Raw genomic sequence first — 57,671 nt, forward strand, 5'->3', positions numbered from 1 at the left:
AACCACATAAACCTTCCCTCGTCTTTCTCAGGTTATATTATTTTTTCGCCTTACATCACTTCAAAGAACTTGATGCCACTCATCTGTGGCCTCTGTCGATCTCTCAAAACTCACGTTTCAAGAACCATTTTTTTTTCCTTCCTTGCTGAAGGGAGTGCAAAGGTAAGAAGCTTTTTTTAATCCGCAACACTCTTTGCTTTTTTTTATTTTTTAAAAGTCTCAAAAACCTCGATCTCTTCCACTTTTAACCCCTTCTCTGTCCAAGGGTGCGCAAAGGTAAGTGTTCTTTTTTGACTTCCTATCCCTTTTGCAAAATTTTATTTCCTTTCAATTCCTAAGCCTCTCAGCCTCCCCGTTTCCCTCCGCCGTTCGCGTCGTTTGGGAGTGCAAATATCCTACTTTTATCCGTAACAACAATATCATTCCTCAAAAAATATCTCCCCCTAACATAAACCCCTGAAAAAGAAGAATAAAAATTTTAGGAAATAAAAATGCCCTGATAAGCTTTTTATCAGGGCATAAATTTCTAGTTAAATCGAGAATTATAGCTTTTTCAAAACAATGTTTCGCCAATACACCTTAATTCCTCCTCCATCATGGATCTGAAGACAGATTCCGCCTTTTCCTTCTCCGATTTTAGCATCTGAGAAGTTTACCATCTCATGACCGTTCAAATAGGAAGTGACATTATCGCCTTTTACCACGATTCTCATCTTGTTCCATTCTCCGAACTTCAAATATTTATCTTTTTCAGGATCCGGCTTAACCAACCAACCCCTTCCATAGGACTCGTAAATACCTCCGGTATCATGCCCTGGAGGAGCTACCTCCACTTGCCAACCAGAAACTTTGGTGCCATCAACTGTAGATCTGATAAAAACACCACTATTTCCGTTTGCCTCTTGCTTGAACTCCAAGGTGACTTCAAAATCATCGTAATGCTCATCTGTCCCTAAATATCCATAACCTTTGTCCGGGCCACTTTCAGAAATTAATAGCCCATCCTCTACATACCACTTCTCAGTCCCATAGATTGTCCAGCCAGAAAGATCTTTTCCATTGAACAACTTTACTTTCTTCTGGGCAAAAGCCAAGTTTACAGATCCCAACAATAAAGCGGCAATCAATAATTTTTTCATAGTTTTCTAATTTTTAAATTTTTGAACCAAGTAACGGCTCCGTGATCTTGAAGTGATATTAAACCTGTTTTTGAAATTGCATAATCTGGGAAGTCATTCCATTTTCCAGAATTACGAGCAGCAGTCCACTCTTCAGAATAAGGAATAAACTCTACCGTCTTCTTTCCATTTAACCAATAACTCGCGCCTTCTTCGGAAAAAATAATTCTAGAAGTATTCCATTCACCCGCTGGCTTAACAGCACCCTCATAATCCGGTTCTGTCATCGCATAATCAGCACCAATAGATTGCCATTTTTCTAAAGGATCAGGAAACCCTAATTGATCAATTACTTGGTACTCTGGTCCAGTTTCATAAGGAGCATGGTATTTTGGATCTTCCACTACATGATACAAAACGCCGCTATTCCCACCTGGAGAAATCTTCCATTCCCATACCATTTCAAACTCCTCAAATTCCATTGGACCAAACACAATATCTCCTCCAATGTCTCCTCCTTTTCCTAATGCTTTTAAGGCACCATCTTCTACGGTCCAGCCATCTGGAAATGTATCGCCATTAAAGGCTCTCCAACCAGAAGGGTCTACCCCATCAAATAATAGCATCCATCCCTCTGATCTTTCTTCCTCCGTCAACGTGTTGTCCGGAATAACTACTTCTTCCACTACTTCTGTCTCTGTAGCTTCTTCAGCTGGCTTTGGCCCACAGGACCAAGCTAAGGCTATCAATGCCACCCAAGCTAATTTTGTGTTTTTCATATGATTTATTCTCTGTTTATTTTTCTCCTTAAAATTAAACCCAAAAGTTAATTGAAATTTTTAATAAAGTTATTTAAGAAACTCGATTTTTTCAAGTCTAGGAATAATCCCAATACATACCGGTCAACTGAATGAATTTGACAAATATTGTTTGGTTCCCAACATCCTGCTCCCATACCAAGAGAAGTACTCGCCATCAACCAGACAAATCTTGGTTTCGGACAAATGACTCTCGAAATACTCAATATGTTTCTCTTTAAAAGGAAAGGGTTCAGAACTTAGTAGCAGGTAATCCGGATGAATTTCCACCAATTCGTCTAAAGAGACTTTCGGATACCTATTTTCAGAAATCCTGTTTTCAAACCCACCGAAGGTAAGTATTTGATCAATAAATGTATTTTTACCAACGACCATTAAGGGATCCTTCCATATTAAATAGACACAAGTCCCTTTCCTTTCTAAAGGTGTTTGAAAGTCAGTTTCTAATTGTACTGCAATTTTTTCTGCTTGCTCTCCTACCTCCAGCATTTCTCCAATACTACGGATCATTGCGATCCCGTCTGTTACTGTGTTCACATCGCTCATCCATACAGGGTATTCCTTCATTAAATTCTCAATAGCCTTTTGGTCATTCTCCTCCTTGTTACCAATAATCAAGTCTGGTTGAAGAGAATGAATCATATCCATCCTATAATTCTTAGTTCCCCCAACAATGGCTTTTCTTTTTATTAAGCCTTCTGGATGGACGCAGAATTTTGTAATTCCAATTACCCTATCCTCCAATCCCAAATCAATCAACAATTCCGTTTGAGATGGGACAAGGGAAATAATTCTTTTTGGAGGATTCGAGAGACGAACCTTTCTCTTAAGTTGATCAGTATAAAGCATCTGGCCAAAAGTGTCATTGGGGTAACTCTTTTCCACTCGCTACCCCAAATGACCTATGTGAATTATTTAATATACTTGAAGTCAAAACTTGGATCAAAGTCCATAATGAATTCAAACATCAGATCAATTACTTGTCCAATATCGGACTTGCTCGCGGTTTCTACGGTAGTATGCATGTACTTTAAAGGAAGGGAAATTAATGCAGAAGGCACCCCTTCGTTGGAATAAGCAAAAGCATCTGTATCTGTACCTGTCACTCTGGAAGCCGCTGACCTTTGAAACGGTATATCTTTCTTTTTAGCTGTTTCAATAATCAAATCCAAGAGTTTCTTATGAACAGAAGCGCCATATGTTAATACGGGACCCTTCCCAGCAGTTTGATCTCCACTAGTTACCTTATTATATAAAGGAGCAGTCGTATCATGACATACATCAGTGATTATAGCCACATTGGGTTTAATATTGGCAGCTATCATTTGAGCTCCTCTTAAACCAATCTCTTCTTGAACGGCATTTACCACATAAAGTCCAAAAGGAAGCTTCTTTCCAGATTCTTTAATCTTTTTTGCTACCTGGGCAATCATATAGCCCCCAATTCTGTTATCCAAGGCTCTTCCAGAATAGAATTTACCATTCAACTCAGTTAATTCATCTTTGAAGGTAATGACACAGCCTACATGAATACCCAATTCCTCAACCTCTTCTTTTGATCTAGCACCTACATCAATAAAGATATTGTCCAATGTAGGAGCATCTTCTTTGCCTTCTTTCCTAACATGAATTGCAGGCCAACCAAAAACTCCTGGAATTACTCCTTTATCTGTATGAATATTTACCCGCATAGATGGAGCTATCATATGATCAGATCCTCCATTTCTCCTTACATAAATGTAACCATCGTCTTTAATGTAGTTGACAAACCAACTTATCTCATCCGCATGGGCTTCTATAACTAATTTATATGTTGCTTCTGGATTGATCACCCCAACAGCTGTACCATAATTATCTGTGAAATAATCATCAACAAATGGTTTGACGTAATCAATCCATATCTGCTGACCGGATGCTTCAAATCCTGTTGGTGAAGCATTATTTAAATACCTATATAAAAAGGTGTTGGACTCCATAATCTTTATTCTATTGTATAATTGGGATTAAACTTAATTATAGCGGAATATTTCCGTGTTTCTTTCTAGGTAATTTATCTACCTTATTTTCGAGCATTTTATATGCCTTGATCAATTTTGAACGTGTTTCGGAAGGAATGATCACCTCATCTATAAATCCTCTGTGAGCAGCGCGATAAGGGTTCGCAAACTTTTCTGTATAGTCCTCCACTTTCTCCTGTAACTTCTTTTCAGGGTCATTTGCCTCTGCTATCTCCTTCTTGAAAATAATTTCTGAAGCTCCCTTTGCCCCCATTACCGCAATTTCTGCGGTAGGCCAAGCAAAATTAAGATCCGCTCCTATGTGTTTTGAATTCATGACATCGTAAGCACCTCCATAAGCTTTACGGGTAATCACCGTTATCCTAGGCACGGTAGCTTCCGAAAACGCATAGAGTAATTTTGCTCCATTGCTGATGATGCCATTCCACTCCTGATCTGTTCCTGGCAAAAATCCTGGCACATCTACCAATACCAGCAATGGTACATTAAAACTATCACAAGTCCGAACAAATCTAGCCGCTTTAGTAGATGCATGGTTATCTAATACTCCTGCCATGGATTGAGGCTGGTTTCCTACAACCCCAATACTTCTACCTGCAATACGTGCAAAGCCTACGACAATGTTGTCTGCATAATTCTCATGAACCTCTAAAAAAGAATCTTCATCGACAATTCCTTTTACTGCATCTCGTATATCATATGGATGGTTTGGGTTCTCGGGAACCAGAGAATTAAGCTCTTCCCTACTTTCGTCTTCCAAAAATTCGTATGGATAAACCGGGGCTACCTCTTCACAGTTTTGAGGCAGGTAACTCAAAATGCTTTTGATATGCTTAATACATTCCAATTCATTAGGACAAGCAAAATGAGTCACCCCACTCTTGGTGCTATGGGCAGAGGCTCCTCCTAACTCCTCTGCCGTTACAGTTTCTTGGGTCACAGTTTTGACGACATTCGGACCTGTTACAAACATGTAAGAGGTATTCTCCACCATAAAAATAAAATCTGTGATGGCTGGAGAGTAAACAGCTCCTCCGGCACATGGTCCCATGATGGCAGAAATTTGAGGAATTACTCCTGAAGCTAATGTATTTCTGTAAAAAATATCAGCATACCCTCCCAAGGAATTGACCCCTTCCTGAATACGGGCACCTCCAGAGTCATTCAATCCAATTACAGGGGCGCCATTTTTCATGGCCATATCCATGATTTTACAAATTTTCTCGGCATGAGTTTCTGACAGGGAACCCCCAAACACCGTAAAATCTTGGGAAAACACATACACTAATCTCCCATTGATTTCTCCATAGCCAGTGACTACTCCGTCGCCTAAATAATGCTCTTTATCCAAACCAAAATCCTTGGCCCGGTGCATAACAAATCGATCTAATTCCTGAAAAGTCCCTTCATCCAACAATAATTCTAATCGTTCTCTAGCAGTTAACTTCCCTTTTTTATGTTGGGCTTCAATCCTCTTTTCCCCTCCTCCTTTTAAAGCATCTGCATTTTTCTGTTTTAACAACTCTATCTTCCCATCTATGCCGGGAAGAATATATTTGGGCGTATTGTTTTCGTTCATACGATTTACATTAGACTAGTTCAAATATAGCAGGCTTTCGCAGGGATGGAAAAAACTCTTTAGAATGAGTCCATCAATTACAAATTATAATTACCTACTCAAGAGGAAATTTTAAGTTCTTTACTTGAAAGCTGACCTTCAATTTAACCTATTTCATATAAAATTGGCCTTTTTAAAAAAATCTTGGAATAAAATTAAAGTGGAAAGCACTCATTTCAAATAACTTTCTATATTCGCCCATCCAAAAATTGGCAACCTATGAATACCCAAAAGGCGGCGGTAATAGATATGGGGACCAATACATTTCATTTGTTATTGGTTGAGTTGAATGAATCCGGATTCAAAACTATTTACAAGGAAAAAATCCCTGTAAAGCTGGGAAAGGGTGGAATCAACCAAAATAATTTAGCAGACGACGCTCAAAAAAGAGCTTTTCATACCTTAAAACATTTTAAAAACCTGATAGATGGTGAAAACATCAATCAGGTTTTTGCTTTTGCAACCAGTGCAGTCCGCAATGCAGAAAATGGCCTTGCCTTTGTTCAGCAGGTGAAAGAAGAAATCGGAATAAGCATACAAGTGCTTTCGGGAGAGGAAGAAGCACAAATGATCTATGAAGGCATTTGCCTTTCTGGCTCACTTAATGGACAAGTAGAGCTTATGATGGATATTGGTGGTGGATCCGTTGAATTTATTATCGGCACTTCCCAAGAAGTCTTTTGGAAAAAGAGTTTTGAAATAGGAGGCCAGCGACTTCTAGAGCTTTTTCATTACCATGACCCCATTCTTCCTGAAGAAGTGGCCAAGCTAGAGTCTTATCTGGAAACTAAACTTGGATCTTTGATTGAAGCAATTAAGACTTATAAACCAACTGGATTGGTAGGGGCTTCTGGAACTTTTGACACCCTCACGGATATTTATTACGAATCCATGCTTCAGTGTAAACTGACTGGACAACATGTATTTGAACTTCCTATCAATGAATTTGAAAAAATTCACGATATGCTATTGACTAAAAACAAAGAAGAAAGACTTCAAATCCCTGGAATGATCCCCATGCGGGTGGATATGATCGTAGTTGCTTCCAGTTTAATTGAATTTATACTGAGGTATATACCTGTTCGGTCCATCACCTGCTCTCATTACGCCCTCAAAGAGGGAGCTATTTCTAGGGTTTTAAAGCAAATCTCAGCAATCAAAGCCTAGTATTAAACCTAGGTTTATTTGATTCCTATTAGAAATCTGCCCGTTTGAAGCCGATTCACCAAATTCAAAAACTCATGACCTATTCTTACGAACAACTACGAGATTTCACTTTTGGAATATTAACTAAAATTGGCTGCCCAGAAGATCAGGCAAAAACGGCCACAGAAGTTCTTCTCTCTGCTGACCTGAGAGGCGTAGATAGTCATGGAGTAGCTAGACTTTCGGGGTATGTTAGACTTTGGGAAAAAGGCAGGATCAATGCGACTCCTAACCTAAAAATAGTCCATGAAACACCTTCTACTGCAGTAGTGGACGGGGATGGAGGTTTAGGTCTGGTCGTGGCTCCATTTGCCATGCAAGTGGCAATCGAGAAAGCTAAAATCGCAGGGACCGGATGGGTATCGGTAAAAAATTCCAACCATTATGGAATTGCAGGCTATCATGCAATGATGGCTTTGCAACATGATATGATTGGTATTTCCTTGACTAATGCTAGTCCTTTGGTTTCTCCGACTTTTTCGAAGGAAAGATTATTAGGCACCAATCCTATCTCTGTAGCTATTCCAGCCAAAGACCAACCAGCATTCGTTGCAGACATGGCAACTACTACAGCAGCTAATGGAAAATTGGAGATTTTACAACGTAAAGGCTTAGATACTCCTACAGGTTGGGTACAAGACAAAGAAGGAAATCCTACCACTTCCGCAAATGGAGTTAAAGATGGTGGAGCCTTATTACCATTGGGAGGAGATCGCGAGCATGGGTCGCATAAAGGATATGCCCTAGGATCGATTGTAGATATTTTTTCAGCAGTTCTTTCAGGTGCCAATTACGGCCCTTGGGTTCCACCTTTCGTAGCATTTTTGGAGCCTGACCCAAATCCAGTGGGAAAAGGAATCGGTCATTTCTTTGGAGCCATGCGTGTGGATGCGTTCCGCCCTGCAGATGAATTTAAATCCCATATGGATAATTGGATCACTCGATTTAGAGCAGCGAAACCAACACCCGGAAATGAGAAGGTCTTAATCCCGGGAGATCCAGAGCGGGAATTGGAGGGGATCCGAATGAAAGATGGCATTCCATTACTTGATCCAGTGGTGAAAGATTTGACGGAATTGGGAGACCGCTTTGGGGTAAAATTTTAATTATGTAGTTTCAGAACATTATTTAATTTATCAAATAAAATTTTTTCTCATGGAATTAATCAAGTTAGATAGTGCTATTCTAAAGCTGCATCCAAAAGCTGGAAAATCCTTTAATTCACATAGCGCTCTACTGGATTCCATTTCAGAAAAAGAAGTTCCGGATCTGATAATTTCTGAAATCAACAGGTATACTAATGACCTAAATGAATTGAAAGGGTCGGATTCAAACATGGACAGACGGATAAAAAAAGTTATCCGTTTGGTATTAAAACTTTTAGAAAAGGAGTGTCAGCTAGTTGCTAAAAATCACTATAGAAATTTATGGTTGGCACTGGGCATTTCTGCCTTTGGGATTCCCATGGGGGTAGCATTTGGAGCAAGTTTAGGGAATATGGCATATCTAGGAATTGGATTGCCTATCGGAATGGCAATTGGGATTGCGGTTGGAATGTCAAAAGACAAAGAAGCTTTATCTCAAGGAAAACAATTGTACTGGGGAGGAGAGTAATTTCGAAATCAGTACTTTTTATCATTCCTATTTTTGGGGGAACCTCCCTTCCTTTTCCCCTTGCTAGAATCAGGGCTTTTTGTAATTTAAAGCAACAAATTACTCAAACCCAGAATTCATGAACCAGCTCAACAGACGAGAATTTTTAAAAGGCAGCTCTACCCTCCTCACATTAGCAAGTTTTGGATTACTTGGCATGGACTTCAAAGATCAAGAAGGTCCTTTACGAGTCGCATTGATTGGTACTGGCTGGTATGGCAAATCCGATCTTTTCCGATTGATTCAAGTGGCAGATGTGGAAGTTGTCGCCCTATGCGATGTAGATAACAAACAATTGGAGGAAGCAGGAAAACTGGTTGCAACGCGCCAAAAGTCCAAAAAAGTCCCTGCCCTGTATGAGGACTACAAGGAACTTTTAGCGAAAGAAAAACCTGAATTTGTACTCGTAGGAACTCCAGATCATTGGCATGCGCTGATTGCCATTGATGCAGTTAAGAGCGGAGCACATGTGTATCTACAAAAGCCCATTTCTGTTGATGTCATCGAAGGAGAAGCCATCCTGGCCGCAGCAAGAAAATATGACCGCAAAGTTCAAATTGGAACTCAACGCAGAAGCACACCGCATTTGGTACAGGCAAAGAAGGAAATTATTGATTCCGGGAAATTAGGGAAAATATCACATGCAGAGGTTTGTTGCTATTACCATATGCGCAATAGAAGTCATCCAGATATAATTCCTGTTCCTGCAAATTTGAATTATGATATGTGGGCTGGTCCAGCTCCGAAGCTCCCATATCGAGGAATCCTTCATAGAGGATGGAGAGCATTTATGGAATATGGAAACGGCATCGTAGGAGACATGTGCGTTCACATGTTGGATGCCGTTCGATGGATGCTGGATTTAGGTTGGCCGGTTCAAGTAACTTCTACAGGAGGAATCTATGTCGACAAGGCCTCTATATCTAATATTTCCGATACCCAAACAGCTATTTTTGAATTTCCGGAGCTCAATGTGGTCTGGCAACATCGAACTTGGGGAAATCCAGTTGATAGAGATTATCCTTGGGCATTTAAGATATATGGCGAAAATGGAATGCTTGCGGGTAGTCCCATGCGAGCTGATTTTTACCCTGAAGGAAGAAATAATGGAGAGCCAATCCATTACCCCGTAGTTTTGGAAAAAGAAAAATTCCCAGAAGATGTTACCGAAAAAGACATCGAAATTCATGCAGCTCCAGCTACACGTGAGCAAATGAAAGACTGGCTTCAAGCAATAGAACAAGACACTTTGCCTGTGGCAGATGTGTTAGAAGGCCACATTTCTACGGCTTCTTGTATTCTTGCGAATATGTCTATGAATTTAGGAGGAAGACCTTTAAAATATGACCCTAAAACCATGACGGTTCTGAACGATTCTGAAGCCACTGCCCTATTGAGAAGACCGTATCGAGAGGGCTATATACATCCAGAGCCTGACAACATTTAATTTTCTAGGTAAAACAGGTGCCGCATACCCGCTATTCCATTTGGTAAAGGTTTGGCTTTTTGTATCTTAAGAGGTACAATAAACCTCAAACCCCAACTTAATGAATGCTCTCAACCGAAGAGATTTTCTCAAAGGCTCTTCTGCCTTAGCTACACTCGCCAGTTTTGGATTGTTAGGAATGGACTTTAAAGACCAGGAAGGTCCATTAAAAGTGGCATTAATCGGAGCTGGCTGGTATGGAAAATCTGACCTTTTTCGGCTAATTCAAGTAGCTGATGTAGAAGTAGTGGGATTAAGCGATCCCGATCAGCACATGTTACAAGCTGCTGGTGAAATGGTGGCTACTAGGCAAAAATCTGGAAAAGTCCCAACTTTATACGAAGACTATAAAGAACTTTTAGCAAAGGAAAAACCTGAATTCGTCTTGATCGGATCTCCTGATCATTGGCATGCCTTGCAATGCATCGATGCTCTCAAAGCAGGAGCCCATGTATATGTGCAAAAACCTATTTCTGTGGATGTCATAGAAGGCGAAGCTATGGTAGCAGCAGCAAGAAAATATGGCAAAAAAGTTCAGGTAGGAACTCAACGTAAAAGTACTCCTCACCTGATCGATGCCAAAGAACAGATCATTGACTCAGGAAAATTAGGTAAAATTTCTCACGTGGAGATCTGCTGTTATTATCATATGAGAGCCAATGGCAACCCACCTGTAGAGCCAGTTCCAGACTTTTTCAATTATGAATTATGGACCGGCCCTGCTCCATTACGCCCATATGATGGACTTCCTCATAGACGATGGTGGAGAACCTTTATAGAATATGGAAACGGCATAACAGGAGATATGTGCGTTCATATGCTGGATACAGTTCGATGGATGTTAAAGCTAGGCTGGCCGACAAAAATAAGTTCAACCGGTGGTATTTTTGTTCAGAAAGATGGAAAGTCAAATATTTCAGATACACAATCCGCCATCTTCGAGTATCCAGAACTCAATGTTGTTTGGCAACATCGTACTTGGGGTAACCCTGATGATCCGGAATATCCATGGGCGTTCAAGATTTTTGGAGAAAAAGGAATGTTGGCTGGAAGCACTATGCAGGCGGATTACACTCCTGTAGATAGAAATGAAAAGCCCATCCATTTTGAATGTCTTTTTGAAAGAGAAAAATACCCAGAAGATGTAAATGAACCTGACATCGAATTAAATGCTGCGCCTGCGACAAGACTACACATGAAAGACTGGCTAAAATCGATTAACCAAAACACCTTGCCAGTTGCGGACATTGAAGAAGGACATATCTCCACAGCTTCATGTATTCTAGCTAATATTTCGATGGATTTGGGAGGAAGAATTCTGAAGTATGATCCCAAAACCATGACAGTGGTAGGAGATAAAGAAGCGACAGCCCTGTTGAGAAGGCCCTATAGACAAGGGTATATACACCCTGAACCAAAATCTGTATAGGAAATTTAGAATCCAATCGTAAAACCGGCTACAAAAGATGTGGTCGGTTTTATTATTTTTAGGCTTCCTTGAAAAGAACATATGATTCAAATAAACCCTGCCACAACCGAAGATTTAAAACATGTTCAGGCAATAGCCCATCAAACATGGCCGCATACCTTTGGGAAGATTCTCAGCCCAGAGCAAATCGACTACATGCTCGATTGGATGTATGACTTGAAAATGCTTGAGAAGCAGCAATTGGAAGAAGGACACACCTTTTTGCTGGCCGAAGAAATGGGGCAAAAATTAGGGTTTACTGGATTTCAGATAGATCAGGAAACCGGGAAGACTAAAATCCATAAGATTTACATTTTACCCTCCGCCCAAGGAAAAGGGATTGGTAAAAAATTGATCCAGGCGATTAAAGAAGCCGCTCTGAAAAAAGATCAATCCAGTCTTCTTCTTAATGTAAACAAGTACAATGAAGGAGCAATCCAATTTTATCAATACTTAGGTTTCGTCAATATTAAAAGTGAAATTAATGACATAGGGAACGGCTATGTGATGGATGACTATGTATTTGAGATGAAGCTTTGAGTTTTTGCTGAGATTTCTCAGTAGTCCATCCCTCGAAATTACACTTTTACATTTTTCAAAACTGTCTCCCAAAGCAGCAATCCATTAGCTGGTGCAGGAGGTAATTTCTCAAACTTTTCAGGGGATTCAAACCTTTGAAGAATTTCAGCAATTTCCATTTCTCCTTTACCAATTTGCCATAGGGCAGACATCATCATTCGAACTTGATGGTGTAAAAAACCCGTCCCGGTAATTTCAAAATAAAAGATGTCCTCAGGAAAAAACTGTCCTTGAAATTCATTGGAACTAACTATCCCCGCTGAAATCACTTCGCGATGGTAATCCGTTTTATTTTCTGAAGGCCTACAGAAGCCTTTGAAGTTATGCACACCAATAAATAATTCACAAGCTTTCTTCATTGCTTCCCAGTTTAACTTAGTTGGAACATTGACCATAAAAGCAGAAGCAAACGGATGGAATGATAAAAAACTGGAAAAATAGTAACGATAGATTTTCTGTTGAACGGATTGAATAAGGTTAAAGCTTGCCGGAACCTCCTGCACTTTATTCAATTTGATATCCTGAGGTAGATGTTCATTTAATTGGGGTAAAAGAGAATCCATATCTATTGATTCTCGCATAAAAAGTTGCGCATATCCTCCCAGACAAGACACCCCTGAATCTGTTCGACTTCCACCAATTAGAGAGAAATCCTCATGCCCCAACACATGTCTCAGAACCCTTTCCAAACGTCTTTGAACTGTCGGTTGGTTAGGCTGAGGGGCCCAACCTTTATACCTTGCCCCGAAATAGGAAATAGAAAATAAATAAGAATAAGGTCTGGATTGCATTTTCAAATATAATATCCAAACTGTAAACGGGGTATTTCTCTTTTTAATTAGCAACAACAGGCTGAGTCCAAGCTACTTCGGTATCTCCTAATTGATATGGATTTTCTTTGGGTTTAGAGGAAATGATTTTCGCACGAACATACATATCCCCCTCAACTAAAGTGTATTCAGCTTTTATTCCACTTACTTCCTCCAACAACACGCCACTTTGCTCTGGGGCAGATTTTTTAGTACCAAAAAATTGAATGGTATAGTCTACGCCGGTTTCTGGATCCACTTCCACACCCAGTATTTTCCCGTCAAAATCTATGGAACTCAATGTCACACCTGTAGTAGCGTAAAAATCCCCTTGTTCCATTGCCTCAATTAGTGACTCTGGATTTAAATCTTTGGCCAACACCATTACCCAGCCTCTTCCTGGATTACTACTATTTTGATCAAACACATGGTAATTATGCGCATCATCTACTGCTAATCCATATAATAATGGCTTGTTAGCTCTCAAATAGGCAGACTGGACTTTGTCCCAAAGCACTTCCATACTTGGTCTTAAAGAATCTCCATAATTATTTACCTGAGGATGACCATTATACACTTCAAAAAATCGCTCTCCATTCAATTCAATCATATCCTCAGGCGTAATTGCCCAGATAAAATTTGGATGATTGATATGTAAAAACATGGGAACCCCAGTGGAATCCCTTTGAGCTTTGACACGATCCAATCCATTTTGTAAAATCTCTGATACGGAATTACCTCCTTCTGCAGGAATCAACTTTTGAATATTAGTCACATTCATGTGTAGTGGCTTTTTCTCAAAGCTTTCGGTCAGTTCCTGAGATTGAATTATCAAAAACTCACCTTCCTCTTCAAACATTGGCCTATATTCAGACAGGGTCTTTAATTTCACTTCAATCCTCCCTGTAGAATCTTCCCGATAAATCACCTCATCTCCATACTTATCCAAGTATTTCTGAAAGCCTAACTCATGAGAAGGAGATTTAGGAATCAGTTTCCACTTTTCGCCTGTGGCCAAGGTATTATGATCTGAAAGCACTACGAAATCATAGTCATTTGACTTATACCAGTCCATGATCATTTCAGGATAATTATCTCCATCAGACCAATAGGAATGAGTATGCAGGTTTCCTTTGAACCATTGTTTTTGAGGGGATTCTTCTAAAGGCTTTTCTCCGCATGAAAAAAGGCTCAAACCAAGGATTGCTAGTAGAAAAGATGAGTATCTCATAGTTATTTACTTCAAAAGTTTAATCTCCAATATAATCAAGTGATCCTTATCCAAGGGTAGTTTTAAGAAACATTTTTCTCTATTAAAAAAATACGAAAGAACCACCTATAAATAGGTGGTTCTTTCGATAAAATTCGAGATTACAAATCTCCAATAGCTATTTTCTTAGTGTTTAACCTTAAGCCAAAATCTTAGCCGCTAGCCAATCTCCCACTTCAGAAGTCTTGTAAGATGGTCCTCCATCTGCAATATCCTCTGTCACATATCCTTCCGCAAGGGATTGATTCACCACATCAGAAATTAATTGAGCTTCTTCTTTCAAGTCAAAGGCGTACTCAAACATCATCGCTGCAGAAAGTACTGTAGCCAATGGATTAGCAATGTCTTTTCCAGCTGCTTGAGGATAAGAACCGTGAATTGGTTCAAATAATTTGATGGAAGTACCCAAAGAGGCAGATGGCATCAATCCCATAGATCCAGAGATTACAGAAGCCTCATCCGTCAAGATGTCACCAAACAAGTTTTCTGTAATTAAAACATCGTATGCCTTTGGCCATTGGATCAAACGCATGGCTACTGCATCTACAAATTCGTATTCCACTTTTACATCAGGATATTCAGGAGCCAATTCCTGAACTGTCTCTCTCCATAGTCTGGAAGTAGCCATCACATTTGCTTTGTCCACGCAAGTCAATAACTTTCTTCTTTTCTGAGCTGCCTCAAATCCCATTCTAGCAAGACGTGTGATCTCTTCCTTGCTATATACATTGGTATCAAAAGCTTTCGTTCCTTGCTCATTTCTTCCTCTAGGTTCCCCGAAATAAACCCCTCCGGTCAACTCTCTAAAGAACACGAAATCAACTCCTTCTACTCTTTCCAATTTCAATGGTGATTTATGTACCAAAGAAGGGAATGTGAACGTAGGGCGAACGTTAGCAAACAAACCCAATTTTTGTCTCATTAAAAGAAGTCCTTGCTCAGGCCTTACTTTTGCCTTAGGATCATTGTCATACTTTGGATCACCAATCGCCCCGAATAGAACTGCATCCGATGCAGCAGCAATTTCATGGGTAGAATCTGGATAAGGCAGTCCCGTGGCATCAATTGCTGCCGCTCCAACTACTGCTTCTTTAAATGAGATTTGGTGTCCGAATTTCTGTCCAATTGCTTTTACAACTTTGACAGCCTGGTCGATTACTTCAGGGCCGATGCCGTCACCCGGCAACAGCGCGATATTCATTTCCATAGAATTTGGATTCTTCTTGGGTTGGATTTTGATTAAATGTTTCGACGATATTCAGCATTTTCTCTGTGGCCATCATCGCTGCCACGGTCTGATCTGGATCAAGACCTTTAGTTTTAAATATTTTACCATAATCCCAGGTGATCACCGTTTCCACAAAGGCATCGGTCTTTCCTCCTGGAGGAATGGAAACATGATAATCTATCAGTTTGGGAAGCTCTTTTTTTAGCCCCTTGTAAATTTTGCGAAGCGCTCTCATGAAAGAGTCATACTGACCATCACCAGTAGCACTTTCATCATAGGTTTTTCCATAGACCTTCATCCTGAGTTGAACCGTAGGTTTCAAGCCTTTGGAATGAGTCATATGATATCCCTCAATGTGGATATTCTTTTTGATGGAATTATTCTGAAGTACGTCGGAAATGATGTATGGAAGGTCTTCGGTAGTGACGCGCTCTTTTTTATCTCCCAGTTCAATGATTCTTTGGGTAACTTTGGTCAATTCATCCTTCTCTAAGGAAATACCCAATTCTTCTAAATTCTTTAGAATATTGGCTTTCCCAGAAGTTTTCCCTAATGCATACTTACGCTGTCTACCAAATCGCTCTGGCATTAGGTCATTGAAATATAGGTTCTTTTTATTGTCCCCATCCGCATGGATTCCTGCAGTCTGAGTAAATACATTTTCACCTACCACCGGTTTGTTTGCAGGTATATGTTGCCCAGAAAATTGCTCCACCAATTTACTGACCCTGTAGATCTTCTGCTCTTGAACATTGATCTCTAAGTCCGTAAAATCCTTGATCACTGCAATCACAGATTCCAAAGGTGCATTTCCTGCACGTTCGCCTAATCCGTTGACAGTAGTATGAATTCCTGTTACTCCATTTAAAATCGCTTCCATGGCATTGGCCACCGAAAGATCATAATCATTGTGGGCATGAAAATCAAAATGTACATCCGGAAATTGTGCTACAATTTCAATAATATAGGCTTTGGTCTCTTCAGGAGATAATAAGCCCAAGGTATCTGGAAGCATAATTCTCTTCACCGGCTGTTTGGAAAGAAACTCGATGAGGTCAAGCGTATATTTCTTAGAATTACGCATTCCATTACTCCAATCCTCTAGATAGATATTGACATCGATCCCATTTTCCTGAGCATGGGCAATACTTTGAGCAATGTCTGCAAAGTGCTGTTCTTGAGTTTTCTTTAATTGATGCGTCAAGTGATTTAATGACCCTTTAGTCAACAAATTCATCACTTTTGCACCTGCTTGAATAAGCCAATTGACAGATGCTGGAGTGTCTACAAAACCCAACACTTCCACTCGATCCAAATAGCCTTTTTCAGCTGCCCAATGGGTGATTTTTTGTACTCCCTCCAGCTCACCGTCAGAAACGCGAGCCGAAGCCACTTCAATCCTATCTACCCGGAGTTCTTCCAAAAGTAGCTTAGCAATTTGTAGCTTTTCAGAAGGCAAAAAGGAAACACCTGAGGTCTGTTCTCCATCCCTCAGGGTTGTATCCATTATTTCTATGCGTCTCTGATGATTCATCAACGTTTATCTTGTTTTTTCAAACTCATCGATCTCAGACTCCATGCTCAGCAAGTAGTCGATATCGTCAAAGCCATTTTGCATATTATCCTTTTTATAGGCATTAATGTCAAAAGACTCAGTCTCTCCTGTGGAGAGCAAGGTGATTGTTTGAGCAGGAATGCTTACTTCAATTTCCGTTGCCGGATTTTCGGTGATCGCATCCAATAGTTTATCTGCAAATTCCGGCGAAACCGTCACTGGCAATACACCAATATTCAGACAGTTATTTTTGAAAATATCTGCAAAGAAGCTGGAAACCACACATCTGAACCCATAATCATAGATGGCCCAAACTGCATGCTCTCTACTGGATCCTGATCCAAAGTTTTTCCCCGCTACTAGAATTTTACCAGAATAAGTAGGGTCGTTCAAAACGAAATCCTTTTTTGGATTTCCTTCTACATCATATCTCCAATCACGGAAAAGATTGTCACCAAAACCTTCACGCTCTGTTGCTTTTAGGAAACGAGCAGGGATGATTTGGTCTGTATCTACGTTTTCTGTAGGCAAAGGAACTGCCGTACTCGTTAAAACGGTGAATTTATCGTAAGCCATTTTCTTTCTTTTAGGATTCTACAAACACTTCGCGTGGATCGGTGATTTTACCGGTTACAGCTACTGCAGCAACGGTCAAAGGAGAAGCCAGCATCGTTCTGGCACCTGGTCCTTGACGTCCTTCGAAGTTTCTGTTGGAAGTGGAAACTGCATATTTACCTGCTGGAATTTTATCATCATTCATTGCTAGACATGCAGAACATCCAGGTTGTCTCAACTCAAAACCTGCTTCTTCCAATATTTTCACCAAACCTTCTTCTTGGGCCATTTTCTCCACTTCTTTTGATCCAGGAACAATCCAAGCAGTGATGTTATCTGCTTTTTTATGACCTTTCACAAAACCTGCTACCGCACGGATATCTTCGATTCTGCCATTGGTACAAGATCCAACAAAGACATAATCCACTTTCTTACCTTTCACAGGCTCACCTGGGGCAAAACCCATATATTCCAAAGATTTCAAGTAAGAAGTTTTATTGCTTCCTTCCATTCCTTCCGTAGTAGGAATATTTCCAAGAACTTTAATACCCATACCTGGATTGGTACCATAGGTAATCATTGGTTCAATATCAGCCGCATCAAAATGGTATTCTTTATCAAAAACAGCACCTTCGTCAGTTTTCAATTGAGACCACTCTGCCACTGCCTTATCCCAATCTTCACCCTTAGGAGCATATTGTTTTCCTTTTAGGTATTCAAATGTAGTCTCATCAGGAGCTATCAATCCACCTCTTGCACCCATCTCTATGGACATGTTACAAATGGTCATTCTTGCTTCCATAGACAAACTTTGAATGGCAGTTCCTGCATATTCTACAAAGTAACCTGTAGCTCCTGCAGCGGAAATTTTAGAGATGATATAAAGGATGATATCTTTCGAAGTCACACCAGCCCCCAACTCACCATCAACGGTGATTCTCATTTTCTTTGGCTTGGACTGCATAATACACTGAGTGGCCAAAACCATTTCCACTTCTGAAGTACCAATTCCGAAGGCAATAGCTCCAAAAGCTCCATGTGTGGAGGTATGGCTATCTCCACAGACAATGGTCATTCCTGGTTGGGTAATTCCCAATTCAGGTCCGATTACGTGAACGATACCATGATGGGCAGATCCCAAATCATGCAACTCAATTCCATATTTCCTACAGTTTTCACGAAGTCTCTCCACTTGCATGCGAGAAAGCTTGTCTTTGATCGTCTGATCCTGGTCTACTGTTGGAACGTTATGATCTGGTGTTGCAATTGTACGATGAGGATATTTTACTGAAACCCCTCTTTTCTCCAGATTTAGGAATGCTACTGGAGAGGTAACTTCATGGATAAAATGCTTATCTATGAAGAATACATCTGGTCCAGAAGGTACAGAACGTACCACATGAGCATCCCAGATTTTATCGAATAATGTTGTCTTTTCCATGATTTTAAGCAGTCGTATATTCTTTGACTGGTATTTTGTTTAGCGCATCAACAAAAGCTTGGGCAGAAGCCAAAACTATGTCCGTATTAGAAGAGAACCCATAATAAGGCTTATCTCCTTTGATCAATCTCATGTGTACTTTAGCCACGTCATCACTACCATGGGTAATTGCCTGAATTAAGAACTCTTCTAAGTCTACCTGTGGTTTTACAATCTTATCAATTGCTTTCAATACTGCATCTACCGGGCCATTCCCATGAGAAGTCGCTTGATGTTGCTCCTCTCCAATTGTTAATGAAACCTTCGCTTGAATAGACCCATTAGAAGAATAGGAAACTTCTCCAAGCTCAATGAAATTTGACTCCTCTATATATTTTCCTACCAAGCCCATCAAGTCCTTTCTACCAATATCCCTTTTGCTATCTGCAAGGACCAAGAAAGCTTCATAGACTTCTCTCAATGCATCTCCTTCCAACTCAACACCCAAAGCATCTAAATGGTGCTTCAAAGCTGCTCTTCCGGATCTTGCCGTCAAAACAATGGTTGACTCTTCTACTCCAACATCTTTTGGATCGATGATTTCATAGTTTTCTCTATGCTTCAACACGCCATCTTGGTGGATACCTGATGAGTGGGCAAATGCATTTCTACCAACAATTGCCTTATTCGGTTGAACAGGCATATTCATCAGCTTAGAAACCAATCGGCTAGTTTTATAAATTAGAGGGGTAACGATTTCTGTATGAACAGGGATGGATTGATGACATTTTATTGCCATCACTACTTCTTCCATAGAAGTATTACCTGCTCTTTCACCAATTCCATTAATAGTAACTTCTACTTGACGGGCACCTTGTTGAACACCGGCAACCGTATTGGCAGTGGCCATTCCCAAATCATTGTGACAATGTGTGGCGATGATCGCCTTATCTATGTTTGGGACATTATTCTTAAGACTCGAAATAATCGCACCATATTGCTCAGGCAAACAATATCCTGTAGTATCAGGAATATTTACCACAGTCGCTCCTGCTTTGATTACCTCTTCAATGATTTTGCAAAGGAAATCGGGCTCCGAACGTCCTGCATCTTCTGCATAGAACTCGACATCGTCCACAAATTGTCTTGCAAACTTAACGGCCGCCACTCCACGCTTGATGATATCATCTGGCGTAGAGCGGAGCTTATATTGTATATGGTAAGGAGACACACCGATACCAGTGTGAATCCTACCTTTCTTTGCAAATTTGAGTGCCTGGGCTGCTACTTCGATATCCTTCTCAACGGCTCTCGAGAGGGCACAAATGATTGGGTTTGAAACTGCCTTTGAAATCTCCACCACCGAGTTGAAGTCCCCCGGACTGGAAATTGGAAAGCCGGCTTCGATGATATCTACACCTAGTTCTTCCAAAGCTTTCGCCACCACAATTTTCTCCTGGGTATTTAGCTGACACCCTGGAACTTGCTCCCCATCTCTTAGGGTTGTGTCAAATATCCATAGCTTTTCACTCATTGTTCTTGGGTTTTAGGTTTAATTGTTTTCTGGTCTCAATTGTCTGACGACAGCACCTGCTTGCCACATTTCAGAATCTCTCAATTCTTTCAATTCAGCTTCCAATTTCACTCTATAATCTTCTTTCGAATTCGAATCAATAGACTTCTGTGCCTCTTGACCAGTTTTTACACTATTATATAATTCTTCAAATACTGGCTTGGTTGCATCTCTGAAAGGCTTCCACCAATCCAAAGCTCCTCTTTGAGCTGTAGTGGAACAGTTTGCATACATCCAATCCATGCCATTTTCTGCTACCAACGGCATCAACGATTGAGTTAGTTCCTCTACTGTTTCATTGAATGCTTCGGAAGGAGTATGTCCATTTTCTCTTAACACTTCGTACTGCGCTGCAAAAATCCCTTGGATCGCCCCCATAAGTGTACCTCTTTCTCCAGTAAGGTCTGAAGTAACTTCTCTATAGAAATCAGTTTCGAACAAGTATCCTGATCCAACTCCGATTCCCAAAGCTATAACTCTGTCTTTGGCCTTACCAGTTCCATCTTGATAAATTGCATAAGAAGAATTCAATCCTCTACCCTCTACAAACATTCTTCTCAAAGAAGTTCCAGAGCCTTTTGGAGCCACCAAGATCACATCGATGTCCGGTGGAGGGATAATTCCAGTTTTTTCTTTGTAAGTCACGCCGAACCCATGAGAGAAATATAATGCTTTCCCTGGAGTAAGGTGTTTTTTAACTGTTGGCCAAAGAGCAATCTGACCAGCATCAGAAAGAAGGAATTGAAGAATTGTACCTCTTTCGCAAGCTTCTTCTAATTCGAACAAGGTCTCACCTGGCACCCAGCCATCAGCAACAGCTTTATCCCAAGTTTTTGATCCTTTTCTTTGACCTACAATCACGTTAAAGCCATTGTCTTTCAGGTTTAGTGCCTGACCAGGTCCTTGAACCCCGTAGCCTAATACCGCAATAACTTCATCCTTTAGGACTTCTCTAGCTTTTTCCAAAGGAAATTCTTCTCTGGTAACTACATTCTCCTCTACTGTGCCGAATTTTAATTTCATGTTCTTAAAATTTGATTTTCAATGAATCTTTGAAATTCAGGGATCAAAATTAATTGATCCTATTTTTCAAAATACTCATCTCATGAGTTTATTTATTTGTTAAAATTTCTCATGGAATCTAAATGGATAAAAAACTTCAGAGAAGTCTTTACCACATCTCGATTTCATAGGTTTGATTTGATTTGATTTATTTTACGTAACTATCAATGGTATGCATCCTTTTAGCTATTGCTACCCTACCTGATCGGGCAAATTCCAAAAGACCATATCCTTTTAATATTTCTAGAAGTTCCTGCGTTTGTTCTTTGTGGCCAGATAATTCAAGCACAACGAACTCTGGTTCGGCTGCAATAATCTTAGCATTGTGCTGACGAATTATTTTTTCCAGACCTCCATCCAACTTTGATACTGGAATTTTATAGAGGGCAATCTCTTGATAGACTACCCCATCATCTTCATGATAAAATGCTTTGATCACATCGATGATTTTCTCTATCTGGTTCACCAACTGAATGACAGTATCTTCACTTGCTGTCACCTCGATTGTAATCCGGTGAATCCCTTCGATTCTGCTTTCTGAAGCAGTAAGTGCATCAATATTGATTCCTCTTCTCGTAAAGATGATGGTGATGCGGTTGAGAATACCGATAAAATTTTCGGTAATCACAAAAATGGTATAACGTTTCATAGGCCGGAATTAACTTAGTCTTACCTCTTCTACAGAACAGCCCGTTGCGATCATCGGGAAAACATTGTCTTCCTTCTCTACCACCACTTCTAAGAAGTACGGCCCATCATGAATTAACATATCTTCAATTGCCTCATTCAAATCTGACCTGTCTGATATTTTTTGGGATTTGATACCATAGGCTTCTGCAATTTTCACAAATTCAGGATTATCCAATTCAGTAAATGAATAGCGCTTATCGAAGAACATTTGTTGCCATTGTCTCACCATTCCTAAATAATTATTATTCAGCAAGATGATTTTTACTGGAGCTTTGGTCTGCATGATGGTGCCAAACTCTTGAATAGTCATCTGGATCCCTCCATCCCCAACTACACAAATTACTTGTCTGGAAAAATCAAACATTTGAGCTCCGAGGGCTGCAGGCAATGCAAAACCCATGGTTCCCAATCCTCCAGATGTAACCTGGGTACGAGACTTCTTATAATTGAAATACCTCCATGCAATCATTTGGTGTTGACCGACGTCTGTAACCAATACTGCATCGTCTGCTTTGTATTGGTTCACCTGATAAATCACCTCCCCCATGGTGAGTCCCACCTTTGTTGGGGTGATATCATGTTTAACGACTGCTGCATCTTCCTCACGCTCCAATTCACGGAATTTCTCCAACCATTCATGATGGGATTTTGCTGCAACAGCCTCTGTCAATAAGCTCAAACTATCTTTGCAATCACCCAAAACTGAATGATGACATCTTATGGTTTTATTGATTTCTGCAGGATCCAATTCCAGATGGATAATCTTCGCTTGCTTAGCATAACGTTTTACATCCCCTGTCACTCGATCATCAAACCTCATTCCAACAGCAATTAAAACATCGCATTGGTTGGTAAGGATATTCGGTGCATAATTCCCATGCATTCCTAGTTTCCCCACATAAGAAGGATGATCCTGTGGTAATGCACCAGATCCCAATAATGTGGAAGCTGCGGGTATTCCAGATTTATCCAAGAATGCTTTGAACTCTTCCTCTGCTTTGCCTAAAACCACCCCTTGCCCATAAAGCACATAAGGTCTTTCTGCGGCATCAATCATTTCTGCTGCTTTCTGTATATCAGATTTATTGATTTCAATTTTGGTCTTATAGGACCTGAATCCTAGGCAAGGAACATAATTGAATTCCCCAAAATCAGTTTGTGCATTTTTAGTAATATCTATCAAAACTGGCCCTGGTCTTCCTGATCTCGCTATGAAAAACGCTTTGGCAATTGCCGGAGCTATTTCTTCCACAGTTCTAACTTGGATATTCCACTTAGTACAAGGCATAGACATCCCTACAACATCAGTTTCCTGAAAAGCATCAGTCCCCAATAAATGCGCAGCTACCTGTCCAGTAATACATACCAATGGAGTACTATCTATTAGTGCATCCGCTAATCCTGTAATCAAATTAGTAGCCCCAGGACCTGAGGTTGCTAAACAGACACCGACTTTCCCAGAGACTCGCGCATACCCTTGAGCAGCATGAATCGCTCCTTGCTCATGGCGGGTAAGAACATGTTTGATTTGATCGTGGTAATCATACAGTGCATCATACACCGGCATGATTGCTCCTCCAGGATATCCGAATATAATCTCGGCATTTTCCTCTATGAGAGTTCTGACTACCACATCTGCTCCTCGGATCATCAAGTCTTTCATAGGCTTAGAATTTATCTGTTACACAACCTTCGGATGCTGTGGCAACAAGTTTATTGTATTTTTTCAAAGTTCCCTGCAAATCAGAGATCTCTTTTGGCTTCCAGGTTTTCTTTCTTTCGGCCAGTTCTTCATCAGTAATCGCTACTGAAAGTTTTAAATTATCTGCGTCAATGGTGATAATGTCTCCATTCCTCACCAATCCAATAGGTCCTCCACAAAACGCTTCTGGAGTAACGTGACCCACTACAAAACCGTGTGTTCCGCCGGAAAATCTTCCATCTGTAATCAAGGCAACATCTGATCCCAGACCAGCTCCAATAATCATGGAAGTAGGCTTCAACATCTCTGGCATACCAGGTCCACCTTTCGGCCCGATATTACGGATCACGATTACCTCACCTTTTTCAATTTTATGATCCCTGATGGCATCATTGGCTTCCTGCTCTGAGTCAAAAACATGAGCGGGACCTGTAAATGAACTTCCTTCTTTTCCTGTGATCTTAGCCACAGCACCTTCTGGCGCTAGGTTTCCAGAAAGTATACAAAGATGTCCAGTAGCTTTAATTGGAGTTTCCAATGGGTGAATCACATTCACCATGGAAGGAATTATAGCCTCAACATTTTCAAGGTTCTCTGCCAAGGTCTTACCAGTTACAGTAAGACAATCTCCGTGCAAAAATCCATTTTGAAGCATGTACTTCATAAAGGCAGGAAGTCCACCTTGCTCATGCAAATCCTCCATCATATACTTCCCTGAAGGCTTAAAATCACCAATCATAGGAGTTTTTGCATTGATCGCTTTAAAATCTTCTAGATTAAAATCCACCCCTGCTGTTCTGGCAATCGCAATGATATGCATGACAGCATTGGTACTTCCTCCCAAAGCAATGGCTACCGTCACTGCATTTTCAATGCTCTTCCTAGAAATGATATCGCTTGGCTTGATATCCTTTTCCAACAAGACTCTCATATATTTATTGACCTCCTGACATTCTCTCAATTTCTCTGGAGAATTAGCCGGATAGGAAGAAGAATAAGGCAAAGACATTCCCATGGCTTCAATAGCAGAAGACATGGTATTGGCAGTGTACATGCCTCCACAAGCACCTTTGCCTGGACAAGCATTTCTAATTACACCATCATAATCTTCATCAGAAATATCTCCGTTTACCCGCTTTCCAAATGCTTCAAAGGCAGAAACAATATTCAGTTTTTCACCTTTATAATGTCCTGATGCAATGGTTCCTCCATAAAGTAAAATAGAGGGCCTATTTGTTCGAATCATACCCATCAAAGCGCCTGGCATATTCTTATCGCAACCAGCTACCGCTACACATCCATCAAAAGAGTGCCCGATGATAAATGATTCAATGGAATCTGCAATAATCTCTCTGGAAACCAATGAGTAACGCATACCCAGCGTACCCATAGTCGTTCCGTCAGATATCCCGATGGTATTAAAAACTAAACCGGTCAAATCTTGCTCCTGAGAGGAGGCTTTGATCAGACCGGCAAAGTCGTTCAGGTGCATATTGCAGGGATTACTTTCATAGCCACAACTCGCTATCCCTACAAATGGCTGTTTCATCTTTTTATCGCTCATGCCGGTGGCATACAACATAGCCATTCCGGCCGGATGCTCCGGATTTTCGCTGATTTCCCAACTGTGTTTTTTCAGGGTCATAATAGAGTGTAAAAAAAAGTGCCTCAGGTTTAGTGAGGCACTTTAGATTTGGTTAATTCATTATAAATAGTCTAGTGCCTCACATTTAACATCCAATGAGAATAATTAAGCTTAGCAAAATGACTACTTTAAACATATTTATGTCGAATGATTTCTTGAATCGATTTTTATTTCTTCACAAACTTAAAACTGAATTTTCAGACTTACAATATTTAATTTTACCTCAGCACTATTTGCCAGATATTTTATATAAGTAAATTCTATTTTTTCAATTTTAAATTCTACAAGAAAAGAATTTTACGCCGTTTTTTAAGAAATAGATTTGCCGTTTTTTCAATTTTCAAAATTTTGTACTGATTTCAGTTATTTGTGAAAATTTTTAAAAATCTCTGCCTTCTATTAAATAGATTCTAATTAAAGCATCATTTCTTTTAAAAAGAAAGATCATTTAAAGTTATTTAGTAAAAAGTCTAATCTTTTTCCTTCAAGACTAAGAATCTTCTAATTTTGGATAAATCCTTTTTAATCCTATGATTTGTTTTCCTAACGCCAAGATCAATTTAGGCCTCCACATTACTGCAAAAAGAAAAGACGGATTTCATGAGATTGAAACATGCATGTATCCCATTCCTCTTTTTGACGCGTTGGAAATTATAATTGACCACAAAAAATCATCTTGGAACAGCAGCGGATTACCAATTCCTGGAAACCCTAAGGATAATCTCATCTTAAAGGCCTATCAATTACTCAAAAAAGATTTCCCAAACCTTCCCCACATTAATGTTCACCTGCATAAAAACATTCCCATGGGAGCAGGATTAGGAGGAGGATCTGCAGATGCCGCATTTGCGTTGAATCTGATGAACAACCTATTTGACTTAATTTTAGATGATTTCTTTTTGGAAGAATATGCCGCTTCATTGGGAAGTGATTGCCCTTTCTTTATCCAAAACATGCCAAAGATTGCGACTGGAAGAGGTGAAATACTGGAAGAAGCAGCTATTGACCTGAAAGGCACCCACCTGGTTTTGATTAACCCAGGAATACATATTGGAACAAAAGAAGCCTATGCAGGAGTGACTCCAGCCTCCCCAAAAAAATCTTTAAAAGAGGTTTTGAAAGATAGATCCAAATGGAAAGATGAATTATCAAACGACTTTGAATCCAGCGTATTTAATTCCTATCCAGAAATCAGAGGTATTAAAGAGCAGCTTTATCATGCTGGTGCTTTCTATGCCTCCATGTCTGGCTCAGGGTCTTCTGTGTTCGGGCTCTTTGAGAACAAGTCTAAAAAAATAGAATGGGAAAACCACTATTTCGTTTTTGAGTCTTCACTTTAAGAGATACCTGTCATTCTCTTTGATTTTCTCCTACGGTTAAAATAGTTAAGTACTGGATAGGATAACACCGAAACCAATATAATGGCTGTACCTAAGTAAAACTCAGGTGTCATCTTTTCACTTTCTCCAAAAACCAATACCGCAAGTACAATTCCATAAACTGGTTCCAGGTTAATTGTCAGGTTAATTGAAAATACAGATAAGCGCTTCATCAATTCTACAGATACTGAAAAAGCATATACTGTACACACTCCACCAAGTATTAGTAGCCAAAACCAATCATACCCTTCCCAATTAAGTTTCACTCCCCCTTCACTGACGAATAGGGAGTAAATTGGCATAAACAAAGCCGAACACAGACAGGCTCCTGCCATCTCATAAAAGGTAATTTGATAAGGGCTGTATTTTTGGGTGAGGTTTCCATTGATTACTGAAAATACAGCCGCAAGCAATGCAGAAGCAAGCGCCATTATCAGTCCTAACCAATAGCCTCCCTCAAAGGAAAAAATCACTAATAAGCCGGAAATCACCATCAAGCCCAGAGCCACTTCATACCATTTAATCTTGGTTTTATTAAATATTGGCTCAACAAAAGCGGTCCAAAGTGAAGTGGTGGCCATTCCCGCCAGACATACAGAAGCGGTGGAAACTTTGGCTGACCAAAAGAACAGGATCCAGTGGGTAGCAATAATAAATCCTACTCCAGTCACTTGAATCATGTCTTTAGGCTTAATGATTAGCCTTTTCTTCTTGATTAAAAATAAAAATGCTACTCCAATCGTGGCTATCAATGTTCTGTAAAAAACCAGTTCGATGGAAGGAAGACTTATCAGCAAGCCTAAAATCGCTGTAAAACCCCAAATCAATACGATGAAATGAAGCATCAAATAATCCTTAATTGAGGCAGTCATTTATCTTGGGACAGTTTTATAAAGTACCAATCCAGTTAATGCAAAAACGATGTTTGGCAACCAAACAGAAAGGATCGGGTAAGTCGCCCCATTTTCTGCAAAGGTCCTGGAAAGTATAAATAAAAGAATGTATACAAAAGCTAGCAAAAATCCCATGGCAATTTGAAAACCTGAGCCCCCCCGCGTTTTCCTAGCGGACATGATCACTCCTATAAATGTTAATATAATGGCTGCAAAAGGAGACATGAATCGCACGTATCTTTCAATTTTGTAAAATGCCACATTATCGGCTCCGCGCTCTTCAAGCACCCTAATTTGTCTCCCTAATTCAGGAAGTTTAAGCGTCTCATGATGATTATCAGGCAAGTCAAAATCATTGGGCGTGATAGACAAAGTAGTATCCTTTCGTTCTCCTACAGTATAAATCTCCCCTCTCTCGTTCAACTCTCTCAGTCTCCAATTCCTCAAGGTCCATGCATTTTTTGCTGTATCCCACTCAATTCGATCAGATGAAAGTTTAGCGATCAATTCTCCGTCTCTGATGGTTTCCAGAGTAAAGCTATATCCGGTATTCCCCGTTTTATAAAACCTACTGAGATAGGCATAGGAATCAGCCCCCACCTTAATATGTTGATTGGTTTCAGAGGAGGTATTCTTTTTATCCAAATAACTGACACGGAATTCAGTAACTCCCGCAGTAGCTACAGGAAGCACCCATCCATTCAACAAGAAACTGACCCCTCCAATCATCATGGCAGCAAAAATAAATGGCCTTAATAAACGTGGAAAGCTCACCCCAGAACTTAAAATAGCAATGATCTCTGTTCTTCCCGCCATTTTGGAAGTAATGAAAATAACAGAAATAAATACAGTAATGGGAGTTAATAGATTGTTGAGATACAATCCATAATTCCCCATATATCGTAATATTTCCCCAGTAGGAACATTATTACGAATGTAGGTATCATTTTTTTCTGTAAAGTCTAGTACCAATACAATAAGGATCAACATGACCACTACAAAAAAATAGGTCTTTAAAAAATCCTTAATGATTAGTTTGTCGAGCAGTTTCATGGATTACAGTCTGGTACTTACTTTTTTCACCATTTGATCTTTCCAAACGGCAAAGTCCCCTGCAAGGATATGTTCCCTAGCTTGTTTCACCAACCAAAGGTAAAAACTCAAGTTATGTATACTGGCAATCTGTGCCGCCAAAATCTCTTTACTGATCACTAAATGTCTTAAATAGGCTTTGGAATAAAATGTACTCACATGCCCTCCGATTGCTGAATCTATTGGAGAAAAATCATCTTTCCATTTTTCATTTCTAATATTAATGATCCCTTCAGATGTGAAAAGCATTCCATTTCGAGCATTTCGGGTAGGCATGACACAATCAAACATATCTACCCCCAAAGCAATACACTCCAAAATATTGGCTGGTGTACCCACTCCCATTAAGTACCTGGGTTTATCTGTAGGTAAAATATCTGTAACCAACTCCGTCATTTCATACATCATTTCTGCAGGCTCACCTACAGAAAGTCCTCCAATGGCATTCCCCTCTTGATGGGTATTAGCGATAAACTCAGCGCTCTTTTGCCTTAGGTCTTTATAAACGGAACCTTGAACAATGGGAAAAAGGGTTTGGCTATATCCGTACTTCCCTTCTGTAGCATCAAATCTTTCGATACAGCGCTTCAGCCATCGATGGGTCATTTCCATCGAATTTCTCGCATAGGCATATTCACAGGGATAAGGAGTACATTCATCAAAGGCCATAATGATATCAGCCCCAATAGTACGCTGGATATCCATTACATTTTCTGGCGTAAAATGATGTTTGGATCCATCAATATGGGATTTGAACATCACCCCATCCTCCTTAATTTTCCTTGTACCGGAAAGAGAAAATACTTGATATCCACCACTATCTGTCAATATTGGTTTTGACCAACCATTGAATTTATGGAGGCCGCCTGCTTTTTCCAGAATGTCCAATCCAGGCCGGAGATATAAATGATAGGTATTCCCTAAAATGATCTCTGCTTTGACATCATACAGTAATTCCCGCTGATGCACTGCTTTTACGGAACCAGCGGTTCCTACAGGCATAAAAATAGGGGTTTCTATTTCACCGTGGTCAGTTTTAACCAACCCGGCCCTGGCTTTACTTTTAGAATCTTGGTGAGATAAGGTAAACTTCATAGGTTAAAACGCAGAGTTGTAGAGGCAATCCGCAAAATGTATGATCTTGACTACAAAAATATACGCTTATTCTTAAATGACTTGCTGAATTTGATTTTATATTTGCCCAGCAAAATTGACCTATGGGCCTATTTTTACTTTGGTTTTTCTTCGGTGTGGGAATATTTATTCAGGTAATTTACCTGCTAATAATATTTGGGCGCACCGCATTTTCAAAGCCTCAAAAGGCAAATTCAGACCCTCAAAAGGAAGAAGGGGTTACTGTTCTCATTTCTGCTCACAATGAATTCAAAAACCTTAAAACCCTGATCCCTAAACTGTTTGAGCAAGACTATCCTTCATTTGATGTAATGATCGTGAATGATAGGTCTACAGATAGAACGAAGCGACTCTTAGAAGAAATGATGTCAATCTACCCAAGGCTTCGCTCCGTTACTATCAAGTACACCCCTGCCCATGTTACCGCCAAAAAGTTTGCCATGACGCTGGGAATTAAAGTTTCTAAAAATGATGTGATTCTATTGACAGATGCAGATTGCATCCCAAACTCAGATCAATGGATTCGCAAAATGACAGCACCTGTACGTCAGGAAGGAAAAACTTTTGCGCTTGGATTTTCTGGATACGAAAAAGTAAAAGGCTTTCTTAACAATTGGATCCAGTATGAAACACTATTAACTGCCCTTTATTACTTATCTTTTGGTCTTTGGAAGGCCCCTTTTATGGGAGTCGGAAGAAACTTATGTTATAGAAGGAGTTTTTTCATGGAGGTAAAAGCATTTAAGGGGTTTTGGCATATAGAAGGTGGAGACGATGATTTATTTGTTAACCAATATGCAACTGGAAAAAATACAGCGATTGTTTTGGATCCAGATGCAAATACCACTTCCAAACCAAAGGTCACTTTCAAAGAATATATGGTGCAGAAGAAAAGACATCTTCATGCAGGAAAATATTATCGATCAGAAGACAAACAAAAAATTGGATTCTTCTCTCTTTCTCATGCATTATTCTGGTTAAGTGGCATTGGATTGCTGATTTATTTCGGAATTGAGCAGAGTTGGGAACAATTTTTTATTGTTTTCGGTATTATTCTATTAAGGTCTGTTATAGTTGTCCGCATTTTTGCGTCAGCTAGTAAAAAGATCCAAGGGACTAAAGCTCCAAAAAATAGCTGGATGCATGATTTCTTGTATTTAGGTTACTTTTGGGTTTTGGGAACTATTTCCCACCAGGCAAAAGACATCCAATGGAAATAAACGAACGAGGTTTTTCAAATAAAGCATTAGAAGATTTTGCTTTGATCGATCAAGCGGTCCAAGCCAAAGATCAACAAGCCTATGCAAGTTTGATGAAGAGGTATAAAAAAGCCGTTTATTTCATGATTCTAAAAATGATCCGAAATGCCGATGATGCAGAGGATTTGACCATGGAAGCTTTTGCCAAGGCTTTCAAAAATTTAGATCGTTTCAAAAAGGATTATACATTCAGTACTTGGCTTTTTAGAATTGCCACAAACAACACCATTGATTTTATCCGAAAGAAAAAACTCAAAACCATGAGTTTAAATAATACATTAACGGATGATGGGGGTAATTCAGTAAATATTGATGTAGAGGATGATGACAACAATCCACAGGATGAATTCATCAAATCCCAGCGAATCGAAATGGTACGAATTTTTGTGGATAAACTTCCTGCAAAATATCGTAAGCTGGTTCAGCTCCGATATTTTGATGAATTGTCTTATGAAGAAATTGCACAGGAATTAGAAAAACCTCTTGGTACTGTCAAAGCACAATTACACCGATCCAGAGAACTCCTATATGAAATAGCATCTGGTAAAGAAAAACATATTTAATGAACCCTGGAGTCGAACTTATTCAAGCTTATTTCCCTGAACTTTCGGAAAAGCAATTAGAGCAGTTTTCAAGGCTTGGCGAAATTTATTCTGACTGGAATTCCAAAATCAATGTGATCAGCCGGAAAGATATGGATCAATTTTATGTACGCCATGTCTTACACTCCTTGGGGATTTCCAAAGTGATGGCGTTTCAACCAGGTACCAAAGTTTTGGACATTGGGACAGGAGGAGGATTTCCAGGAATTCCTCTAGCCATTCTATTTCCCGACACTCATTTTCATCTGGTTGATTCCATAGGTAAAAAAATCAATGTAGTAAAAGATGTTACCAAACAACTGAAACTTTCCAATGTAGAAGCCCAGCAAACCCGAGCTGAAGAATTGGTAAGAAAATACGATTTTGTAGTGAGTCGGGCAGTGACCCGAATGATCAACTTTTATCCTTGGGTAAAAAATAAAATACGTAAAGAAGACTTCAATGAATACCCCAACGGCATCCTTTATTTAAAAGGTGGTGATGTGGATGAAGAACTAGAGGAACTTGGAAAATCTTACGTTGTTTATCATTTAGAAGATTATTTTAAGGAAGATTTTTTTGAGACCAAGAAGGTCGTATACATGCCTTGGGAGGACAAAAAATAATTTTCAATTTTCTCTGACAATTAGCACCAGAAGTACTGGCAGCTTTACGAGATTAGCCCTAATTTGAAGGCTCAATTTCCCAAGCTGTATGTATTTAATTTTTGATACCGAAACCACAGGTTTACCTCGCGATTACAACGCCCCTATGTCCGATGTGGACAATTGGCCCCGACTGGTTCAGTTAGCTTGGCAGCTGCATGATGCAACAGGAAAACTGATTTCCAATCATAATTATATTATCAAGCCTGAGGGCTTTACCATTCCTTATAATGCCGAAAAAGTACATGGCATCTCTACCAAGAGAGCTTTGGCTGAAGGACATGACCTCAAGCAAATTCTCGGAATATTCGAAGGGGACGTTGGGCAAGCCCAATACTTAGTAGGACACAATGTTGAATTTGATATCAACGTCGTTGGATCGGAATTTCTTCGTGTCGAGGCTCCCATGCCCCTGACCAATACCCAGCTCGATACCAAAGATATATCTACAGATTTTTGTGCAATACCAGGAGGCAGAGGAGGAAAATATAAATGGCCTACGCTTACCGAATTGCATCAAAAACTTTTTGGGGAAGGATTTGGGGATGCCCATGATGCTGCATATGATGTGGATGCTACAGCACGATGTTTCTTTGGACTGATCAAGCAGGGAGTACAACCTCCCGAAGCAGGACTGACGCTTGAACAAGTGATTTATGAGGCACCCAAACTTGCAGAGGCAAACTTTGCTCAAGCAAAAGATGACCAAAAGGCTTCAGCCAAAGACATTCTAAAACAAGCTGGTAAAGCGGATATTTCGGACTTAACCGATGTCCCTTTTACTCACTTGCATGTACATAGCCAATATTCCGTTTTACAGGCAACCTCCGAAATCCCAGCATTAATCAGTAGAGCTAAAGAATTAGGAATGAATGCCATTGCTTTAACGGATCATGGCAACATGATGGGGGCTTTCCATTTTGTAAAGGAGGCCATGGCCAAGGAAATCAAGCCGATTTTAGGTTGTGAATTCAATCTATGTCGAGACCGGAAAAACAAATCCAATAAAGATGATGGTTTCCAGACAGTATTGATTGCCAAAAATAAGGCAGGTTATCATAACCTTGCGAAACTAGCATCCTACGCCAACATCGAAGGATTTTACTACGTCCCAAGAATTGACAGAGAGGTATTGGTGGAATACAAGGAAAACTTGATCGCCACAACCGGCGGACTTTGGGGAGAAATCCCTTTCTTGATTTTGAATGTGGGTGAAACGCAAGCAGAAGAAGCCTTCTTATGGTGGAAAGAACAATTTGGAGAGAACTTTTATGTGGAACTCAACCGACACGGGGTTCCAGAAGAAGAAAAAGTCAATGAAGTTTTATTGGAGTTCGCCAAAAGGCATGATGTAAAATATTTTGCAGCCAACAACACTTATTATAATGAAAAAGTCGATGCCAAAGCGCATGATGTATTGCTTTGTGTAAAAGACGGGGAGCTGGTAGAAAAACCGAAAAAATATATTGGGAAGCGGGGAAGAGAATTCAGGTATGGTTTTCCAAACGATGAATTCTATATCAAAAGCCCTGATGAAATGAAGAAGCTTTTCGCCGATTTACCAGAGGCAATAGAATGCACTCAGGAAATCGTCAATAAGATAGAAGCTTATAAACTTGCTAGAGAGGTCCTGCTTCCAAAGTTTGATATTCCAGAGCAATTCAAGCATCCGGAGGATGAAGTAGACGGAGGAAAAAGAGGTGAAAATGCATTTCTAAGACACCTCACTTATGAAGGTGCCCGAAAAAGGTACAAGGAGATCACTCCTGAAATTGAAGAGCGGCTGGATTTCGAATTGGCAACCATTGAGAAAACAGGGTATCCTGGCTACTTCTTGATTGTCCAGGATTTTACTGGAGAAGCTAGAAAAATGGGAGTTTCGGTCGGCCCTGGAAGGGGCTCCGCCGCTGGATCAGCAGTAGCATATTGTATTGGAATCACCAATGTTGACCCTATAGAATACGATCTCCTTTTTGAGAGATTCCTAAATCCAGATAGGGTTTCACTTCCCGATATTGATATTGACTTTGATGACGAAGGAAGGCAACGAGTGATTGATTATGTTATCAAAAAATATGGGTCTAATCAGGTAGCTCAAATTATTACCTATGGCACCATGGCTGCCAAATCAGCTATAAGGGATACTGCTAGGGTTTTGAATTTACCTTTAGCGGAAGCAGGAAAATTAGCCAATCTGGTTCCTGACATCAAGCTCAAAGCACTTTTTGCAATGGCAGGAAATAGAGCAGCCCTATCCGATAAATTGAAAGGGCAAGGTGAGTTGATCGCTAAAGCAGACGAATTGATCCGGATCTCCAAAGGTCAGGATGATTTATCCAAAACCATCAATCAAGCCACTATGTTGGAAGGTTCTGTCAGAAACTTGGGTATCCATGCCTGCGGTGTCATCATTACTCCTGATGATATTACCAACTTCGTGCCTGTGGCTTTGGCAAAGGATTCAGATATGGTCTGCACTCAGTTTGACAACTCAGTGGTAGAATCAGCAGGGCTTTTGAAGATGGACTTTTTGGGCCTAAAAACCCTTACCCTAATCAAAACTGCTATTCGAATTGTCAAAGAAAGGCATGGGATAGAATTGGATGCTGATAATTTCCCTATCGATGATGAAAAAACCTACGAGCTTTTCCAGAGAGGTGAGACTGTTGGGATATTCCAATATGAATCTGCTGGGATGCAGAAATACATGCGAGAACTGAAACCCACTGTTTTTGCAGACTTAATTGCCATGAACGCCTTGTATCGACCAGGGCCTTTGGCTTATATCCCTTCCTTCATTAAGAGAAAACATGGTACCGAGGCCATCGAGTACGATTTGGAGGATATGAAGGAATACCTAGAAGAAACCTATGGTATTACGGTTTACCAAGAGCAGGTGATGTTGTTATCCCAAAAATTAGCGGGATTCACCAAAGGTGAGGCTGACGTACTTCGTAAAGCGATGGGTAAGAAGCAGAAGGATGTCCTGGATAAAATGAAACCAAAATTCATTGAACAGGCATCTGCCAAAGGTCATGACGCAAAAAAACTAGCCAAAATATGGACTGACTGGGAGGCATTTGCATCTTACGCCTTTAACAAATCTCACTCTACCTGTTATGCATGGATTGCTTATCAGACCGCTTATTTAAAAGCTCATTATCCTGCGGAATACTTGGCTTCTGTATTGAGTAATAACATGAATGATATTACTCAGGTTACCTTCTTTATGGAAGAATGTAAACGAGCAAACATTCCTGTACTTGGTCCTGATGTCAATGAATCGAAAAATGGGTTTACCGTAAATGCAGCAGGAGAAATCCGATTTGGAATGGCAGCCATTAAAGGAGCTGGCTCCGCTGCAGTAGATGAAATTATCAAAGAAAGAGAGGCTAATGGACCCTTTAAAAACATCTTTGATTTTGCGAAGCGGGTCAATTCCAAAGCCCTCAACAAGAAGACCATGGAAGCATTAGCTATGGCTGGTGGCTTTGATTGCTTTAAGGAGCATCACAGAAGACAATACCTAGAAGCAGCAGATGGTGATTTAACCCTGATTGAAAAGGCTACAAAATATGCTCAGAAGGTACAGCAAGAGGAAGATAGTGCTCAAGTAAGTTTATTTGGTGGAAGTGGTGGTAGCATGGATATTCCTTTACCTTCCGTGGCTCCTATGGAGCCTTTTTCCCAGCTACAACAATTAAACATAGAGAAAGAGGTGGTTGGTCTTTATATCTCAGGGCATCCCCTAGATCAATACCGATTAGAAATTGAATCCTTTACCAATGCCAACCTTCCAGAATTAAATGATCTGGAAAGTCTCAAAAACAAAAAAGAATTAAAGATTGCTGGATCAGTCAGCAGTTTCGCACATAGAACCACTAAAAATGGAAAGCCTTTTGGAACTTTAACGTTAGAAGATTACCATGGAGGGTTCACCTTCTTCTTGTTTGGAGAGGATTATGTGAAGTTTAAAGAGTACTTTATGACGGGATGGTTTCTATTCCTAACCGGGCAAGTCGTCGGTAAAAAGTGGGCAGAGAATGAGCTGGAGTTTAAAATCACCAATATCATGTTGCTGAGTGAAGTTCGAGGAAAAATGGTCAAAGGATTACGGGTGAATATTGACTTGGATGATTTGACTTATGATTTAATGGAAAAACTGGAGTCCATTACCGAGAAATACAAAGGTGATGCGAAACTGTATTTTGATGTGGTGGATAGAAAAGAGAATATCTCATTGGAGCTTTTCTCTAAAAAATTCTCTATTGACCCTAGCGCAGAGATGATTAATGAATTGAAAGAAATTCCAGAAGTCGTCTATAAAGTGATCTAGAGTTCCGACTGTCAATTAATTTTATCAATGGGCAATAGATAAAAAAATGAAATCCATCGGAACTTATTATCCTTCAATCGGCTTTTGCTCATATATTTGGAAAAATTAAGCAAAATTAAACTTAACATACAATGGGAAAAGCAATTGAAATCACGGATGCTAATTTCGAAGAAGTAATCAAATCAGAACAACCAATTTTGGTAGACTTCTGGGCAGAATGGTGTGGACCTTGTAAAATGATTGGTCCTGTGGTAGAAGAATTAGCAGGTGATTATGAAGGAAAAGCTGTGATCGGCAAAGTAGATGTTGACTCAAACCCTTCTGTAGCACAAGCATTTGGAATCAGATCTATACCTACACTATTATTCTTTAAAGGTGGAGAAATTGTGGACAAGCAAGTTGGAGCTGTTCCAAAGTCTGTTTTGGCTCAAAAATTAGATGCTCAGCTTTAATAAAGCGAAACAATAGAAGTAAAGCCGTAAGGAAATCCTTACGGCTTTTTTTTATCTTAATGGTTCCATGAATGAACAATTAATTTCTTTAGACGAATTCTGGGAGCTGAGAGGACAAATCCCCATCGTGGATGCACGAAGCGAAAATGAATTTCAGCAAAGCCATATTCCAGGTTCTGTCAACTTACCTATTCTTACCAATGAGGAGAGAATCAAAGTGGGTACATTATATAAAAAAGAAGGGTCCATAAAGGCTACCATTGAAGGATTTAAATTGGTTGGTCCAAGATTCTACAAGATTCAAAATACTGCCGTTGAAAATTTCCATGAAAAAAAAGTGCTGATTTACTGCTGGAGAGGTGGGATGAGAAGTCAGATCCTATCTTGGCTACTCAGCATGATTGGCTTTCAAGTTTACCGATTAGTCGGAGGCTACAAAGCCTATAGAAACTTCACATTTCAACTGGTAAGACGGAACTGGAATCTCCTTGTTTTAGGGGGAAAAACAGGAGTGGGGAAAACCCGTCTTTTAAATGCCTTGACTTATTATGGTGAACAAATTTTGGATTTGGAAGCCATCGCAAACCACCGAGGTTCTGCATTTGGAGGCATCGGACAAAAGCCCCAACCCAGCGTAGAACAATTTGAAAACTTGATGGCAGAAGAATTACGACACAAAGACCCAAAACAAATCATTTGGTTAGAGAATGAGAGCCAACGCATTGGAAAAATCATCATCAATGATAAATTTTTTGAATGCATGGAAAGTGCTCCTTTGATTAATATTAAAAAATCCGAAGAAGAACGAATAGCCTTAATAAAAGAAGTGTATTCTACTCTTCCAAAAGAAGAGTTAATCGCAGCAGTAACTAGGTTGAAAAAGAAATTAGGAGGTTTGAGAACTACTCAGGCTATTGAAGACATTATCAATGATCAACATGAATCCTGGATTTCAAATTTGCTGATCTATTATGACAAATCTTATCAATTTGATTTTGATAAACGCAATCCAAAATCGATTCAAACTTTGGATTTGGAAGGATTGGATATTGAAAAATCCTGCCAACTATTAATAAACTCAAAAAACCTACTGAATGGAAAACAAATCAATCCGGCTTACTGAATGGAGTGAGGGTTCAGGTTGCGGATGCAAAATTGCACCTGCCATTTTGGATCAAATTCTTTCTTCAAGCCAATCATTTTCTCAAAGCGACCCAAAACTTTTGGTAGGCAATTCGGGTAAGGACGATGCTGCAGTATACCAGGTATCAGATGATTTGGCATTGATCAATACCGTAGATTTTTTCACTCCAATAGTGGATGACCCTTTTGACTTTGGAAGAATCGCCGCAGCCAATGCGATTTCTGATGTATATGCCATGGGAGGCAAACCTATTTTTGCCAATGCTATATTAAGCTGGCCAGTAGAAAAATTAGCTCCAGAGCTCGCAGCAAAAGTAATGGAAGGAGCCAAAAGCATATGTAAAACTGCCGGAATAGAATTAGCAGGTGGTCATTCCATCGCAGCAAAAGACCCCATTTTTGGACTTTCTGTCAATGGAACAATTAACCCTAGAAAAATTAAAACAAATCAAGGAGCTCAATCAGGAGATCTACTTTACTTGACCAAGCCTTTGGGAATAGGAGTTTTGGCTACTGCTCTCAAACGTGAAAAAATACAGGAAGAAGATTACCAACTTCTATTAGATACGGCTTGTCGATTGAATTCAATAGGTGAAATCATAGGGAACCATGAAGAGGTTCATGCAATGACTGATGTCACAGGATTTGGTCTACTTGGCCATTTAATAGAAATGTGTGAGGCAGCTGATCTTACAGCAGAGATTGAGCTTCACAAGCTTCCTATGATCAAAGGAGTCCAAGAATATATCAAACAATTCATTTTCCCTGATAACACCTATAGAAACTGGAAAGCCTACAGTTCTAAAACGAAAGGAGTGGTAGGAATGGATCTTGTTCAATTATGTGATCCTCAAACAAGTGGAGGCCTTCTATTGGCTGTAGACCCAGAAAACCAAACGTGGTTTGAGGAAGCTATGAAGCAGCAAAGCCAAGCTATATGGGAAATAGGGAAGTTTAATAATAGATCAGAAGCAACTGTAGAAGTGAAAAAAATTTAGGACCAATGACTATTGACCCCAAATTTTTAATGGCTTCCTAAAGGGGAAACCCCTCCTGAAACCATGAATTTCATCACATCTGAGTTTTTTACTCCGGTAAGCGGAGTCACTTTATCTTTTGGCACCAAAAAAACGTTTCCAGACACATTGTAGCTGTGTGGGAAATAAACAGCCACCATATCAACTTCCCCTACCATTGACATATCATCTTGGGTAATAAAGCCTAACCGAATTAAGGTATCAGAAATCTGAACTTTTACGGGAGATGAGAACTTCTTTTTCTCCCCAACAAAGGCCCCCATCAAATCCTTAATACTGGTGTAAATCAGGTTTACCAATGGAATTCTTACCAGTCCTTTTTCTAGCCAATCAAATAAGGGCTTGGCAAAGAATAAGCTAGCCAAATATCCAACAAAGGTGATTAACGCCAACACCATCAAGATGCCGATCCCCGGAATGGATACAGGAATCAGATTATCTAAAAATAGGATAGTTTGAATAATAATGTAAAGTGTTACCACAACAGGGGTAACAAATAACAAGCCTCTTAAGAAATACGATAGAATGCGCTTGTAAGTAAATGCCATACTTTTAAAATTAAAATCCTGATTATTACTCAATAATAATCAGGATTTCTATAAGGTGCTTAAGATTGAAATTAAAATAATCAATCAGGAAGGATTTTTACTTTCACACTTCTGTAATAAATGACGGATCCTGGATCGTGAGCCTGCAAGGCAATAGTACCATGGTCTAATTTTTTGGTACCCAAATCACCTTCTCTATCTTCACTTTCATCATATTCGTTGATGGTTTCCCCATTGACTTTCACAGTTACCTCATCCCCTTTCACAATGATGTGCTCGGTATACCATTCTCCATCTTCCACATAGGTTTCTTTTACGTCCTTAAAGGAATATACACTTCCGGTTTTTCTCCAATCACCATGTGTTTGGTTTACCTGAATTTCATGTCCAATATTTGGCCAGCCATTTTCTTGGTATTGAGTATGAATGAAAATCCCAGAGTTTGCCTTCGGCATTGTTTTCAATTCCACAATCAATTCAAAGTTATTAAAGTCATGGTTCCCTACATCTCCCATATAAAACATATGACCCCTTGGTCCTTCGACTTTCAAGATTCCGTCAGAAATAGTAAATGAATCAGGGTTTTCAGAAATTTTCCAACCATCAAAATTTTTACCGTTGAATAGCTCCACCCATTCTCCTGTTTGTGCTGATAGGTTTATTGAAGCTAAAAAGAAGAGCGCTATTAAAAATGTGTTTTTCATGATTACAATACGTATTAGATTAGAACAGAAATTTAAAGCCAAATAGTGAATATCTCCCTACCCGACAAATAAAAATCCCGAAGAATTACTTCTTCGGGATTTAAGTATTTTAAACGAACGTTTTCGCTGGGATTACAAATCGATTCCCATGAACGACATAAATGCTATACCCATCAATCCGGTTAAAAGCATAGTAATTCCAAGACCTTTCAAACCATTTGGAACATTCGAATATTTTAATTTTTCTCTGATGGCTGCAAGTGCTACAATCGCTAAACAGAAACCTGTTCCTGAACCGAATCCATAAACCGCAGATTCTGCAAGGGTATAATCTCTCTGAGCCATAAATAGAGACCCTCCTAGAATTGCACAATTTACCGCAATCAAAGGAAGGAAAATACCTAAAGCACCATAAAGAGCTGGAGCGAATTTTTCCACTACCATCTCAACCAACTGCACCATCGCAGCGATAATCGCGATAAACATGATAAATCTCAAGAAAGAAAGATCTACGGAAGCAAGGTCCGCCATAGCCCAAGAAAGAGCACCTTCTTTTAATACATATTCATTCAATAACCAGTTTACGGGTACAGTTACAGTTAAAACGAAAATAACCGCAGCTCCCAAACCGATTGCTGTACTCACTTTTTTTGATACCGCCAGGAAAGAACACATCCCAAGGAAGTAAGCGAAAACCATATTGTCGATAAAGATCGACCGAATACCTAAGTTAAATAATTCCATTTTCTTTACTGGTTTTTAGTGTTCAACATATCCTGTTTTGGTACGTTGTACCCAGATGATCAATCCTAAGATAATAAATGCTCCTACTGGAGACACCATCAGACCATTGGTAGCCAATTTGAAGTCAGGCCCAAAAATACCTGAAACAGTATCAAAAACTGGAATACCGAAGACAGAACCTGAACCCCAAAGCTCTCTAAAGAAAGCCACTGTTAAGATGATCCAAGAATAACCTAATGCAGATCCCAAACCATCCAATACAGAATCATATGGTTTATTTCCCAATGCAAAGGCTTCCAATCTACCCATTACAATACAGTTGGTGATGATCAAACCCACGAATACAGAAAGTTCTTTATACATATCGTATGCAAAAGCTTTCAATACTTCGTTTACCAAGGTTACCAAAGTCGCTACCACTGCAAGCTGCACAATAATACGTACACGACCAGGAATGGTATTTCTCATCAAGGAGATGACAAAATTGGACATAGCGATTACGAAAATCACAGAAATAGCCATTACCAAAGTAGGTTTCATCTGTGTAGTTACCGCCAAGGCAGAACAAATCCCCAATACCTGTATAGTAATTGGGTTTTCGTCTACCAAAGGATCTGTTACTAATTTTTTGCGACGCTTTGAAAGAAGGGCCTCAGCTGGCTTTTTCTCTATCGCTTTTTCTAAAGTTTCAGCACTCATGTTGATTATTTTCAGTGAGTTGTAATTCGGTTAAAGAGCGGCTACAGCCTGAGATGATTTCTTAGACTCGATATAAGCCTTATAATGTCCCAAGTAATTTTTCACCATGTTATTTACACCAGTACCAGTAATTGTAGCACCAGACATTCCATCAATTTTGTGAGGTTCAGAAGAATAATCTTTGCCTTCTCCTTTTTGCATTTGTACCCCAACCAATTCTCCAGACTCATCATAAATTTCTTTACCAGAGAATCTAGACTGAACTTCTGGAGTAGTGATTCTAGCACCTAGGCCAGGAGTTTCTCCCGCATGGGACAAGGTAATACCTCCAATGGTATTCATATCTGTATCTAAAGCTAGGTATCCCCAAATAGCATCCCATAGACCTGCTCCATATAATGGCAGAATATAAGATTTCACTTTGGAATCATCTCCTTCTTCATGATAGATAAACACAGGGTATAATCTATCTTCAGCAGGTAGCTTATAATTCTTCGCTACATCCACATTCTCAGCAGAAACAGCAACCCCATTTTTCTCAGTTACTTCTTTTCCATTGATATCTACCACAGTAGCTCCAATATGGCTACTATAATATGAATTCACTTCCTGCGGTGTCATGGAAGCAATCTCTTCACTGCTTACCACCGCACCTAAAATTTGCTTTTTCTTATCCAATGCAATGGCTTCCTGCTGTCTTGGCCCCAATAATTGTGCGGTTCCAGAAAGAAGTAAACCTAATACTACGGTAAGGATTACAGAAAAAGTAATGATATATGTATTAGACTGTTGCACGTTGTAACCTCCTTGTTTTGTTAGCTTTTACTACATAATAATCGATCAGCGGAGCAAATACGTTCATAAACAATACTGCAAGCATGATTCCTTCTGGATAAGCAGGGTTCGTAACACGAATGATTACTGTCAGAACACCGATCAACATTCCGTAAATCCACTTACCTGTTTCAGTTTGAGCAGCTGATACTGGATCAGTTGCCATAAATACCAAACCAAAAGCCATACCTCCCATTACCCAATGGTATTGAGGCGGTAAAGCCATGTATTCATTCACAGCCAATAGGTTCAAAATTGCTCCCATGATATAAGCTCCAGCAAATCCAGAAACAATAATTTTCCAGCTTGCTACTCCAGTTCCTATCAAAATAACCGCTCCAACAAGCGCCATTAAAGTAGAAGTCTCTCCAATTGAGCCTGGAATCCATCCCATGAACATGTTCATGAAACTAAAATCTCCACCAATAGAAGCATTATGTGCATTTAAGGCCTCCACAGCTGTCTGTGTACCTTCGACACCTGCATTGTAAGCAACTGAAAGAGCAGTAGCTCCAGAAAAACCGTCCACTGCAGTTGCATCACTTAAATAAGTCCAAACTTGATCTCCAGAAATTTGAGCTGGGTAGGCAAAGTATAAGAATGCTCTAGCAGTCATGGCTACGTTCAAGATATTCATCCCAGTACCACCAAATACTTCTTTTCCAATAACTACTGCAAAGATGGTAGCTAATGCTACTTGCCACAATGGAATAAAAGGAGGCATCACTAAAGCGATCAACATCCCTGAAACCAAGTAACCTTCACTAATAGGATGATTTCTGATTACACAGAAAGTAAATTCAGTTAAAAGACCAACCGCATATGAAACGATTAGTGTTGGTAGGACAGCCATTGCACCGAAAAGTGCTTTATCCACAAAGGTAGCTTCCTCTCCTACTGCAAGAAAATGCTGATACCCTACATTTAGAATCCCGAAAAGAAGCGCTGGAATCATGGCGATTACCACCGTGATCATCACTCTTTTCAAATCTACAGCATCTTTAATCTGTGCACCTTTTGCTTTTGTAGTCAAATCAGGAGCAAAAGCAATTGTGCGGTGACCTTCGTAAAGCGTGTAGAATTTCTCCCATTTACCACCCTTTTCGAAATTCGGCTTAAGCTTATCAAATAAGTTTTGTAATGCCTTCATATTTTTAACTATACATTAATAATTCAATCCCATTTCTTACCAGTTCCTGCAAATCATTCTTCGAAGGATCTACAAATTCGCATAAGGCCACGTCCTCTTCAATAATTTCATAAAGCCCTAGCTCCTCCATCTCATCAAAATCTTCGGAAACGATTGCCTTGAAAAGATATGTTGGAAGAATATCCATTGGAAGTACTTTTTCAAATACACCAGAAACTACAAATGGTCTTTCTTCACCATGAGTATTCGTATCTACCTTAAACTCACCTTTGTGAAGGAAAGAGAAAATTCCCAATGCTTTGCTGAAGCTAAGTTTTGTAGTAGTAGGCTTTAGCCAACCCAAAAACTCTTCGTAATCACCTTCTGGAATTACTGTTATTTGGTTGTGGTAGAATCCAACAAAGCCATCCAATGAGATTTTCTCACCAGAAAGAACATTCCCAGAAACTACTCTTACATGCCCTGAATTCAGGTTACCCTTCGTAAAGGTAGACACACAAGCACCGCTAAATGTTTTTACATAAGCTGCTTTTGTTACTTCAGATCCAGTAATAGCAATTATCTTAGAAGCATCATAAATCCCTTCCAAAAGCAATTTACCTATCTGAACCACACCATAAGGATTTACTGTCCAAGCAATCTCCCCTTTGTTGATTGGGTCAAGATGGTGAATTTGGATTCCTACGTTCCCCGCAGGATGTGGACCTGAAAATTTATTGATCTCAGCATTTTTAACATTTGCAAAAACTGCCGGTGGGGTAGAAGCACCATCTAGATTCAAGTGAACTTTTCCAGAAGTCAATTTTGCCAAGGCATCAATTCCAGCCTGAAAATATTTATCCTCTCCTTTTAAAGTAAACCCGTAATCAGCAGCCAAAGGATTGGTATCAAAACCTGATACGAAAATCGCTTTAGGAATATCTGTTGGATTAGCTACAACCCCATAAGGTCTTTGAATGATATTTGGCCAAATTCCAGACCCAGCAATCTTGGCTGCCAAAGCATCTCTGTCAAGAGAAGCTACATCAGCCTTACCAAGATCCTCGTGGGAAATTGTTTGGTCTGCAAGGATCTTGATTTCAAGAAGCTTTCTCTTCTCTCCTCTTTTGATCTCTACTACCTCACCGGAAACCGGAGAAGCATAGATAACCTGATCCATGGCTTTATCGAACATGATGGGAGTACCAGCCTTTACGGTATCTCCTTCGTTGACAAGTACTTTTGGTCTTTGAAGACCTACAAAGTCCGTCGGCTTAATCGCGAAGGTTTGAGCTGGTGCAAAATCAGCTAACTCCTGATTAGCCTTTCCTACCAGTTTGATATCAAAACCTTTCTTAAGCTTCACTATTTTAGACATATCTGTTTTTAACTATGAGCCTTTGAAAAACGCCCCAAATCTAATAAATACAATTTTTATTTAGGGAGTATATGGGATATTATGTTTCACTTTTTAAGAGAATGGTTGCCAATTATTTCTGAAGGCAATATTTGTTTCAGATCGGCAAGGCACTTTCTTCCATTGATTCTAGATGAGATTTTACTTGTTCCATTAACCACATTGGCGTCGAAGTGGCTCCACAAACACCTACTTTATCTTCAGGCCTGAACCAATCAGGATTCATTTCTGTCTCATTTTCAATGAAATAACTTCGTTCATTTTCATTGAGACAAACTTGATAAAGTGCTTTACCATTGGAGCTTTTCTTTCCCGACACAAACAAGATCACGTCATTTTCATGTGAAAACTTCTGCAATTGTGGTTCCCTATTGGAAACTTGTCTACAAATAGAATCATTGGCATTAAATGGAACCTCCTCATAATTTGAATTGGCTTTTTTGATTCTATCTTCGATTTTTCCGGATAACTCGTAAAATCCTTTGGTGCTTTTGGTGGTTTGACTAAACAAGGTTACGGGTCTAGTGTAGTCAATTTTATCCAAATCGCTTTCTTCCATCACCACGATTGCCTTCTCAAGCGTCTGTCCTGTCAGGCCAATTACTTCCGCATGACCTTTTTTGCCATAAATCACAATTTGACCATTCTCTCTTTCCATTCTATCAAAAGCTGTTTTCACCCGGTGTTGCAGCTTTAATACGACAGGACAGGAAGCGTCAATCAATTCAATATTATTTTTAATGGCAGTCTTATATGTTTCAGGGGGTTCACCATGAGCTCGAATCAGCACTTTACAATCGCTAAGATCTTGTAATTCTTCCCGATCGATTACCACCAAACCTTTTTCACGTAAGCGTTTTACCTCCATATCGTTGTGCACGATATCCCCGAGGCAATAAAGCTTTTCGCTTTGCTCCATTTCATCTTCTGCCATTTTGATGGCAAATTCAACACCGAAGCAATAACCAGAATTTTTATCTATGGTTACCTGCATAGCTTTTTTCTTTTTCAATGATTTGCTTAGCCTTGTCGACAATTTGAGCCACTTGTTCCTGAAAGGTCAAGTAACTGGTATCGATTTCTATGGCATCAGATACTTTGATCAATGGGCCTACTTCACGAGAAGAGTCTATTTCATCCCTTTTCGCTAGGTTATTTTTTATTTCTTCCAAATCTACCATGTCTCCTTTTTCAAGCAACTCTTGTTGACGCCTTTCGGCACGAGTCTGTAAATCTGCACTCATAAAAACTTTTAACTCTGCATCAGGAAATACAACAGAACCTACATCTCTTCCATCCATCACTACTCCCTTCTTTTTGCCAAATCCTTTTTGTTGAGCAACTAGCTCTTTGCGAACTTCTTTAATCGCAGCAATTTCACTCACCTTGGAAGAGATTTTCATCTTGCGGATTTCACTCTCTACATTCAAACCATTCAAATAGGTTTCCTGTTGCTCAGTTTCAGGATTGTAATGAAAACTGATATGAAGATTTTTTAAAGCTTTATCCACCTCATGCGGATTTGAAATCGTCACAAAATTATTTAAAAAATGTAAGGTTGCCGCACGATACATGGCCCCCGTATCTATATAGGTATAGCCTAATTCTTTGGCAACTGCCTTAGCGGTCGAACTCTTACCACATCCTGAATATCCATCAATAGCAATGACGATTTTACTCATTCAAAAAACCTGCTTTAATCCGCTTTTTATTTAAGGCACAAATATAGTAGTTTTAATCTAAACCAATCCCCAACGGAGCAAAGACCTCATGAATTCCTGAGTTCCTTGTCTTATTTTTAATTGATTACATCATGATTATCAAAGGTCAGCTTGTTGACATTCCAAAAAAGGACATTTACACCGTTTCGTTAGAAGTAAAAGAAGGCAAAATCATTCAAATCACCACGATTGATCAAGACCCTAGCCTTCCCTTTTTAATGCCCGGATTTATTGATGCCCATGTGCATGTGGAGAGCTCCATGTTGGTTCCTTCCGAATTTGCTCGATTAGCAGTAGTCCATGGAACAGTGGCGACCGTTTCTGATCCCCATGAAATAGCAAATGTATGTGGAATGCAGGGCGTGGAGTACATGATCGATAATGGCAAACAGGTTCCTTTCAAATTTTACTTTGGAGCCCCCTCCTGCGTTCCGGCCACCCCATTTGAAACTGCCGGAGGGGAAATCAATGCCCAAGACATAGAAACTCTGATGAGCAGACCCGAAATCCACTACTTAGCAGAAATGATGAACTGGCCTGGCACGGTAAACCAAGACGAATTAGTGATGGAGAAAATCCGGATTTCCCAGAAATATGATAAACCCATCGATGGACATGCACCTGGATTAAAAGGAGAATTGGCAGAAAAGTATGTAAGTGCTGGGCCTAGCACTGACCATGAATGCTTTACGGCTGAAGAGGCTCTCGGAAAATTAAAGCTGGGAATGAAAATCTCCATTCGGGAAGGCTCTGCGGCCAAAAATTTTGAAGCCTTGATCGACCTGATAGATGTGTATCCAGATAGGATCATGTTTTGTTCGGATGACAAACACCCAGACAATCTGGCAATTTCCCATATCAATGAATTGGCTGCCCGTGCTGTCGCAAAAGGTAAAAATGTTTTCGATGTATTGAAAGCAGCTTGTATGACGCCAATTGAACATTATTCTTTAAAAGTTGGGCAATTGAGAGAAGGCGATCCTGCAGATTTTATTCTAGTAAGCGACCTAAAAGATTTCCAAGTCATCAACACTTATATTAATGGTGAGAAAGTCGCTGAAAAAGGAAAGACACTGATTCAGCCTATTAAAAATGAGATCATAAACAACTTTCATACTTCACTTAAGAAACCGGAAGACTTTCGTATCCAAGCCAATAGCGCCAAAGTGCGAGTTATAGAAGCCTTGGATGGGCAATTGATCACTCCTGAAATTTCTGGTAAAATCCTGATTAAAAATGGATTTGCTGAATCAAATCCTTCAGATGATATTTTGAAAATCACCGTGGTAAACCGCTATGAAGATGCGCAACCTGCAGTAGCTTTTATTAAGAACTTTGGATTAAAAACTGGAGCAATTGCTTCCTCAGTGGGCCACGACTCTCACAATATAATTGCAACAGGAGTTGACGATGAATCCATTTCCAAAGCAGTGAATTTAATTATTAAAGCAAAAGGAGGTGTATCGGCTGTATCTGGAAATCAAGAAGAAATTCTTCCACTTCCTGTGGGTGGAATTATGTCTGCCTCGGATGGCTATGAAGTAGCAACAGCATACACAAGAATTGATCAACTTGCCAAAGTGATGGGTTCGACCCTAAACTCTCCTTTTATGACTTTGAGCTTTATGGCTTTACTCGTCATTCCTGATTTGAAACTGAGTGACAAGGGACTGTTTAACGGGCAAAGGTTTGAATTTACTGAAGTGTTTATTTAAAATAAAAAACCCTCCAGCTTTCCAGAACTTAGAGGGTTTAATTTTTAATATTCCGAAGTAAAATGGAATTCGATTTCCGGATAATTATCCTGCACCATTTGAAGCCAGGCTTTGGATTCTGCCATAAAGACTAGCTTGCCATCTTTATCATGCGCGATATGACGGTTTTTAGATCTGACAAATTCTTCCAGCTGCTTTTTATCCTTACTAGTGATCCAGCAGGCTTTGTATAAATTCATCGGGTGGAATTCCACGGTGGCATTGTATTCGTTTTTCAATCGGAATTGAATGACCTCAAACTGAAGTTGCCCCACTGTTCCTACCACTTTTCTAGACCCCATATCAAAGGTAAAGAGCTGCGCCACTCCTTCTTCCATCAATTGCTGAAGCCCTTTTTCCAATTGCTTGGTTTTCATGGCATCCTTATTCACCACCTCACGAAAAATCTCAGGAGAGAAGCTTGGGATCCCCACAAACTGCATGTTTTCCCCATCGGTCAACGTATCCCCGATTTTCAGATTTCCTGTATCGTACAATCCCACAATATCCCCTGGAAATGCCTCATCGATCATCTCTTTGTCCTGAGCCATAAACTGAGTTACATTGGAAAATCTTAGGGGCTTAGGACCGCGAACGTGGTTATACGGTTTATTTCTTTCAAATTTCCCTGAACAGATTCTTAAGAAGGCAATTCTGTTTCGGTGATTCGGATCCATATTGGCGTGGATCTTAAATACAAAACCAGAGAATTTCTTCTCATCAGGAAGTACTTCCCGGTCTTCTGTTCTTCGGCTTTTGGGTGCTGGAGCAATTTTAATAAACGTATCCAGCATTTCATTGATCCCGAAATTATTTACCGCGGAACCAAAAAATACCGGAGCAACTTTCCCTTCCAAATATTCTTGGGTATTGAATTCAGGATATACTCCTTCGATTAATTCTACATCATCACGTAATTGATTGGCGAAATTTTTCCCAATCAATTCGTCCAGTTCAGGGTCCTGAACATCCTCAAATACCTGGCGTACATCACTCAATTTTCGCTGGGAAGGGGTAAACAAATTCAATTTATGATCGAATAGGTTGTACACTCCCTTAAAGCTTTTTCCCATCCCAATAGGCCAGGAAAGTGGATGGCACTGAATATTCAACTTTTGTTCCACTTCTTCTATCAACTCATAGGGATCACGTCCTTCTCTATCGAGTTTATTGATAAAACAAATCACAGGAGTATTTCTCATTCGACATACCTCCATCAACTTCTCTGTCTGCATCTCCACTCCTTTCACACAGTCAATGACCATGATTACCGAGTCGACAGCAGTCAAAGTTCTGTAAGTATCTTCGGCAAAATCCTGGTGCCCCGGGGTATCGAGCAAATTTATTTTGATGTCTTTGTACTCAAAACCCATGACGGAAGTAGCCACAGAGATACCTCTTTGCTTTTCTATCGCCATCCAGTCAGATTTGGTAGCAGTATCGATTTTATTGGATTTTACTGCCCCAGCTGTTTGGATTGCTCCTCCAAATAATAACAGTTTCTCGGTCAATGTTGTCTTCCCTGCATCAGGGTGAGCAATAATGGCAAAGGTTCTGCGCTTCTTTATTTCGTCAGTCAAACTCATGGGAGATATCAAATTAGGGGGCAAAGGTAGGTAAAAACCACTAAAAATGAGACAGAAGTTCCAAAGTAGGATTTATGAAATACGAAATACGATTTACTAGATCCCTATAGAGTCAAAATCCCTCTACAATTCTGAACATATTTAAAAAGAAAAAATAGAATCAACCTGAAATAGATCATAATCCTCTAATTTCCATCTATTTTTCTTTTTACATTCATCATAAAAAGTAAACTATTATCCAAAATGCCCGAGGTTCTCATAGATCTCTTAAATCAAACTTCGTAATTCGTCAATACTCTAGAATTCCTTCTGTTATAAATTGAGATGCTCCTTCAGCACTACAATGAAGCACGATTCTAAAAGTAGTTCCAACACCCACTTCTGAATGTTTGACAAAGATCTTCCCTCCATGGTATCCTTCAATAATTCTTTTAGCCAAGGTCAAACCTAAGCCCCATCCTCGTTGGCGGGTTGAAAAACCGGGATTAAAGACTTTCTTATACATTTTTTTATCCATGCCTTTTCCGGTATCGGTGATATCAATAATCACAAACTTTTCAGAATCCTGAATCACATCAATAGTAATAGAGCCTTTCCCTTTCATGGCATCTACTGCATTTTTACAGATATTTTCCACCACCCATTCAAAAAGGGGCTTATTCATCATCGCTTCCAAGTCTCTGGTATCGGAATTGATCGTCAAGTCTACTTTGGTGGAAATCCTCGGTCTTAAATAATTTACTGTCTCTTCGAGACTATAGTATAAGTTGCCTGGTTGAATAACCGGCTTACTCCCAATACTGCTAAACCGCTCGGTCACCATCCTCAACTTCACCACATCTTTATCCATCTCCGTGATGATTTCCTTATTCTCTTCCCAAACTGGAGAGTTCCGCAAATAATCGATCCAAGCCATCAAAGAAGCAATAGGAGTTCCTAGTTGATGTGCGGTTTCTTTTGTCAATCCAGCCCAAACCCGGTTTTGCTCGGAAATCTTACTTTGATTAAATAGGGTATAGGCAAGCACCCCAAAAAGTAAAATGACTGCCAACTGAACATAGGGGTAATATTTTAAATTAGTCAGGAGCTCAGAGTTTCTATAATAGACTAGGATGTCCGCTTCTTGAAGCAGAATAGGTTCGTATTCCGCTTGCATTTCTACCAACTCCAACTCCAATGTTTTGGCAGAATCGGCACTTGTTGCCTTAGCTTTGAATGGGATATTTCTAAACTCTATCGGTTCACCAGCGGCATCCACCATAATGATGGGGATAGAATAATTTTGCTGAATGATTTCCTGATTGATAAAGGTTAGGTTTTCAACATTCGTAGCTGCATATTCAAGAGCGGAAGACAGTAACTCTATCTGCCTTCTTTCTCGTTCTCTCAACTCCTCTACCAACACATTGGTATAAAAGATAGAACCCCCACCTATAATAATAGAAACAGCAATTACAAGCCATTTGACTTGTTTCCTGTTTTTATAGAGGTCAAGTGTGGTAAGATCTTGAAAACGATTTTTCATCAATATAAATAAGTACTTAAAGGTACAAACTGAAGAATTCGATAGATCGTATAACTTCCCTATAGAAATTATCAGCTGGCTTTACCTCTAGACGGATCGTAAATTTATACTTTAATAAATCAGAGAAAAACAAAGTAATAAATATGAAAACGAACGAAATCGGATTAGAGGTAAAAGAAAGCCAAATCCTGGTAGAAAAGCTAAATGAATTATTAGCAAATTATCAGGTCTACTATCAAAATCTAAGAAATTTTCATTGGAATGTTTCAGACCTAACTTCTTCGAACTTCATGCAAAATTCGAAGAGTTATATAACGAGGCTAATACAAGTATTGATGAAGTAGCTGAAAGAATTCTTACCCTTGGTGCCAGACCTTTATCTTCCTTTGCAGAATATATTGAAACTTCAATAATCGAAGAGGCTAAAAAGGTGAAGGATCCCATGGTGATGGTGGAAACTGTGAAAAGCAATCTTCAAACCTTACTTAAAATTGAAAGAGAAACTTTAGAAGCTTCGAGTCGCTCCAATGATGAAGGAACCTCCTCTTTAATGAGCGATTATATTACTTCAAAAGAAAAAGTTGTTTGGATGCTTTCAGCATACCTAAGATAAGAAAGAAAAAACCGGGTAAAAACCCGGTTTTTTTACATTATAATTTTATTTATTGACTGGTTCGAATCCATTTCCAAAGTAATTTATAAGATGGTTTTGTACCATGCATCAAAATTCCAATTCTATAAATCTTGCCAGCCATCCAGGTTGTAAATAAAAACCCTCCTATCAGCAGTCCCATAGAAAGAGCTAAATCTGTCCATGGCACCCCATAACTCACTCTTCCCATCATCGCAATTGGAGATGTCAATGGAATAACTGACAACCAAAAGGAAGCTGAACTATCTGGATCATTCAAGACAAACACAAACAAGCCCATGTAAGCAACAATTAATGGAATGGTCACTGGAAACATAAACTGCTGAGCTTCTGAGGGAGCTTCCACGGCAGAGCCTATCGCGGCAAAAAGCGCTCCGTACAATAAGTATCCGCCCAAGAAATAAAACAGAAAGCTCAATACCAATCCTAAAAAATCAATCCCTGAAAGTACCTGCATAATCTCAGCCACATCACTAGTAGGAGTCATAGTAGAGACGAGTTCAGGATTAGCCATTTCCAAAGCTGTTTGTTGAGGCATTTGCATTCCCAAATACCCCATAACGATCGTAGAAAGCGTTCCGATTAATACTACCCAAATTAAAAATTGAGTCAAGCCTACCGCACCGATCCCCACGATCTTACCAAGCATCAGTTGAAATGGTTTCAAAGAAGAAACCAAAATTTCTACGATTCGGCTGGACTTTTCTTCTATCACTCCTTGCATAATTTGATTACCATACACAAAAATGAAAATATAAATAAGGATTCCTGTGAGAAAGCCAAGCGCATAATTGACAGTTGCATCATTGACGGTTTCTTCTCCTTGCTCGTCTAATGTGATAGATCGTATTCCTACTTTGGTTCGGACTTCATTTATAATTTTTGGATCAATTCCACTCTCAAAAAGTCTTTGATCCTCTATTTTCTTTCTAAGGTTGTTTTCTAGATAGGCAATCAAACTCATGCTTGGGTTATCTTCCCCATAAAACACAATCCCTTCTGGGTCTTTCAAATCAAACTTGGGGATATATAAAAAACCATATCGATCCCCATCTTGAACCATTTGTTTTGCATCTTCCTTTCCTATGTCTGAAAATGAAAATGCATATTGTTCAGAACTTTCAAGGAAAAACATTTTGTTCTCATCCACCACCTCGATAATTCTTAAAGATTGAGAACCCTCCTCTCCCAAAGAAATCCATACAAATATCCCCATAATCGCAGGAAATATTAGGGGAGTGATCAAGGTGGCTAGCAAAAACGATTTTTTCTTGACTCTTGCTAAGTATTCACGTTGGATGACAAGCCAGATTTTATCCATTTTGAGTTGCTTTTACTTGATGAATAAAAATCTCTTCCATACTTGGAACGACTTCCTGAAATTGTCTAACCTCTCCATATTGCATCAATTCGCTCAACAATTGATTCGGAGTTTTCCCACTAAGGGGAAGGGTGAAGTTATAAATCCCATCCTCTTCCTTGATAATCCATTCATGTGGAAGTGGGTCTTTCAAATCAGCTAAGGAAATACTATACACTTCAGGCCTGAAACTTTTTTTGACTTCGCGTATGGTTCCATCCAAAATTTTTCTGGAACGATTGATCATGGCCACTTGATCACAAAGCAACTCTACGGATTCCATTCGATGCGTGCTCAAAATAACCGTTGTGCCTTTTCCCTTTAGTTCCAAAATCTCATTTTTGATCAATTCTGCATTCACCGGGTCGAAACCGGAAAATGGTTCGTCTAAGATCAACAAAGGTGGCTCGTGTATGATGGTAGAAATGAATTGGACTTTCTGGGCCATGCCTTTAGATAAGTCTTCAATCTTTTTCTCCCTCCAATTATTTATATCCAGTTTCTCTAACCAATAATTTATTTTGTCTTTGGCTTGGGAATGACTCAGTGCCTTCAATCTGGCAAAATACATCAGCTGGTCCCAAACCTTCATTTTTTTATAAAGCCCTCTTTCCTCTGGCAAATAGCCTATTTTGGCAACATGAGAAGGATTTAATCGCTCTCCACTGATCCAAATCTCTCCGGAATCTCCTTCAATGATTTGGTTGATGATTCTAATTAATGTGGTTTTCCCTGCTCCATTAGGCCCCAAGAGTCCAAAAATCACTCCTTTTGATACAGAAAGGTCTATATCCCTGAGTGCAACATTGGTTCCGTAAGATTTATTGAGGTTCTTTATTTGAAGCATATAGCCAAAAATCCTTTTCTATTCTATCGTTAAAGACCCAACTGCCACATCAAGAATAAGTTCGAGCAATCTTGGATCTGACTCTTTAAAGCCTTTAGTAATATAGGTGTGTTTATCGATAGATTTTAGATATTTTGGAAGAGTGGTTCTGCACATAGCTGTTGTTTTCATCCGGATTTTGATCGGATAAGAATCGTCCGGTAAATTTAATCTTAAAGAACCTGCTCCAACAGCTGCTATTACCTGACACTTATTAGGCATTGCATCGGAAAAGTTTAAATCGAGTGAGCCATAGTTCACTTCGAAAATCATTTTGGAGGCATTTGAAAAATTCACATCGTCAATTTCTATGGTACCCATATTCAAAGTCACCAATAAGGTATCCATCTGAACCTGGTTAGGATCCTTGGATCCATAATGGACCAATACGTCTGCACTAGCACTATGCACTTTCAATTTGCTCACAGGGAGCTGGGCTAGGTCAATTTCAGTTTTTCCCATCCCGAGATTGAATTCGAGATTATACAGGAAGTTGGAGGCAAGTCCTAAATCCCATGTATGATCAAAATCTGAACTATTCCCAGAAAATAATTTGGAGGTAATACTTTTTCCGAGGTTATCCGACTCCACATTTTTGTGGACTAAAGAAGATTCAAGAATATTATTCTTGATTTCGTAAGAAAACACTGGGAGGATATTCGTCTGTTCAAGATGACCGTGGATATATAAAGGCTCCATTGATCTTATCCGCTTGACAAGAGTGGTACTTTTGTAAGAGGAAAAGGTCAAATGAACCATTTCATAGCCTTTTTTCTCGCTAATCTTGAATTCTTTAACTAGCTGTGCCCAACTCACACCTACACTTCCAATGATTCCCAGAAACAGCAGACACAATTTTCTAAGCATACCGATAGGTTACGAGGCGACTATAAAAAGGTTCTTTAAAAATATAAAAAAAGCCAGAATTGCTTCTGGCTAATTGAATTTTTAGAAAAACTCTTTCATTTTATCGAAAAAAGTTTTGTCTGATTTTCCTGGATCGGGCCTGAAGTTCTCCGAAAATCTAAGATCTTCCAAAGATTGCTTTTCTTCTTTGGATAACTGAGTAGGAGTCCAAACATTGACCATGATCAATTGATCACCTTTACTATACCCATTGATATCTTTGATACCTTTTCCTTTCAAACGAAGCATTTTTCCGCTCTGGGTCCCAGGTTCTATTTTGATTTTCACTTTACCGTCTATGGTAGGAACTTCTATAGAAGCGCCTAATGCTGCATCTATAAAGGATACATATAAGTCATAAATGACATTATTGCCATCTCTTTGAAGAACTTGGTCTTCAATCTCTTCAATAACGATCAATAAATCTCCAGCGATTCCTCCTGGAGTCTCATTTCCTTTTCCAGACATGCTAAGCTGCATCCCTTCAGCAACACCACCTGGAATGTTGATAGAAATTACTTCTTCCTTGACAATCAAGCCTCTTGCATCAGCATCAGCTGGCTTTTTATCAACGATTTGTCCACTTCCGCCGCAAACATTACAATTACTGGCTGAAACCATTTGGCCCAGCATGGTATTGACTACTTTCTTGATTTGTCCTGTGCCTTGACAGGTTGAACAATTTTTGAAAGTAACCCCAGGAGCTACGACATGTCTTTTGACCTTTATTTTTTTCTCAACACCGTTTGCTACCTCAGCAAGATTCAATTTTAATTTAACGCGCAGGTTGGTTCCCTTTTTAGTTCTACGACCTCCTCCGCCGCCTGCTCCACCAAAGAAAGATCCAAAACCTCCTCCTCCGAAAATATCGCCGAATTGAGAGAATATATCATCCATATTCATACCTCCCCCGTAGCCGCCATTGCCAGAAACACCTTGATGACCAAATTGATCATATCGCTGACGTTTATCCTGGTTACTTAAGACTTCATAGGCCTCAGCAGCTTCTTTGAACTTTTCTTCCGCTTCTGGATTGTCCGGGTTTTTATCCGGGTGATATTTAATTGCAAGTTTTCGATATGCCTTTTTAATCTCATCAGAAGATGCAGACTTTGACACTCCTAATACCTCGTAATAATCTCTTTTTGCCATATTTTCTTTATGCTCCAGTTACCACTTTGGCAAATCTTACAACTTTGTCACCAAGTGTATATCCTTTTTCAACTACATCAATTACTTTACCGCTTAATTCTTCGGTAGGGGCTGGTATTTGGGTTATTGCTTCTTGGGTATCTGCATCAAAAGGCTTACCAACCAAATCTTCCATTGGCTTCAACCCTTTGCTTTCCAAAATTCTCATCAATTTTTGATAGATCAAGAAGTTACCTTCATCTTCCTTTGAATTCTCTTCTTGCTTACCCGATACTTTCAAGGATCTTTCAAAATCATCAACCACAGGAATCAAATCCCGAAGCACTTCTTCGGATGCAGTGGTAATTAAATCCAATCGTTCTTTTGAAGTCCTCTTTCTAAAGTTCTCAAAATCAGAATATAATCTTAAATATTTATCTTTCAAATCAGCAACTTCTGCAGTTAATTTTTCTTCTACGGAAACGACCTCTTCTTTACCTAAGTCCTCTGAACTTACTTGCTCCTCTGGAGAATCCTTCACTAATTGCTCCTCTGACTGGTCCATTTCTTTATCTTCGTGTTCTTTATTTTTCATTTTAAAATTCGCAATAGTTGATACCTGCCATTTAAC

50 protein-coding genes and 1 pseudogene are annotated in these 57,671 nt (G+C 39.5%); 16 read left to right on the forward strand and 35 right to left on the reverse strand.

Annotated elements, in window-relative coordinates:
* Positions 1 to 542 precede the first annotated feature (542 nt).
* The 5 genes from JYB62_RS10805 to JYB62_RS10825 all read right to left on the reverse strand — a co-directional run bounded on the left by JYB62_RS10805 (position 543) and on the right by JYB62_RS10825 (position 5,533).
* Positions 543 to 1,139 (reverse strand): 3-keto-disaccharide hydrolase, encoded by a 597-nt coding sequence (locus tag JYB62_RS10805; RefSeq protein WP_205645464.1) that lies wholly within the window; start codon positions 1,137 to 1,139, stop codon positions 543 to 545.
* Positions 1,136 to 1,897, reverse strand: a complete 762-nt coding sequence (locus JYB62_RS10810; protein ID WP_205645465.1) for a 3-keto-disaccharide hydrolase — start codon at positions 1,895 to 1,897, stop codon at positions 1,136 to 1,138. Before JYB62_RS10810 ends, JYB62_RS10805 begins: the two co-directional genes overlap by 4 nt.
* Before the next feature lie 123 nt (positions 1,898 to 2,020).
* The gene (locus JYB62_RS10815) at positions 2,021 to 2,821 is read right to left on the reverse strand and encodes an ABC transporter substrate-binding protein (protein ID WP_317194660.1); all 801 of its coding nucleotides are present in this window, start codon (positions 2,819 to 2,821) and stop codon (positions 2,021 to 2,023) included.
* Between the two features lie 26 nt (positions 2,822 to 2,847).
* Positions 2,848 to 3,912 (reverse strand): M42 family metallopeptidase, encoded by a 1,065-nt coding sequence (locus tag JYB62_RS10820; protein WP_205645466.1) that lies wholly within the window; start codon positions 3,910 to 3,912, stop codon positions 2,848 to 2,850.
* A gap of 37 nt (positions 3,913 to 3,949) precedes the next feature.
* The gene (locus JYB62_RS10825) at positions 3,950 to 5,533 is read right to left on the reverse strand and encodes an acyl-CoA carboxylase subunit beta (protein ID WP_205645467.1); all 1,584 of its coding nucleotides are present in this window, start codon (positions 5,531 to 5,533) and stop codon (positions 3,950 to 3,952) included.
* Between the two features lie 258 nt (positions 5,534 to 5,791).
* Here JYB62_RS10825 and JYB62_RS10830 point away from each other — a divergent pair, with 258 nt between their 5' ends.
* The 6 genes from JYB62_RS10830 to JYB62_RS10855 all read left to right on the forward strand — a co-directional run bounded on the left by JYB62_RS10830 (position 5,792) and on the right by JYB62_RS10855 (position 11,925).
* Positions 5,792 to 6,739 carry a Ppx/GppA phosphatase family protein gene (locus JYB62_RS10830; RefSeq protein WP_205645468.1) on the forward strand — a complete coding sequence of 316 codons (948 nt, stop codon included), beginning with the start codon at positions 5,792 to 5,794 and terminating at the stop codon, positions 6,737 to 6,739.
* A gap of 74 nt (positions 6,740 to 6,813) precedes the next feature.
* The gene (locus tag JYB62_RS10835) at positions 6,814 to 7,884 is read left to right on the forward strand and encodes an Ldh family oxidoreductase (protein ID WP_205645469.1); all 1,071 of its coding nucleotides are present in this window, start codon (positions 6,814 to 6,816) and stop codon (positions 7,882 to 7,884) included.
* Positions 7,885 to 7,933: 49 nt separating this feature from the next.
* Positions 7,934 to 8,392, forward strand: a complete 459-nt coding sequence (locus JYB62_RS10840; RefSeq protein ID WP_205645470.1) for a hypothetical protein — start codon at positions 7,934 to 7,936, stop codon at positions 8,390 to 8,392.
* Between the two features lie 118 nt (positions 8,393 to 8,510).
* Positions 8,511 to 9,878 carry a Gfo/Idh/MocA family protein gene (locus tag JYB62_RS10845; protein WP_205645471.1) on the forward strand — a complete coding sequence of 456 codons (1,368 nt, stop codon included), beginning with the start codon at positions 8,511 to 8,513 and terminating at the stop codon, positions 9,876 to 9,878.
* Between the two features lie 100 nt (positions 9,879 to 9,978).
* A complete protein-coding gene (locus JYB62_RS10850) occupies positions 9,979 to 11,346 on the forward strand; it encodes a Gfo/Idh/MocA family oxidoreductase (protein ID WP_205645472.1) in 1,368 nt (455 codons plus the stop codon).
* An 81-nt stretch (positions 11,347 to 11,427) separates the two neighbouring features.
* Positions 11,428 to 11,925, forward strand: a complete 498-nt coding sequence (locus JYB62_RS10855; RefSeq protein ID WP_205645473.1) for a GNAT family N-acetyltransferase — start codon at positions 11,428 to 11,430, stop codon at positions 11,923 to 11,925.
* A gap of 38 nt (positions 11,926 to 11,963) precedes the next feature.
* On the opposite strand, the gene truA is transcribed toward JYB62_RS10855, so the two are convergent.
* The 11 genes from truA to ilvD all read right to left on the reverse strand — a co-directional run bounded on the left by truA (position 11,964) and on the right by ilvD (position 25,473).
* Entirely contained in the window at positions 11,964 to 12,755 is a 792-nt protein-coding gene (gene truA, locus JYB62_RS10860) for a tRNA pseudouridine(38-40) synthase TruA (RefSeq protein ID WP_205645474.1), read from the reverse strand.
* A gap of 43 nt (positions 12,756 to 12,798) precedes the next feature.
* Positions 12,799 to 14,004 (reverse strand): CehA/McbA family metallohydrolase domain-containing protein, encoded by a 1,206-nt coding sequence (locus JYB62_RS10865; RefSeq protein WP_205645475.1) that lies wholly within the window; start codon positions 14,002 to 14,004, stop codon positions 12,799 to 12,801.
* A gap of 178 nt (positions 14,005 to 14,182) precedes the next feature.
* A complete protein-coding gene (gene leuB / locus JYB62_RS10870) occupies positions 14,183 to 15,250 on the reverse strand; it encodes a 3-isopropylmalate dehydrogenase (RefSeq protein WP_205645476.1) in 1,068 nt (355 codons plus the stop codon).
* The gene (locus tag JYB62_RS10875) at positions 15,219 to 16,805 is read right to left on the reverse strand and encodes an alpha-isopropylmalate synthase regulatory domain-containing protein (protein WP_205645477.1); all 1,587 of its coding nucleotides are present in this window, start codon (positions 16,803 to 16,805) and stop codon (positions 15,219 to 15,221) included. Before JYB62_RS10875 ends, leuB begins: the two co-directional genes overlap by 32 nt.
* A 6-nt stretch (positions 16,806 to 16,811) precedes the next feature.
* Positions 16,812 to 17,402 carry a 3-isopropylmalate dehydratase small subunit gene (gene leuD, locus JYB62_RS10880; protein WP_205645478.1) on the reverse strand — a complete coding sequence of 197 codons (591 nt, stop codon included), beginning with the start codon at positions 17,400 to 17,402 and terminating at the stop codon, positions 16,812 to 16,814.
* Positions 17,403 to 17,412: 10 nt separating this feature from the next.
* Positions 17,413 to 18,822, reverse strand: coding sequence for a 3-isopropylmalate dehydratase large subunit (leuC, locus tag JYB62_RS10885; RefSeq protein ID WP_205645479.1), 1,410 nt, complete (start codon positions 18,820 to 18,822; stop codon positions 17,413 to 17,415).
* 4 nt (positions 18,823 to 18,826) lie between these two features.
* Positions 18,827 to 20,335, reverse strand: coding sequence for a 2-isopropylmalate synthase (locus JYB62_RS10890; protein ID WP_205645480.1), 1,509 nt, complete (start codon positions 20,333 to 20,335; stop codon positions 18,827 to 18,829).
* 18 nt (positions 20,336 to 20,353) lie between these two features.
* The gene (gene ilvC / locus JYB62_RS10895) at positions 20,354 to 21,397 is read right to left on the reverse strand and encodes a ketol-acid reductoisomerase (RefSeq protein WP_205645481.1); all 1,044 of its coding nucleotides are present in this window, start codon (positions 21,395 to 21,397) and stop codon (positions 20,354 to 20,356) included.
* 187 nt (positions 21,398 to 21,584) lie between these two features.
* The gene (ilvN, locus tag JYB62_RS10900; protein WP_074225251.1) at positions 21,585 to 22,085 is read right to left on the reverse strand and encodes an acetolactate synthase small subunit; all 501 of its coding nucleotides are present in this window, start codon (positions 22,083 to 22,085) and stop codon (positions 21,585 to 21,587) included.
* Between the two features lie 9 nt (positions 22,086 to 22,094).
* Complete coding sequence (gene ilvB, locus JYB62_RS10905) at positions 22,095 to 23,789, reverse strand: biosynthetic-type acetolactate synthase large subunit (RefSeq protein ID WP_243431539.1); 1,695 nt, start codon at positions 23,787 to 23,789, stop codon at positions 22,095 to 22,097.
* A 4-nt stretch (positions 23,790 to 23,793) separates the two neighbouring features.
* Positions 23,794 to 25,473, reverse strand: a complete 1,680-nt coding sequence (gene ilvD / locus JYB62_RS10910; RefSeq protein WP_205645482.1) for a dihydroxy-acid dehydratase — start codon at positions 25,471 to 25,473, stop codon at positions 23,794 to 23,796.
* A 530-nt stretch (positions 25,474 to 26,003) separates the two neighbouring features.
* On the opposite strand from ilvD, the gene ispE reads away from it, so the two are divergent.
* A complete protein-coding gene (gene ispE / locus JYB62_RS10915; protein WP_205645483.1) occupies positions 26,004 to 26,813 on the forward strand; it encodes a 4-(cytidine 5'-diphospho)-2-C-methyl-D-erythritol kinase in 810 nt (269 codons plus the stop codon).
* Here ispE and JYB62_RS10920 read toward each other — a convergent pair.
* Genes JYB62_RS10920 through tgt form a run of 3 tightly spaced genes read right to left on the reverse strand, consistent with a single transcriptional unit; the run spans position 26,810 to position 29,932 of the window.
* Positions 26,810 to 27,724 carry a DMT family transporter gene (locus JYB62_RS10920; protein WP_205645484.1) on the reverse strand — a complete coding sequence of 305 codons (915 nt, stop codon included), beginning with the start codon at positions 27,722 to 27,724 and terminating at the stop codon, positions 26,810 to 26,812. The two genes, ispE and JYB62_RS10920, sit on opposite strands and share 4 nt — an antisense overlap.
* Positions 27,725 to 28,798 (reverse strand): LptF/LptG family permease, encoded by a 1,074-nt coding sequence (locus tag JYB62_RS10925; protein WP_205645485.1) that lies wholly within the window; start codon positions 28,796 to 28,798, stop codon positions 27,725 to 27,727.
* A gap of 3 nt (positions 28,799 to 28,801) precedes the next feature.
* The gene (tgt, locus tag JYB62_RS10930) at positions 28,802 to 29,932 is read right to left on the reverse strand and encodes a tRNA guanosine(34) transglycosylase Tgt (protein WP_205645486.1); all 1,131 of its coding nucleotides are present in this window, start codon (positions 29,930 to 29,932) and stop codon (positions 28,802 to 28,804) included.
* A 122-nt stretch (positions 29,933 to 30,054) separates the two neighbouring features.
* Here tgt and JYB62_RS10935 point away from each other — a divergent pair, with 122 nt between their 5' ends.
* The 7 genes from JYB62_RS10935 (at position 30,055) to selD (ending at position 39,405) form a co-directional block, all read left to right on the forward strand.
* Positions 30,055 to 31,191 carry a glycosyltransferase gene (locus JYB62_RS10935; protein ID WP_205645487.1) on the forward strand — a complete coding sequence of 379 codons (1,137 nt, stop codon included), beginning with the start codon at positions 30,055 to 30,057 and terminating at the stop codon, positions 31,189 to 31,191.
* Positions 31,182 to 31,793 (forward strand): RNA polymerase sigma factor, encoded by a 612-nt coding sequence (locus tag JYB62_RS10940; protein WP_205645488.1) that lies wholly within the window; start codon positions 31,182 to 31,184, stop codon positions 31,791 to 31,793. Before JYB62_RS10935 ends, JYB62_RS10940 begins: the two co-directional genes overlap by 10 nt.
* A complete protein-coding gene (rsmG, locus tag JYB62_RS10945; RefSeq protein ID WP_205645489.1) occupies positions 31,793 to 32,437 on the forward strand; it encodes a 16S rRNA (guanine(527)-N(7))-methyltransferase RsmG in 645 nt (214 codons plus the stop codon). The genes JYB62_RS10940 and rsmG overlap by 1 nt, the downstream gene beginning before the upstream one ends.
* An 88-nt stretch (positions 32,438 to 32,525) precedes the next feature.
* On the forward strand, positions 32,526 to 36,812 hold the full coding sequence (dnaE, locus tag JYB62_RS10950) for a DNA polymerase III subunit alpha (RefSeq protein WP_205645490.1): 4,287 nt from the start codon (positions 32,526 to 32,528) through the stop codon (positions 36,810 to 36,812).
* A 131-nt stretch (positions 36,813 to 36,943) separates the two neighbouring features.
* Positions 36,944 to 37,264 (forward strand): thioredoxin, encoded by a 321-nt coding sequence (gene trxA, locus JYB62_RS10955; RefSeq protein ID WP_074225261.1) that lies wholly within the window; start codon positions 36,944 to 36,946, stop codon positions 37,262 to 37,264.
* Between the two features lie 67 nt (positions 37,265 to 37,331).
* Entirely contained in the window at positions 37,332 to 38,387 is a 1,056-nt protein-coding gene (mnmH, locus tag JYB62_RS10960) for a tRNA 2-selenouridine(34) synthase MnmH (protein ID WP_205645491.1), read from the forward strand.
* Complete coding sequence (gene selD, locus JYB62_RS10965) at positions 38,359 to 39,405, forward strand: selenide, water dikinase SelD (protein WP_205645492.1); 1,047 nt, start codon at positions 38,359 to 38,361, stop codon at positions 39,403 to 39,405. Before mnmH ends, selD begins: the two co-directional genes overlap by 29 nt.
* Positions 39,406 to 39,431: 26 nt before the next feature.
* On the opposite strand, the gene JYB62_RS10970 is transcribed toward selD, so the two are convergent.
* The 9 genes from JYB62_RS10970 to cmk all read right to left on the reverse strand — a co-directional run bounded on the left by JYB62_RS10970 (position 39,432) and on the right by cmk (position 47,201).
* A complete protein-coding gene (locus JYB62_RS10970) occupies positions 39,432 to 39,992 on the reverse strand; it encodes a DUF502 domain-containing protein (protein WP_205645493.1) in 561 nt (186 codons plus the stop codon).
* Positions 39,993 to 40,072: 80 nt separating this feature from the next.
* Positions 40,073 to 40,696: a 3-keto-disaccharide hydrolase gene (locus tag JYB62_RS10975; protein WP_205645494.1), complete on the reverse strand. Its 624-nt coding sequence runs from the start codon at positions 40,694 to 40,696 to the stop codon at positions 40,073 to 40,075.
* A 132-nt stretch (positions 40,697 to 40,828) separates the two neighbouring features.
* The gene (nqrE, locus tag JYB62_RS10980) at positions 40,829 to 41,440 is read right to left on the reverse strand and encodes an NADH:ubiquinone reductase (Na(+)-transporting) subunit E (RefSeq protein ID WP_205645495.1); all 612 of its coding nucleotides are present in this window, start codon (positions 41,438 to 41,440) and stop codon (positions 40,829 to 40,831) included.
* Between the two features lie 15 nt (positions 41,441 to 41,455).
* Positions 41,456 to 42,139 carry an NADH:ubiquinone reductase (Na(+)-transporting) subunit D gene (locus tag JYB62_RS10985; RefSeq protein ID WP_205645496.1) on the reverse strand — a complete coding sequence of 228 codons (684 nt, stop codon included), beginning with the start codon at positions 42,137 to 42,139 and terminating at the stop codon, positions 41,456 to 41,458.
* A gap of 30 nt (positions 42,140 to 42,169) precedes the next feature.
* Entirely contained in the window at positions 42,170 to 42,934 is a 765-nt protein-coding gene (gene nqrC / locus JYB62_RS10990) for an NADH:ubiquinone reductase (Na(+)-transporting) subunit C (protein WP_205645497.1), read from the reverse strand.
* Entirely contained in the window at positions 42,921 to 44,123 is a 1,203-nt protein-coding gene (locus tag JYB62_RS10995; protein ID WP_205645498.1) for an NADH:ubiquinone reductase (Na(+)-transporting) subunit B, read from the reverse strand. The genes nqrC and JYB62_RS10995 overlap by 14 nt, the downstream gene beginning before the upstream one ends.
* Before the next feature lie 4 nt (positions 44,124 to 44,127).
* Positions 44,128 to 45,480: a Na(+)-translocating NADH-quinone reductase subunit A gene (locus tag JYB62_RS11000; protein ID WP_205645499.1), complete on the reverse strand. Its 1,353-nt coding sequence runs from the start codon at positions 45,478 to 45,480 to the stop codon at positions 44,128 to 44,130.
* 136 nt (positions 45,481 to 45,616) lie between these two features.
* Positions 45,617 to 46,513, reverse strand: coding sequence for a 4-hydroxy-3-methylbut-2-enyl diphosphate reductase (locus tag JYB62_RS11005; RefSeq protein WP_205646614.1), 897 nt, complete (start codon positions 46,511 to 46,513; stop codon positions 45,617 to 45,619).
* Complete coding sequence (gene cmk, locus JYB62_RS11010) at positions 46,494 to 47,201, reverse strand: (d)CMP kinase (RefSeq protein ID WP_205645500.1); 708 nt, start codon at positions 47,199 to 47,201, stop codon at positions 46,494 to 46,496. The genes JYB62_RS11005 and cmk overlap by 20 nt, the downstream gene beginning before the upstream one ends.
* Before the next feature lie 131 nt (positions 47,202 to 47,332).
* On the opposite strand from cmk, the gene ade reads away from it, so the two are divergent.
* Entirely contained in the window at positions 47,333 to 48,955 is a 1,623-nt protein-coding gene (gene ade / locus JYB62_RS11015; protein ID WP_205645501.1) for an adenine deaminase, read from the forward strand.
* A gap of 44 nt (positions 48,956 to 48,999) precedes the next feature.
* On the opposite strand, the gene JYB62_RS11020 is transcribed toward ade, so the two are convergent.
* The gene (locus tag JYB62_RS11020; RefSeq protein WP_205645502.1) at positions 49,000 to 50,580 is read right to left on the reverse strand and encodes a peptide chain release factor 3; all 1,581 of its coding nucleotides are present in this window, start codon (positions 50,578 to 50,580) and stop codon (positions 49,000 to 49,002) included.
* 289 nt (positions 50,581 to 50,869) lie between these two features.
* Positions 50,870 to 52,105: a sensor histidine kinase gene (locus JYB62_RS11025; RefSeq protein WP_205645503.1), complete on the reverse strand. Its 1,236-nt coding sequence runs from the start codon at positions 52,103 to 52,105 to the stop codon at positions 50,870 to 50,872.
* 143 nt (positions 52,106 to 52,248) lie between these two features.
* Here JYB62_RS11025 and JYB62_RS11030 point away from each other — a divergent pair.
* A pseudogene (locus JYB62_RS11030) lies at positions 52,249 to 52,718 on the forward strand (Dps family protein).
* A 49-nt stretch (positions 52,719 to 52,767) separates the two neighbouring features.
* On the opposite strand, the gene JYB62_RS11035 reads toward JYB62_RS11030, so the two are convergent.
* From JYB62_RS11035 to JYB62_RS11055, 5 genes are all read right to left on the reverse strand, one after another.
* Entirely contained in the window at positions 52,768 to 54,078 is a 1,311-nt protein-coding gene (locus tag JYB62_RS11035) for an ABC transporter permease (protein WP_205645504.1), read from the reverse strand.
* The gene (locus JYB62_RS11040) at positions 54,071 to 54,964 is read right to left on the reverse strand and encodes an ABC transporter ATP-binding protein (protein WP_205645505.1); all 894 of its coding nucleotides are present in this window, start codon (positions 54,962 to 54,964) and stop codon (positions 54,071 to 54,073) included. The genes JYB62_RS11035 and JYB62_RS11040 overlap by 8 nt, the downstream gene beginning before the upstream one ends.
* An 18-nt stretch (positions 54,965 to 54,982) precedes the next feature.
* On the reverse strand, positions 54,983 to 55,870 hold the full coding sequence (locus JYB62_RS11045; RefSeq protein WP_243431541.1) for a hypothetical protein: 888 nt from the start codon (positions 55,868 to 55,870) through the stop codon (positions 54,983 to 54,985).
* 81 nt (positions 55,871 to 55,951) lie between these two features.
* Positions 55,952 to 57,061 carry a molecular chaperone DnaJ gene (gene dnaJ / locus JYB62_RS11050; RefSeq protein WP_205645506.1) on the reverse strand — a complete coding sequence of 370 codons (1,110 nt, stop codon included), beginning with the start codon at positions 57,059 to 57,061 and terminating at the stop codon, positions 55,952 to 55,954.
* Positions 57,062 to 57,068: 7 nt separating this feature from the next.
* Complete coding sequence (locus JYB62_RS11055) at positions 57,069 to 57,635, reverse strand: nucleotide exchange factor GrpE (protein WP_205645507.1); 567 nt, start codon at positions 57,633 to 57,635, stop codon at positions 57,069 to 57,071.
* Positions 57,636 to 57,671 lie beyond the last annotated feature (36 nt).

Source organism: Algoriphagus lutimaris, assembly GCF_017051705.1.
Taxonomy (GTDB): domain Bacteria; phylum Bacteroidota; class Bacteroidia; order Cytophagales; family Cyclobacteriaceae; genus Algoriphagus; species Algoriphagus lutimaris.

What these genes read in the sequence shown, in the direction of transcription:
- JYB62_RS10975 (WP_205645494.1), bottom strand. Translation starts at nt 40,696, where the DNA reads ATGAAAAACACATTTTTAATAGCGCTCTTCTTTTTAGCTTCAATAAAC.
- cmk (WP_205645500.1), bottom strand. Translation starts at nt 47,201, where the DNA reads ATGAGTAAAATCGTCATTGCTATTGATGGATATTCAGGATGTGGTAAG.
- JYB62_RS10890 (WP_205645480.1), bottom strand. Translation starts at nt 20,335, where the DNA reads ATGAGTGAAAAGCTATGGATATTTGACACAACCCTAAGAGATGGGGAG.
- JYB62_RS10825 (WP_205645467.1), bottom strand. Translation starts at nt 5,533, where the DNA reads ATGAACGAAAACAATACGCCCAAATATATTCTTCCCGGCATAGATGGG.
- JYB62_RS10925 (WP_205645485.1), bottom strand. Translation starts at nt 28,798, where the DNA reads ATGAAACTGCTCGACAAACTAATCATTAAGGATTTTTTAAAGACCTAT.
- JYB62_RS10920 (WP_205645484.1), bottom strand. Translation starts at nt 27,724, where the DNA reads ATGACTGCCTCAATTAAGGATTATTTGATGCTTCATTTCATCGTATTG.
- mnmH (WP_205645491.1), top strand. Translation starts at nt 37,332, where the DNA reads ATGAATGAACAATTAATTTCTTTAGACGAATTCTGGGAGCTGAGAGGA.
- JYB62_RS10810 (WP_205645465.1), bottom strand. Translation starts at nt 1,897, where the DNA reads ATGAAAAACACAAAATTAGCTTGGGTGGCATTGATAGCCTTAGCTTGG.
- ilvC (WP_205645481.1), bottom strand. Translation starts at nt 21,397, where the DNA reads ATGAAATTAAAATTCGGCACAGTAGAGGAGAATGTAGTTACCAGAGAA.
- leuB (WP_205645476.1), bottom strand. Translation starts at nt 15,250, where the DNA reads ATGGAAATGAATATCGCGCTGTTGCCGGGTGACGGCATCGGCCCTGAA.
- JYB62_RS10805 (WP_205645464.1), bottom strand. Translation starts at nt 1,139, where the DNA reads ATGAAAAAATTATTGATTGCCGCTTTATTGTTGGGATCTGTAAACTTG.
- JYB62_RS10875 (WP_205645477.1), bottom strand. Translation starts at nt 16,805, where the DNA reads ATGAATCATCAGAGACGCATAGAAATAATGGATACAACCCTGAGGGAT.
- JYB62_RS11020 (WP_205645502.1), bottom strand. Translation starts at nt 50,580, where the DNA reads ATGAGTTTGACTGACGAAATAAAGAAGCGCAGAACCTTTGCCATTATT.
- JYB62_RS10985 (WP_205645496.1), bottom strand. Translation starts at nt 42,139, where the DNA reads ATGAGTGCTGAAACTTTAGAAAAAGCGATAGAGAAAAAGCCAGCTGAG.
- tgt (WP_205645486.1), bottom strand. Translation starts at nt 29,932, where the DNA reads ATGAAGTTTACCTTATCTCACCAAGATTCTAAAAGTAAAGCCAGGGCC.
- ispE (WP_205645483.1), top strand. Translation starts at nt 26,004, where the DNA reads ATGATTTGTTTTCCTAACGCCAAGATCAATTTAGGCCTCCACATTACT.
- truA (WP_205645474.1), bottom strand. Translation starts at nt 12,755, where the DNA reads ATGCAATCCAGACCTTATTCTTATTTATTTTCTATTTCCTATTTCGGG.
- JYB62_RS11040 (WP_205645505.1), bottom strand. Translation starts at nt 54,964, where the DNA reads ATGCTTCAAATAAAGAACCTCAATAAATCTTACGGAACCAATGTTGCA.
- ilvN (WP_074225251.1), bottom strand. Translation starts at nt 22,085, where the DNA reads ATGAAACGTTATACCATTTTTGTGATTACCGAAAATTTTATCGGTATT.
- JYB62_RS10830 (WP_205645468.1), top strand. Translation starts at nt 5,792, where the DNA reads ATGAATACCCAAAAGGCGGCGGTAATAGATATGGGGACCAATACATTT.
- JYB62_RS10835 (WP_205645469.1), top strand. Translation starts at nt 6,814, where the DNA reads ATGACCTATTCTTACGAACAACTACGAGATTTCACTTTTGGAATATTA.
- JYB62_RS10940 (WP_205645488.1), top strand. Translation starts at nt 31,182, where the DNA reads ATGGAAATAAACGAACGAGGTTTTTCAAATAAAGCATTAGAAGATTTT.
- JYB62_RS11045 (WP_243431541.1), bottom strand. Translation starts at nt 55,870, where the DNA reads ATGCTTAGAAAATTGTGTCTGCTGTTTCTGGGAATCATTGGAAGTGTA.
- ilvB (WP_243431539.1), bottom strand. Translation starts at nt 23,789, where the DNA reads ATGAAAGACTTGATGATCCGAGGAGCAGATGTGGTAGTCAGAACTCTC.
- dnaE (WP_205645490.1), top strand. Translation starts at nt 32,526, where the DNA reads ATGTATTTAATTTTTGATACCGAAACCACAGGTTTACCTCGCGATTAC.
- JYB62_RS10995 (WP_205645498.1), bottom strand. Translation starts at nt 44,123, where the DNA reads ATGAAGGCATTACAAAACTTATTTGATAAGCTTAAGCCGAATTTCGAA.
- JYB62_RS10840 (WP_205645470.1), top strand. Translation starts at nt 7,934, where the DNA reads ATGGAATTAATCAAGTTAGATAGTGCTATTCTAAAGCTGCATCCAAAA.
- JYB62_RS11035 (WP_205645504.1), bottom strand. Translation starts at nt 54,078, where the DNA reads ATGGATAAAATCTGGCTTGTCATCCAACGTGAATACTTAGCAAGAGTC.
- JYB62_RS10865 (WP_205645475.1), bottom strand. Translation starts at nt 14,004, where the DNA reads ATGAGATACTCATCTTTTCTACTAGCAATCCTTGGTTTGAGCCTTTTT.
- JYB62_RS10935 (WP_205645487.1), top strand. Translation starts at nt 30,055, where the DNA reads ATGGGCCTATTTTTACTTTGGTTTTTCTTCGGTGTGGGAATATTTATT.
- leuD (WP_205645478.1), bottom strand. Translation starts at nt 17,402, where the DNA reads ATGGCTTACGATAAATTCACCGTTTTAACGAGTACGGCAGTTCCTTTG.
- JYB62_RS10970 (WP_205645493.1), bottom strand. Translation starts at nt 39,992, where the DNA reads ATGGCATTTACTTACAAGCGCATTCTATCGTATTTCTTAAGAGGCTTG.
- JYB62_RS11025 (WP_205645503.1), bottom strand. Translation starts at nt 52,105, where the DNA reads ATGAAAAATCGTTTTCAAGATCTTACCACACTTGACCTCTATAAAAAC.
- rsmG (WP_205645489.1), top strand. Translation starts at nt 31,793, where the DNA reads ATGAACCCTGGAGTCGAACTTATTCAAGCTTATTTCCCTGAACTTTCG.
- leuC (WP_205645479.1), bottom strand. Translation starts at nt 18,822, where the DNA reads ATGGAAAAGACAACATTATTCGATAAAATCTGGGATGCTCATGTGGTA.
- JYB62_RS10855 (WP_205645473.1), top strand. Translation starts at nt 11,428, where the DNA reads ATGATTCAAATAAACCCTGCCACAACCGAAGATTTAAAACATGTTCAG.
- trxA (WP_074225261.1), top strand. Translation starts at nt 36,944, where the DNA reads ATGGGAAAAGCAATTGAAATCACGGATGCTAATTTCGAAGAAGTAATC.
- JYB62_RS10820 (WP_205645466.1), bottom strand. Translation starts at nt 3,912, where the DNA reads ATGGAGTCCAACACCTTTTTATATAGGTATTTAAATAATGCTTCACCA.
- ade (WP_205645501.1), top strand. Translation starts at nt 47,333, where the DNA reads ATGATTATCAAAGGTCAGCTTGTTGACATTCCAAAAAAGGACATTTAC.
- dnaJ (WP_205645506.1), bottom strand. Translation starts at nt 57,061, where the DNA reads ATGGCAAAAAGAGATTATTACGAGGTATTAGGAGTGTCAAAGTCTGCA.
- nqrE (WP_205645495.1), bottom strand. Translation starts at nt 41,440, where the DNA reads ATGGAATTATTTAACTTAGGTATTCGGTCGATCTTTATCGACAATATG.
- selD (WP_205645492.1), top strand. Translation starts at nt 38,359, where the DNA reads ATGGAAAACAAATCAATCCGGCTTACTGAATGGAGTGAGGGTTCAGGT.
- JYB62_RS11055 (WP_205645507.1), bottom strand. Translation starts at nt 57,635, where the DNA reads ATGAAAAATAAAGAACACGAAGATAAAGAAATGGACCAGTCAGAGGAG.
- JYB62_RS11005 (WP_205646614.1), bottom strand. Translation starts at nt 46,513, where the DNA reads ATGCAGGTAACCATAGATAAAAATTCTGGTTATTGCTTCGGTGTTGAA.
- JYB62_RS10845 (WP_205645471.1), top strand. Translation starts at nt 8,511, where the DNA reads ATGAACCAGCTCAACAGACGAGAATTTTTAAAAGGCAGCTCTACCCTC.
- ilvD (WP_205645482.1), bottom strand. Translation starts at nt 25,473, where the DNA reads ATGACCCTGAAAAAACACAGTTGGGAAATCAGCGAAAATCCGGAGCAT.
- JYB62_RS10850 (WP_205645472.1), top strand. Translation starts at nt 9,979, where the DNA reads ATGAATGCTCTCAACCGAAGAGATTTTCTCAAAGGCTCTTCTGCCTTA.
- JYB62_RS11000 (WP_205645499.1), bottom strand. Translation starts at nt 45,480, where the DNA reads ATGTCTAAAATAGTGAAGCTTAAGAAAGGTTTTGATATCAAACTGGTA.